General features: G+C 72.4%; 53 protein-coding genes and 1 pseudogene (2 of these 54 only partly in view). 6 read left to right on the top strand and 48 right to left on the bottom strand.

Going from position 1 to position 55,786, the window contains the following annotated elements:
* The 14 genes and pseudogenes from ACGFI8_RS02215 to ACGFI8_RS02150 form a co-directional block, all read right to left on the bottom strand.
* Positions 1 to 524, bottom strand: partial view of a substrate-binding and VWA domain-containing protein gene (locus ACGFI8_RS02215; protein ID WP_392798679.1) — the beginning only. It extends 1,300 nt beyond the left edge of the window; 524 of the gene's 1,824 nt are visible here — the first part of the coding sequence; the start codon lies at positions 522 to 524; the stop codon falls past the left edge of the window.
* A gap of 244 nt (positions 525 to 768) precedes the next feature.
* Positions 769 to 1,353, bottom strand: a complete 585-nt coding sequence (locus ACGFI8_RS02210; protein ID WP_392798676.1) for a helix-turn-helix domain-containing protein — start codon at positions 1,351 to 1,353, stop codon at positions 769 to 771.
* A gap of 94 nt (positions 1,354 to 1,447) precedes the next feature.
* On the bottom strand, positions 1,448 to 1,945 hold the full coding sequence (locus ACGFI8_RS02205) for a CinA family protein (protein ID WP_392798675.1): 498 nt from the start codon (positions 1,943 to 1,945) through the stop codon (positions 1,448 to 1,450).
* Positions 1,946 to 2,514: 569 nt separating this feature from the next.
* Positions 2,515 to 3,069, bottom strand: a pseudogene (gene pgsA / locus ACGFI8_RS02200) (CDP-diacylglycerol--glycerol-3-phosphate 3-phosphatidyltransferase); the annotation flags it as partial.
* Positions 3,066 to 4,505, bottom strand: a complete 1,440-nt coding sequence (gene rimO, locus ACGFI8_RS02195) for a 30S ribosomal protein S12 methylthiotransferase RimO (RefSeq protein WP_392798672.1) — start codon at positions 4,503 to 4,505, stop codon at positions 3,066 to 3,068. The pseudogene pgsA and the gene rimO, both read right to left, overlap by 4 nt.
* A gap of 103 nt (positions 4,506 to 4,608) precedes the next feature.
* A complete protein-coding gene (locus ACGFI8_RS02190; protein ID WP_392798669.1) occupies positions 4,609 to 5,529 on the bottom strand; it encodes an AEC family transporter in 921 nt (306 codons plus the stop codon).
* Between the two features lie 133 nt (positions 5,530 to 5,662).
* Entirely contained in the window at positions 5,663 to 8,299 is a 2,637-nt protein-coding gene (locus ACGFI8_RS02185) for a DNA translocase FtsK 4TM domain-containing protein (RefSeq protein ID WP_392798667.1), read from the bottom strand.
* A gap of 2 nt (positions 8,300 to 8,301) precedes the next feature.
* Positions 8,302 to 8,691 carry a DUF2784 domain-containing protein gene (locus tag ACGFI8_RS02180; protein WP_392798664.1) on the bottom strand — a complete coding sequence of 130 codons (390 nt, stop codon included), beginning with the start codon at positions 8,689 to 8,691 and terminating at the stop codon, positions 8,302 to 8,304.
* 1 nt (position 8,692) lies between these two features.
* Entirely contained in the window at positions 8,693 to 10,381 is a 1,689-nt protein-coding gene (locus ACGFI8_RS02175) for a ribonuclease J (RefSeq protein WP_392798661.1), read from the bottom strand.
* On the bottom strand, positions 10,378 to 11,331 hold the full coding sequence (gene dapA / locus ACGFI8_RS02170) for a 4-hydroxy-tetrahydrodipicolinate synthase (RefSeq protein WP_392798658.1): 954 nt from the start codon (positions 11,329 to 11,331) through the stop codon (positions 10,378 to 10,380). The genes ACGFI8_RS02175 and dapA overlap by 4 nt, the downstream gene beginning before the upstream one ends.
* 36 nt (positions 11,332 to 11,367) lie before the next feature.
* Positions 11,368 to 12,105 carry an FAD-dependent thymidylate synthase gene (gene thyX, locus ACGFI8_RS02165; RefSeq protein WP_392798656.1) on the bottom strand — a complete coding sequence of 246 codons (738 nt, stop codon included), beginning with the start codon at positions 12,103 to 12,105 and terminating at the stop codon, positions 11,368 to 11,370.
* Between the two features lie 18 nt (positions 12,106 to 12,123).
* A complete protein-coding gene (locus tag ACGFI8_RS02160) occupies positions 12,124 to 12,675 on the bottom strand; it encodes a DUF2752 domain-containing protein (RefSeq protein WP_392798654.1) in 552 nt (183 codons plus the stop codon).
* 91 nt (positions 12,676 to 12,766) lie between these two features.
* Positions 12,767 to 13,981 (bottom strand): winged helix-turn-helix domain-containing protein, encoded by a 1,215-nt coding sequence (locus ACGFI8_RS02155; RefSeq protein WP_392798652.1) that lies wholly within the window; start codon positions 13,979 to 13,981, stop codon positions 12,767 to 12,769.
* A 151-nt stretch (positions 13,982 to 14,132) separates the two neighbouring features.
* Positions 14,133 to 15,449 (bottom strand): glycosyltransferase 87 family protein, encoded by a 1,317-nt coding sequence (locus tag ACGFI8_RS02150; protein WP_392799620.1) that lies wholly within the window; start codon positions 15,447 to 15,449, stop codon positions 14,133 to 14,135.
* A gap of 225 nt (positions 15,450 to 15,674) precedes the next feature.
* On the opposite strand from ACGFI8_RS02150, the gene ACGFI8_RS02145 reads away from it, so the two are divergent.
* Positions 15,675 to 16,307, top strand: a complete 633-nt coding sequence (locus tag ACGFI8_RS02145) for a GNAT family N-acetyltransferase (RefSeq protein WP_392798649.1) — start codon at positions 15,675 to 15,677, stop codon at positions 16,305 to 16,307.
* 98 nt (positions 16,308 to 16,405) lie between these two features.
* On the opposite strand, the gene dapB is transcribed toward ACGFI8_RS02145, so the two are convergent.
* The 17 genes from dapB to rimP all read right to left on the bottom strand — a co-directional run bounded on the left by dapB (position 16,406) and on the right by rimP (position 34,777).
* Positions 16,406 to 17,164: a 4-hydroxy-tetrahydrodipicolinate reductase gene (gene dapB, locus ACGFI8_RS02140; protein WP_392798647.1), complete on the bottom strand. Its 759-nt coding sequence runs from the start codon at positions 17,162 to 17,164 to the stop codon at positions 16,406 to 16,408.
* A 43-nt stretch (positions 17,165 to 17,207) separates the two neighbouring features.
* A complete protein-coding gene (locus ACGFI8_RS02135; protein WP_392798645.1) occupies positions 17,208 to 18,530 on the bottom strand; it encodes a M16 family metallopeptidase in 1,323 nt (440 codons plus the stop codon).
* 3 nt (positions 18,531 to 18,533) lie between these two features.
* Positions 18,534 to 20,918 carry a polyribonucleotide nucleotidyltransferase gene (locus ACGFI8_RS02130; RefSeq protein WP_392798643.1) on the bottom strand — a complete coding sequence of 795 codons (2,385 nt, stop codon included), beginning with the start codon at positions 20,916 to 20,918 and terminating at the stop codon, positions 18,534 to 18,536.
* A 244-nt stretch (positions 20,919 to 21,162) separates the two neighbouring features.
* Positions 21,163 to 21,432 carry a 30S ribosomal protein S15 gene (gene rpsO / locus ACGFI8_RS02125; RefSeq protein ID WP_392798641.1) on the bottom strand — a complete coding sequence of 90 codons (270 nt, stop codon included), beginning with the start codon at positions 21,430 to 21,432 and terminating at the stop codon, positions 21,163 to 21,165.
* A 107-nt stretch (positions 21,433 to 21,539) separates the two neighbouring features.
* Positions 21,540 to 22,487, bottom strand: a complete 948-nt coding sequence (locus ACGFI8_RS02120; protein WP_392798638.1) for a bifunctional riboflavin kinase/FAD synthetase — start codon at positions 22,485 to 22,487, stop codon at positions 21,540 to 21,542.
* A gap of 65 nt (positions 22,488 to 22,552) precedes the next feature.
* Positions 22,553 to 23,443 carry a tRNA pseudouridine(55) synthase TruB gene (gene truB, locus ACGFI8_RS02115; protein WP_392798635.1) on the bottom strand — a complete coding sequence of 297 codons (891 nt, stop codon included), beginning with the start codon at positions 23,441 to 23,443 and terminating at the stop codon, positions 22,553 to 22,555.
* Positions 23,444 to 23,611: 168 nt separating this feature from the next.
* On the bottom strand, positions 23,612 to 24,898 hold the full coding sequence (locus ACGFI8_RS02110) for an MATE family efflux transporter (protein ID WP_392799618.1): 1,287 nt from the start codon (positions 24,896 to 24,898) through the stop codon (positions 23,612 to 23,614).
* Positions 24,899 to 25,783: 885 nt separating this feature from the next.
* The gene (locus ACGFI8_RS02105; protein ID WP_392798632.1) at positions 25,784 to 26,002 is read right to left on the bottom strand and encodes a DUF6186 family protein; all 219 of its coding nucleotides are present in this window, start codon (positions 26,000 to 26,002) and stop codon (positions 25,784 to 25,786) included.
* A complete protein-coding gene (locus tag ACGFI8_RS02100) occupies positions 25,999 to 26,400 on the bottom strand; it encodes a hypothetical protein (protein WP_392798629.1) in 402 nt (133 codons plus the stop codon). The genes ACGFI8_RS02105 and ACGFI8_RS02100 overlap by 4 nt, the downstream gene beginning before the upstream one ends.
* Positions 26,401 to 26,656: 256 nt before the next feature.
* Positions 26,657 to 27,652, bottom strand: a complete 996-nt coding sequence (locus tag ACGFI8_RS02095; RefSeq protein ID WP_392799616.1) for a bifunctional oligoribonuclease/PAP phosphatase NrnA — start codon at positions 27,650 to 27,652, stop codon at positions 26,657 to 26,659.
* Positions 27,653 to 28,068: 416 nt separating this feature from the next.
* Complete coding sequence (gene rbfA / locus ACGFI8_RS02090) at positions 28,069 to 28,563, bottom strand: 30S ribosome-binding factor RbfA (protein WP_392798627.1); 495 nt, start codon at positions 28,561 to 28,563, stop codon at positions 28,069 to 28,071.
* 124 nt (positions 28,564 to 28,687) lie between these two features.
* Positions 28,688 to 28,984: a DUF503 domain-containing protein gene (locus ACGFI8_RS02085; RefSeq protein ID WP_392798625.1), complete on the bottom strand. Its 297-nt coding sequence runs from the start codon at positions 28,982 to 28,984 to the stop codon at positions 28,688 to 28,690.
* 170 nt (positions 28,985 to 29,154) lie between these two features.
* The gene (locus ACGFI8_RS02080; protein ID WP_392798623.1) at positions 29,155 to 29,541 is read right to left on the bottom strand and encodes a hypothetical protein; all 387 of its coding nucleotides are present in this window, start codon (positions 29,539 to 29,541) and stop codon (positions 29,155 to 29,157) included.
* Between the two features lie 99 nt (positions 29,542 to 29,640).
* Positions 29,641 to 32,709, bottom strand: a complete 3,069-nt coding sequence (gene infB, locus ACGFI8_RS02075; RefSeq protein ID WP_392798621.1) for a translation initiation factor IF-2 — start codon at positions 32,707 to 32,709, stop codon at positions 29,641 to 29,643.
* 159 nt (positions 32,710 to 32,868) lie between these two features.
* Positions 32,869 to 33,174 (bottom strand): YlxR family protein, encoded by a 306-nt coding sequence (locus tag ACGFI8_RS02070; RefSeq protein WP_392799613.1) that lies wholly within the window; start codon positions 33,172 to 33,174, stop codon positions 32,869 to 32,871.
* 35 nt (positions 33,175 to 33,209) lie between these two features.
* Positions 33,210 to 34,244, bottom strand: a complete 1,035-nt coding sequence (nusA, locus tag ACGFI8_RS02065) for a transcription termination factor NusA (protein WP_392798619.1) — start codon at positions 34,242 to 34,244, stop codon at positions 33,210 to 33,212.
* Complete coding sequence (gene rimP, locus ACGFI8_RS02060; RefSeq protein WP_392798617.1) at positions 34,241 to 34,777, bottom strand: ribosome maturation factor RimP; 537 nt, start codon at positions 34,775 to 34,777, stop codon at positions 34,241 to 34,243. The genes nusA and rimP overlap by 4 nt, the downstream gene beginning before the upstream one ends.
* A gap of 257 nt (positions 34,778 to 35,034) precedes the next feature.
* On the opposite strand from rimP, the gene ACGFI8_RS02055 reads away from it, so the two are divergent.
* Positions 35,035 to 35,544: a hypothetical protein gene (locus tag ACGFI8_RS02055; protein ID WP_392798614.1), complete on the top strand. Its 510-nt coding sequence runs from the start codon at positions 35,035 to 35,037 to the stop codon at positions 35,542 to 35,544.
* Positions 35,541 to 35,972: a ferritin-like domain-containing protein gene (locus ACGFI8_RS02050; protein WP_392798613.1), complete on the top strand. Its 432-nt coding sequence runs from the start codon at positions 35,541 to 35,543 to the stop codon at positions 35,970 to 35,972. The genes ACGFI8_RS02055 and ACGFI8_RS02050 overlap by 4 nt, the downstream gene beginning before the upstream one ends.
* A 361-nt stretch (positions 35,973 to 36,333) precedes the next feature.
* On the opposite strand, the gene map is transcribed toward ACGFI8_RS02050, so the two are convergent.
* From map to ACGFI8_RS01995, 11 genes are all read right to left on the bottom strand, one after another.
* The gene (gene map / locus ACGFI8_RS02045) at positions 36,334 to 37,191 is read right to left on the bottom strand and encodes a type I methionyl aminopeptidase (RefSeq protein ID WP_392798610.1); all 858 of its coding nucleotides are present in this window, start codon (positions 37,189 to 37,191) and stop codon (positions 36,334 to 36,336) included.
* Positions 37,192 to 37,288: 97 nt separating this feature from the next.
* Positions 37,289 to 37,819, bottom strand: a complete 531-nt coding sequence (locus ACGFI8_RS02040; protein ID WP_392798607.1) for a Uma2 family endonuclease — start codon at positions 37,817 to 37,819, stop codon at positions 37,289 to 37,291.
* 19 nt (positions 37,820 to 37,838) lie between these two features.
* Entirely contained in the window at positions 37,839 to 38,558 is a 720-nt protein-coding gene (locus ACGFI8_RS02035) for a gamma-glutamyl-gamma-aminobutyrate hydrolase family protein (protein WP_392798605.1), read from the bottom strand.
* Positions 38,559 to 38,562: 4 nt separating this feature from the next.
* The gene (locus ACGFI8_RS02030; RefSeq protein ID WP_392798602.1) at positions 38,563 to 39,465 is read right to left on the bottom strand and encodes an LLM class flavin-dependent oxidoreductase; all 903 of its coding nucleotides are present in this window, start codon (positions 39,463 to 39,465) and stop codon (positions 38,563 to 38,565) included.
* 16 nt (positions 39,466 to 39,481) lie between these two features.
* The gene (locus ACGFI8_RS02025) at positions 39,482 to 40,177 is read right to left on the bottom strand and encodes a gamma-glutamyl-gamma-aminobutyrate hydrolase family protein (protein WP_392798599.1); all 696 of its coding nucleotides are present in this window, start codon (positions 40,175 to 40,177) and stop codon (positions 39,482 to 39,484) included.
* A gap of 14 nt (positions 40,178 to 40,191) precedes the next feature.
* Complete coding sequence (locus ACGFI8_RS02020; RefSeq protein WP_392798597.1) at positions 40,192 to 40,959, bottom strand: 3-oxoacyl-ACP reductase; 768 nt, start codon at positions 40,957 to 40,959, stop codon at positions 40,192 to 40,194.
* On the bottom strand, positions 40,960 to 42,315 hold the full coding sequence (locus tag ACGFI8_RS02015) for an aldehyde dehydrogenase family protein (protein ID WP_392798595.1): 1,356 nt from the start codon (positions 42,313 to 42,315) through the stop codon (positions 40,960 to 40,962).
* Positions 42,316 to 42,326: 11 nt separating this feature from the next.
* A complete protein-coding gene (locus ACGFI8_RS02010; protein ID WP_392798593.1) occupies positions 42,327 to 43,682 on the bottom strand; it encodes a glutamine synthetase family protein in 1,356 nt (451 codons plus the stop codon).
* Positions 43,683 to 43,718: 36 nt separating this feature from the next.
* Complete coding sequence (locus ACGFI8_RS02005) at positions 43,719 to 44,462, bottom strand: FadR/GntR family transcriptional regulator (RefSeq protein WP_392798591.1); 744 nt, start codon at positions 44,460 to 44,462, stop codon at positions 43,719 to 43,721.
* Between the two features lie 62 nt (positions 44,463 to 44,524).
* Positions 44,525 to 46,084: an amino acid permease gene (locus ACGFI8_RS02000; protein WP_392798589.1), complete on the bottom strand. Its 1,560-nt coding sequence runs from the start codon at positions 46,082 to 46,084 to the stop codon at positions 44,525 to 44,527.
* Between the two features lie 11 nt (positions 46,085 to 46,095).
* Positions 46,096 to 47,055 (bottom strand): phosphotransferase, encoded by a 960-nt coding sequence (locus ACGFI8_RS01995; RefSeq protein WP_392798586.1) that lies wholly within the window; start codon positions 47,053 to 47,055, stop codon positions 46,096 to 46,098.
* A 212-nt stretch (positions 47,056 to 47,267) separates the two neighbouring features.
* Here ACGFI8_RS01995 and ACGFI8_RS01990 point away from each other — a divergent pair, with 212 nt between their 5' ends.
* Positions 47,268 to 49,718, top strand: a complete 2,451-nt coding sequence (locus tag ACGFI8_RS01990; RefSeq protein WP_392798583.1) for an FAD-dependent oxidoreductase — start codon at positions 47,268 to 47,270, stop codon at positions 49,716 to 49,718.
* Positions 49,719 to 49,828: 110 nt separating this feature from the next.
* Here the strand turns inward: ACGFI8_RS01990 and ACGFI8_RS01985 are convergent, their stop codons facing one another.
* Entirely contained in the window at positions 49,829 to 50,164 is a 336-nt protein-coding gene (locus ACGFI8_RS01985) for a YybH family protein (protein WP_392799610.1), read from the bottom strand.
* A gap of 85 nt (positions 50,165 to 50,249) precedes the next feature.
* Between ACGFI8_RS01985 and ACGFI8_RS01980 the strand changes: the two genes are divergently transcribed.
* On the top strand, positions 50,250 to 51,119 hold the full coding sequence (locus ACGFI8_RS01980) for a LysR family transcriptional regulator (RefSeq protein ID WP_392798580.1): 870 nt from the start codon (positions 50,250 to 50,252) through the stop codon (positions 51,117 to 51,119).
* An 85-nt stretch (positions 51,120 to 51,204) separates the two neighbouring features.
* Here ACGFI8_RS01980 and ACGFI8_RS01975 read toward each other — a convergent pair whose 3' ends face one another.
* Complete coding sequence (locus ACGFI8_RS01975) at positions 51,205 to 51,903, bottom strand: SDR family oxidoreductase (protein ID WP_392798578.1); 699 nt, start codon at positions 51,901 to 51,903, stop codon at positions 51,205 to 51,207.
* A 102-nt stretch (positions 51,904 to 52,005) separates the two neighbouring features.
* Here ACGFI8_RS01975 and ACGFI8_RS01970 point away from each other — a divergent pair, with 102 nt between their 5' ends.
* Positions 52,006 to 52,824 (top strand): helix-turn-helix transcriptional regulator, encoded by an 819-nt coding sequence (locus ACGFI8_RS01970; protein ID WP_392798576.1) that lies wholly within the window; start codon positions 52,006 to 52,008, stop codon positions 52,822 to 52,824.
* A 61-nt stretch (positions 52,825 to 52,885) separates the two neighbouring features.
* On the opposite strand, the gene ACGFI8_RS01965 is transcribed toward ACGFI8_RS01970, so the two are convergent.
* From ACGFI8_RS01965 to ACGFI8_RS01950, 4 genes are all read right to left on the bottom strand, one after another.
* Positions 52,886 to 53,425 carry a hypothetical protein gene (locus ACGFI8_RS01965; RefSeq protein ID WP_392798574.1) on the bottom strand — a complete coding sequence of 180 codons (540 nt, stop codon included), beginning with the start codon at positions 53,423 to 53,425 and terminating at the stop codon, positions 52,886 to 52,888.
* A 90-nt stretch (positions 53,426 to 53,515) separates the two neighbouring features.
* Positions 53,516 to 54,355, bottom strand: coding sequence for a GNAT family N-acetyltransferase (locus ACGFI8_RS01960; protein ID WP_392798571.1), 840 nt, complete (start codon positions 54,353 to 54,355; stop codon positions 53,516 to 53,518).
* Positions 54,356 to 54,463: 108 nt separating this feature from the next.
* A complete protein-coding gene (gene ispG / locus ACGFI8_RS01955) occupies positions 54,464 to 55,630 on the bottom strand; it encodes a flavodoxin-dependent (E)-4-hydroxy-3-methylbut-2-enyl-diphosphate synthase (protein ID WP_392798568.1) in 1,167 nt (388 codons plus the stop codon).
* A 35-nt stretch (positions 55,631 to 55,665) separates the two neighbouring features.
* Positions 55,666 to 55,786 carry the 3' portion of a M50 family metallopeptidase gene (locus ACGFI8_RS01950; RefSeq protein WP_392798566.1) on the bottom strand. 1,178 nt of this gene lie beyond the right edge of the window, so 121 of the gene's 1,299 nt are visible here — the last part of the coding sequence; its start codon lies off the right edge, out of view; the stop codon is at positions 55,666 to 55,668.

Raw genomic sequence — 55,786 nt, 5'->3', positions numbered from 1 at the left:
GGCTTGTCGGGCCAGCCGAGCGCCTCGGCCATCGGCTTGGGCATCGCGAGCACCAGCGGCGACTGCGCGATCATCGGCAGCTTGCCGTCGGGGACCAGCGCGCCCTTGTCGCCGCTGGCCAGCCGCTGCTTGAGCAGCGCCACCCAGGACGCGGACGCGGGCGTCCACACGGACGGCTGCGGCCCGTCGCGCCCGACGTCCCACCCGGCGGCCAGCGCGTCGAGCGCCGCGCCGGAGGCCTTGCTCTGCACGACGGGGTCGGCGCACTTGCCGTCGAAGCGCCGGTCGGACTCGATGTAGCTCTTGGCGAACTCCGTCATCAACGCGGCCTTCTCGCTGGACGCGGTGACGTTCAGTGCGATGCACCCCTCGCGGCGCGGCGTGCCGGCCTTCTTGTCGCCGCCGTTGTCGTCGCCACGGTTGGCCAGGAAGAGGTACACCCCGCAGATCGCGAACACGCCGACGACCGCCGCGATGATGATCGGAAGGGGATTGCGCCGCCGGTTGGGTGCCGGGTAGCTCACGGGTCGCTCGCCTCCGCGCTGCTGCGTTCACTGGCGCCCCGGACGGGCGCGGCACCAGTGTGGCAGGTCGCGTCGAACCGAGATCAAGGCACGCCGCACCGCCGCGTCTGGCAGGTTGGCGGCTCGGCTGGTGCGTTCGGCTTCTCGACGGTCAGCTCTGCACGGCCAGCTTTACGGCCGACTCATTGCGGCTTTTCCGGCTAGTCGCGGCTTTTTCCGGATTGCGGCCGGCTAGCGCGGAACGTCAGGAGGCGTAGACGACGTCGCGGTCGCGCTCGCGGTCGCGCTCGCGGTCGCGGTCGACCGGGCCGAGGGTGGCACGCAGGGTGGTTCGGAGCGGCCCGTCGTGGAGGACCGCCACCGACAGCTTCGCGTCGGCGGAGACCTTCGACTTGGCAGCGCCCCGCATCAGGCGTGCCTGCGGCGCCTCCGCCGGTCCGCTCGCCGCCGGCACGGGCTCGCCCGACGGCGCGGGCGCCGTGGCCGGCGCGGGAACGGCGGGCGCCGGCACCCCGGCAGGGGACTTCGTCGCGCCGTTGGGGGCGTCGTCCGGCGCCCTGTCGGGCCCGCCGACCGGCACGAGCACCGGTGGCAGGTCCTCGGAGAGGGCGAGAGTGTCACTCACGTCACGCAGCACCTCGGACAGCGCCGCGCCGAGGGCCTCGCAGATCGCGGCCAGCAGCTCGCTGGACGCCTCCTTCTGGCCGCGCTCGATCTCCGACAGGTATCCGAGGCTCACGTTGGCCGCGGTGGAGACCTCACGGAGCGTCCGATGCTGGGCCTGCCGTCGCGCTCGCAGCGCGTCACCGATCACCCGACGAAGCAGCACGGCGGCACCCCCTCTGACGCAGCTGGCAAGACCGCGAAAACTGGTACTCGTCACGGTACCTGGTGCGGAGCGGATCGACACCCTGCCCCGCCCGTTATGAGACGTCGAGGGTCTCCGCGAGCAGCCCGACCGCGGCCGCCACAGCGCCGATCCGGATGTCCGCGCGATCCCCCGGAAGTGTGAGTTCGCGCACCTCGACGCGCTCCGGTTCGCCATGCGCCGGCGGCGGCCCGACGACCGCGACGTACACCCGGCCGACCGGTTGACCGGCCTGTGGGTCCGGTCCGGCGACCCCGGTCGTGGCCGCGGCCCAGTCGGCGCCGCACCGCTCGCGGGCCCCCGCGGCCAGCGCCGCGGCGACCGCCGCATCGACGGGCCCGTGCGAGGCGAGCAGCGGAGGGGGCACGCCGAGGAGCTTCGCCTTCAACTCTGTCGCGTACGCCACGATCCCGCCCCGGAACACCCGGCTCGCCCCCGGCACCTCCACGAAGGCCGCCGCGAGCAGCCCACCGGTCAACGACTCGGCGACGGCCAGCGTCTCCCCGCGCCGCTGCAGGGCGTCGAGGATCGCGCCCGCCCTTTCGTCACCCACCGAACCCCTCCTTCACCACCCGCCTACTCGGACATAACCGAAATCTCCGAATTATCTGTCGCGAAGCGGCGGATGCATCGGAGAAAGCGAAACTCGCCCCAGCCATCCCCAGGCGTACACCTCTCGGACAGCGTGTCACCTCGCCCGTACCGCACACGCCGAGGGACCGCCCAAACCGCGCCGCCCCACCCTGCCCACCCGCCGACCTCACCCACCCACGGACACGCCGCCCCACAGGCCCCACCCGCACCGCACGCCAGACAGCCCCACCGGCACGACTGCCTCACCCGCACCCTCACGGCGCACCGAGCCTCGGCCTCGCACCTCGAGGCCGGCGCTCATGCGACCGGCTCGTCCGCCTGCGGGACCACGGCCGGAGCCTCGTGGGCCATCGGAAGCGCGGCGCCGGGAGGCACCATGGGCGAGGCACCGGAGGGCACCGGAAGCACGGCTTCGGGAGACACCGTGGGCGACGCGTCCGGGGGCACCGGAAGCGCGGCGACGGGAGACGCCGCCGGCGAAGCGTCGGGGGGCACCGGAAGCGCAGCGCCGGCCGCTGTCAGTGGCACGCGGCGGAGGCGTACCGCGCGGGCTACGTAGTCGAGGCCGGTGACGACCGTCACGATGACGGCGGCGGACATGATCCAGGGGCCGACGGCGGCGAGGCCGGGGGGCAGCGGCGTGAGGTACCAGCCGATGGCGAGGATCTGCAGGGCGGTCTTGGCCTTGCCGCCGCGGCTGGCCGGGATGACGCCGTGGCGGATCACCCAGAAGCGCAGCGCGGTCACGCCCCACTCACGGACCAGGATGAGGGCGGTCACCCACCAGGGCAGGCGGTCGTAGAACGACAGCAGCACGAGGGCGGCGCCGGTGAGGGCCTTGTCCGCGATCGGGTCGGCAACCTTGCCGAACGACGTGACCAGGTTGTGCGCGCGGGCGATCCAGCCGTCGACGTAGTCGGTGGCGGAGGCCACGATGAAGGTCAGGCCGGCCGCCAACTGCCAGGCGTCGTGGGTCATCCGGCTGGCGACCACGCACACCACGAAGACCGGCACCAGCACCATCCGCGCGACCGTGAGGACGTTGGCCGCGTTGAGCAGGGGGACGGGCTTCACCGGGGTCATGTCGACGCCGGGCTGAGCATCTCGATCGGCGTCGCGACCAGGTCGACGCCGACGCTGTCGGTGACCTTGGCGCGCACGAGGTCACCTGGGCGAAGTTTGGCCGGGTCGATCGAACCGCCCGGCACGAGGGTGGTGGAGCCGTCGACCTCGGGGGCCTGGTGGGCGCCGCGGCCCTCGACGTCGACACCGTCGGCGTGGTGCTCGACGGTGTCGACCAGCACGTCGACCATTGAGCCGATCCGGTCGCCGGCCCGCTGCGCGCAGAGTTCCTCGGCGAGGGCGCTCATCCAGTCGTACCGCTTCTTGATCGTGCCGGCGGAGACCTTGCCCGGCAGGCCGGCTGCCTCGGTGCCGTCCTCGTCGCTGTAGTCGAAGACGCCGATCGCGTCGAGGCGGGCCTCGGTGAGGAACTTCGCGAGCTCGTCAACGTCCTCGCGGGTCTCGCCGGGGAAGCCGACGATGACGTTGCTGCGCGCGCCGGCCTCGGGGTCGAGCTTGCGGACCGAGGCGAGCAGCTCCAGGAAGCGCTCGGTGGAGCCGAAGCGGCGCATCCGGCGCAGCACGGGCTCGCTGGAGTGCTGGAAGGACAGGTCGAAGTACGGCGCGACGCCCGGCGTGGTCGCGATCGCCTCGACGAGGCCGGGGCGGGTCTCGGCGGGCTGCAGGTAGGAGACCCGCACGCGCACGATGCCCGGCGTGGCGGCCAGCTGCGGCAGGAGCTTCTCCAGCAGGCGCGGGTCGCCAAGGTCCTTGCCGTAGGAGGTCGAGTTTTCGCTGACGAGGACGAGCTCGCGCACGCCGTTGGCGCCGAGCCACTCGGCCTCGGCGAGCACCTCGTCCGGGGTGCGGGAGACGAACGCGCCGCGGAAGGACGGGATCGCGCAGAACGTGCACCGCCGGTCGCAGCCGCTGGCGAGCTTCAGAGGCGCGACCGGCCCGTTGTCCAGCCGCCGCCGCAGCACGCCCTGCAGGTGAGCGGGCAGGTGTCCGGGGGTGACCACCTCGATGCTGCGCCGCTCGACCGGGGTGATCGGCAGCAGGGTGCGCCGGTCGCGGGGCGCGTGCGACGGGATCGTCTCGCCGGCGAGGATCGCGTCGAGGCGGGCGGCCATGTCCGGGTAGTGGTCGAAGCCGAGCACCGCGTGCGCCTCGGGCAGCTCGCCGGCCAGCTGCTCGCCGTAGCGCTCGGCGAGACAGCCGGTGGCGACGACCTTCGCGCCGGTGTCGGCCGCGGCCAGCAGGGTGTCGATCGAGTCCTGCTTGGCCTTGGCCACGAAACCGCAGGTGTTGACCAGCACGACATCGGCGTCGGTGCCGTCCGTCGTCACCGACCAGCCGCCGTCGGCCAGGCGGGCGGCAAGCTCCTCGGAGTCCACCTCGTTGCGGGCACAGCCCAGGGTGAGCAGGGCTACGCGGCGGTCAGTGTTGGTGGACATGCTGTCGAGGGTACCGACCGGGACCGACAATTTGCGGAGCGGATCCGCCGGGGCCGCGAGCGCGTCGATCTCCTGGTCGTCGGGAAGGTCCGGCACGCGTTCACTATTGCAGCAGCGTGGCGGCGAGCGTCAGGGTCACCATCGACAGTGCGGTGGAGGCGACGATCACGTCCCGGGCGAACGTGCCGTCGACGCCGTACGCCCGGGCGAAGACGAACGTGTTCTGCGCCGTGGGCAGCGCCGCGCACAGCACGGCCGCGAGCAGGGCCGGCCCGGTCAGCCCGAGGACGAGCCGGGCCAGCAGGAAGCACAGCACCGGCTGCGCACACGATTTGAGCAGTACCGACAGGACCACCTCGGCCGGGCGGCGTGCCTCGCCGGCCGCGGTTCCCTGCGGCACGAGCGACAGTCCGAGGGCGACCAGGGCCGATGGCACCGCGGCCCGGCCCAGCAGGGCGACCGTATCGCCCACCAGCCCGGGCAGGTGCACCCCTGCGGCGCCGAGCAGCACGCCGGCGAGGCAGGCGAGCATCACGGGGCTGCGCAGCGGCACGGTCAGCAGCCGCCGCCGGCGCCCGGACGGATGCTCGCTCTGCGCGAAGTCGAGGGTACCGAGGATGAGCGGGGTGAGGATCGCGGTCTGGATGAGCAGGACCACGGCGATGAAGCTCGCGTCGCCGAGCACCTGGACGGCGACGGGGATGCCGAGGTTGCCAGCGTTGACATACCCGGACGCCATGGCCGCGATGGTCTGCTCCGCGAGGGGCCGGCGGAACAGCCAGCGCGCGGCGCAGAAGCCGGCGGCGCCGATGAGCACGGTGGCGCCCGCGAACGCGGCGACCGCCCGCCCGGCCGTCCCACCGACCGGCTGGCGGGTCAGGGTGTCCAGCAGCGCGGCGGGCATGGCGACGTAGAACACGAACCGGCCGAGCACGTCGACGGCGGCCGGGCCGAGCACGCCGGTGCGGCCGGTGACGTAGCCGACGGCGGTCAGGACCCAGATCGGGACGAACGCGGCGAGCACCCCGGGGATGCTGCCCTACCCCGCCGCTCCCCACGACCCGGCCCCCGCCGGAGCTGCCGGCGGCCCGCTGGCGCTCCAGGCGAACCCGGCGGGGCGGCACCGGCCGCGTCCCGCGGACCCGGGGCCGCGTAGGTCAGTCGTCTTCGGCGGGCTTCAGCGCGCCGAGCACCTCGGGCAGCGTGTCGGGCTTGATCAGCACGTCGCGGGCCTTGGAGCCCTCGGACGGGCCGACGATGCCGCGGGTCTCCATGAGGTCCATGAGCCGCCCGGCCTTGGCGAAGCCGACCCGCAGCTTGCGCTGCAGCATGCTGGTGGAGCCGAACTGGCTGGTCACGACCAGTTCGATGGCCTGCAGCAACAGTTCGAGGTCGTCGCCGATCTCCTCGTCGATCTTCTTCTTGCCCTCGTCGCGCTTGGCCGTCACCTCGGGCTGGAACTCGGGCTCGCGCTGGTCCTTGCAGAACTTGACGATGTCGTTGATCTCGGTCTCGCTGACCCAGGCGCCCTGGATGCGGATGGGCTTGGAGGCGCCCATCGGCAGGAACAGCGCGTCGCCGCGGCCGATGAGCTTCTCCGCGCCGGGCTGGTCGAGGATGACCCGCGAGTCGGCGAGGCTGGAGGTGGCGAACGCGAGCCGGGACGGCACGTTGGCCTTGATCAGGCCGGTGACGACGTCGACGCTGGGCCGCTGGGTGGCCAGCACCAGGTGGATGCCGGCGGCCCGGGCCAGCTGGGTGATGCGGACCACCGAGTCCTCGACGTCGCGCGGCGCGACCATCATCAGGTCGGCGAGCTCGTCGACGACGACCAGCAGGTACGGATACGGCCGGATCACCCGCTCGCTGCCCGGCGGCGCGGTGATCTGCCCGGCCCGGACCTTGCGGTTGTAGTCGTCGATGTGCCGCACGCCGGCCGCGGCCAGGTCGTCGTAGCGCATGTCCATCTCGCCGACGACCCAGTCCAGCGCGTCGGCCGCTTTCTTGGGGTTGGTCACGATCGGCGTGACCAGGTGCGGGATGCCCTCGTAGCTGGTGAGCTCAACCCGCTTGGGGTCGACCAGCAGCAGCCGCACCTCGTCCGGCGTGGCCCGGGTCAGCAGCGACACCAGCAGGCTGTTGAGGCAGGACGACTTGCCCGCGCCGGTGGCGCCCGCGATCAGGATGTGCGGCATCTTCGCGAGGTTGGCCACCACATAGCCGCCCTCGATGTCCTTGCCGAGCGCGACGATCAGCGGGTGGTGGTCGCTGGTGGCCGCGCGGGAGCGCAGCACGTCGCCGAGCGCGACGTTTTCCCGGTCGGAGTTGGGGATCTCCACGCCGACCGCGCTCTTGCCCGGGATCGGGCTCTGGATGCGTACGTCGGCCGACTTCACCGCGTAGGCGATGTTCCTGGACAGCGCGGTGATCCGCTCGACCTTGACGCCGTGGCCGATCTCCACCTCGTATCGGGTGACCGTCGGCCCGCGGGTGAAGCCGGTGACCAGGGCGTCGACGCCGAACTGCTCGAACACGCCCTGCAGCGCGCCCATCACCTCGTCGTTGGCGCGGGTGCGCCCGCGCGGGGCGTCGCCGGTGCCGAGCAGGGTGGGCGAGGGCAGCCTGTAGTCGGTGTCGGTGAGCGCGAGCTGCTCGGCCCGGGTGGGCAGCGGCGAGTGCTCCGGCGGCTCCTTCGCCGCGGCCGGGGCAGAATCCTTCTTCCGCTTGCGCCCGGCGGTCTGCATCCGCTGCAGGACCACGGTGTCGTGGACGAGCTCCGGGTCGAGGTCGGGCGCGGCGGCGTCGAACTCGGCGGGATCCAGGCCCAGCGGGTGCGGCAGCGACTCGGGCTCGCCGGCGCGGGAGCCCTGCCGGCGCCGGGCCGGCGCGCGCCGCGCGGTCGGCGCCTCCGGCTCGTCGTAGAGCTCGTCGTACTCCTCGTCGTCGGCGAGGGCCGGGTCCTCGACCCGGCCGAGAGCGAGGTCGCGCAGCTGGCGCCAGCGGTGCGGGATACGGCTGATCGGGGTGGAGGTGACGACCAGGAGGCCGAACGCGGACAGGAGCAGCAGCAGCGGTATCGCCACCCAGGCCGTGACCGCCATCTCCAGCAGCCCGCCGCCGCCCCTGCCGAGCAGGCCGCCGGCCTTGTCCATCCGGGCCGGGACGGTTGGGCTGCCCGCGGCCAGGTGCATGAGGCCGGTCCCGCCGATGAACAGCGCGCCCCAGCCGACGATGCCGCGGCCGCGGTGGTCATCGGTGTCCGGCCCGGCCCGCATGATCCGGATGCCGCCGACGAGGAGCAGCACGGGCAGCACCGCGGCGGCGGCGCCGATGAACGTGTGGCAGATGCCGGCCAGCCAGCGCCCGACCGGCCCGGCGGCCTGGAACCACAGCGCGGCGGTGAGCAGCACCGCGAGGCCGATCATGGCGAGGCCGGCGCCGTCGCGGCGGTGCTCCGGATCGAGGTCGCGGGCGGTAGCGGCCTGCCGGCCGATGGCCCGGGCGCCCCAGCCGACGCTGTGCGCGAGCCCCATCCAGACGGCGATCATGCCGCGGCCGAACAGGCCGAGCGGCGTGGCGACCACGGCCCCGGCGCGGCGGCGGCGCACCGGGGTCGCGGTGCGCGTCCTGGCCGCGGCCCGGCCCCGCACCGCGGGCGTCGCCTTCGCCGGGGTGGCCGAGGCTGCCCGGGCGCGCGGCGTGGCGCGCTTCTGCGGGGTAGCACGCGTGTTCGAACCGCCGCGGGCGTTGGACGTGCCTCCGCCGCGGCCGGCCTGGGAGGTGCGGCCCGCCATGGTCACACCGTAGCGGGGGGCTCCGACATTTTTCGCCCGGCACGCCGGTGCCGGTACTTCGCGAATGCCACCGCGTAGCAGCCGACGACGAGCACACCCACCAGGACCTGCATCAAGTGGGCGTAGCGCGGGGGGTAGAGGACGTTCTCGATGTACGTGTCGATGAAGCCGCGGTCGCTGACGCTCTGCCCGGCCCGCCGCCGGGCCCAGTTCTCGGCGACGGTGAGCGGGCAGGTCAGCCGGAGCGTGACCACGGCGAGTCCCCACGTGGCGGCGGCCAGGTGCGGCCAGAAGGTCTTCGGCCACCGCCAGACGAGGAACCCGCCGAGCACTACGTACGCGAGGTAGCAGAAGTGCAGCACCAGCACCGTCGTCGCCAGCGCCGCGTACACCTCAGACCTCCACCACCGTCGGCACGATCATCGGGCGGCGCCGGTAGGCCTCGTTGACCCAGCGCCCCACGGTGCGCCGCACGATCTGCTGCAGCTGGTGCGGATCGGTGATCCCCTCCGTCGCGGCCTTGTTGAGCGCCTCGGTGACCAGTGGCAGTACCGCGTTGAAGATCGCCGGGTCGTCGGAGAAGCCCTTCGCCGACACGGTCGGGCCGGCGACGACCTTGCCGGTGACCGAGTCGATGACGACCGTCGCGGCGATGAAGCCGCCGTCGCCGAGGATGCGCCGCTCGGTCAGCAGCGACTCGCCGACGTCGCCGATGGCCAGGCCGTCGACGTAGACGTACCGCGACCGGATGTGCCCGACCAGCCGGGCCTCGCCGCCGACGAGGTCGACGACGTCGCCGTCCTCGCACAGCACCACGCGCTCGTCCGGCACGCCGGCCTCCCGGGCCAGCTGGGCATGGGCGCGCAGGTGCCGCCACTCGCCGTGCACCGGCATGAAGTTGCCCGGCTTGACGACGTTGAGCAGGTACAGCAGCTCGCCGGCGGGTGCGTGGCCGGACACGTGGACCTTCGCCACGTCCTTGTGCACGACGATCGCGCCGGCCCGCGACAGCTGGTTGATCACCCGGTAGACCGCGGTCTCGTTGCCGGGAACCAGCGACGAGGCGAGCACGATGGTGTCGCCCTCGCCGATGACGATGTGCCGGTGGTCGCCGTTGGCCATGCGGCCCAGCGCGCTCATCGGCTCGCCCTGCGAGCCGGTCGACATGAGCACGATCCGCTCCGGCGGGAGGCTCATCGCCTCGTCGATCGCGACGACCAGGCCGTGCGGGATGCGCAGCAGGCCCAGGTCGCGGGCGATGCCCATGTTGCGCACCATGGACCGGCCGATGAGCGCCACCTTGCGCCCGTGCGCGTGCGCGGCGTCGAAGACCTGCTGCACGCGGTGCACGTGGGAGGCGAACGACGCGACGATGATCCGCCCGGTGGCCCGGCCGAAGATGCCCTCCAGCACCGGGCCGATCTCCCGCTCCGGGTTGACGAACCCGGGGATCTCGGCGTTGGTCGAGTCGGACAGCAACAGGTCGACGCCCTCGGCGCCGAGCCGCGCGAAGCCGGCCAGGTCGGTGATGCGCCCGTCGAGCGGCAGCTGGTCCATCTTGAAGTCGCCGGTGTGCAGCAGCGTGCCGGCCGCGGTGCGCACGGCGACCGCGAGCGCGTCCGGGATCGAGTGGTTGACCGCGAAGAACTCGCACTCGAACGGGCCGAGCCGCTCCACCTGGCCCTCGCGGACGGTGAGCGAGTAGGGCTCGATGCGCCGCTCGGCGAGCTTCGCCTCCACCAACGCGAGCGTGAACTTCGACCCGACGAGCGGGATGTCCGGCTTGTGGGCGAGCAGGTACGGCACCGCGCCGATGTGGTCCTCGTGGCCGTGGGTCAGCACGATCGCCTGAACCTGGTCCAGCCGGTCGAGGATCGAGGAGAAGTCAGGCAGGATGAGGTCGACGCCAGGCTGTTCCACGTCGGGGAACAGCACGCCGCAGTCGATGACGAGCAGCTTGCCGTCGAACTCCAGCAGCGTCATGTTGCGGCCGATCGCGCCAAGCCCGCCCAGCGGGGTGACCCGCAGGGTGTTGGGCCCCGGAGGGGGCGGCGGATCGAGCTCGACGTGCGCCACCGTCATAGGGCCACTCCGAGTTCGTTGTGGTGCGCCATCTGGTCGGCGGATCCGATCGTTCGTCCCGCCTCTGCACAATCCTCCCGCAACCGGCCCAGTTCCGCCGCATTCGCCGGGACCAGCGGCGGGCGGACCGGCCCGGCGGGCAGGCCGAGCAGGGTGAGGGCGGCCTTGGTCAGGATGACGCCCTGGGTGCGGAAGAACCCGCAGAACGCCGGCAGCAGCCGCAGGTGCAGCTCGCGGGCGAGCGCGACGTCGCCCGACTCGTGGGCGAGGATCATCCGCTTGGTCTGGGGTCCGAACACGTGCGTGGGCACGCCGACGACGCCGACCGCCCCCACCGACAGCAGCGGCAGCGTCAGCTTGTCCTCGCCGGAGTAGTACGCCAGGTCGGTGCGCTTGATGACCCAGGCGCTCTCGCCCAGGTCGCCCTTGGCGTCCTTCACGGCGATGATGCGCTCGTGCTCGGCGAGGCGGCACATCGTCTCGGTCTCGATCGCCACGCCGGCGCGCCCGGGGATGTCGTAGAGCATCACGGGCAGCCCGGAGGAGTCGGCGACGGTCCGGAAGTGGTGCACCAGACCGGCCTGCGGGGGCTTGTTGTAGTACGGCGTCACGACGAGCAGCCCGTCGGCGCCGGCCTTCTCGGCGGCCCGGGCCAGCTCGACGGTGTGCGCGGTGTCGTTGGTGCCGACGCCGGCGATCACGGTCGCCCGGTCACCGACGGCCTCCACGACCGCGCGGAGCACCAGGTCCTTCTCCGCGTCGCTCGTGGTGGCCGACTCGCCGGTGGTGCCGTTGATCACCAGGCCGTCGTGTTCCTGCTCGTCGACCAGGTAGGTGGCAAGGCGGGCGGCGCCGTCGACGTCGAGCGAACCGTCAGGCCCGAACGGCGTGACCATCGCGCTGAGCAGCCGGCCGAACGGCCGGCCGGGGACGGAACCGGTGCGTGTCATACGCACAACCTATCGGAAGCCTTCGCCGTGCATTTCTCAAGATTCCCAGGTGTACTGCGCGGACGCCACCTCGGTGCCGTCCGGGAGCGTCGAGATCGTGAAATCCCCGAACACGCTGGGCGCGATGCGCTGCAGTTCCCGCAGGCAGGCGACGGCCACCTCGCGGATCTCCACGTCGGCCGCCTCGGTCGCGCGCATCGTCACGAAGTGCCGCCAGGCCCGGTAGTTGCCAGTCACGACGATCCGCGTCTCCGCCGCGTTGGGCAGCACCGCCCGGGCCGCCTGCCGCGCCTGCTTGCGCCGCAGCGTGCCGCTCTCGACGTCGGCGAACTTGGCCTCGAGCCCCTCGAGCAGTTCGTTGTACGCCCGCAGGGCCGCCTCGCTCGCCTCGACGAACGTCTTGTGCAGCGCCGGGTCCTCGGCGATCACGGCCGGCTCGACCATGGCCGCGTCCCGCCCCGGCACGTACCGCTGCGAGAGCTGCGAGTAGGAGAAGTGCCGGTGCCGGATCAGCTCGTGGGTGAACGACCGCGACACGCCGGTCAGGTAGAACGTGACCGTGCCGTGCTCGAGCACGGAGAGGTGCCCGACCTCGAGGATGTGCCGCAGGTATCCCGCGTTGGTGGCCGTGGCCGGGTTGGGCTTGCTCCACGACTGGTAGCAGGCGCGCCCCGCGAACTCGGCGAGCGCCTCCCCGCCTTCCGCATCGGTCTCCCACGGGACGTCGCCCGGAGGCTCGAAGTGGGTCCAGGCGATGGCTTTGACGACGAGCATTCGCTGAGCGTACAGCCGCTACACGTAGAAGTAGGTGAAGGGTGCCCAGGGCAGGTTGCGCAGGACCGAGAACACGAGCCAGGCCACCAGGAACCCGATGAGCGCCCCGTTGGAGATGCGCAGCATGGGAAGCTTGAACGGCAGGTTGAGCCGGTTGACGGTCCAGGCGACGTACAGATACGCCAGGAACGGCGCCGCGAACACCAGCGGCGCGTGGTGGTGCGCCGCCGCCGGGATGTCCCCGTGCAGCAGATACCAGGCCGCCCGCGTCCCCCCGCACCCCGGGCAGTCAAACCCGGTGAGCAGCTTGACCAGGCAGGTCGGCGCATCGGTGGCACCGGCGGAGGCCGGCCTCATCAGCAGCGTGTAGGCGACGCCCCCGGAGATGAGCGCCCCGACCCCGGCGGGCGCGGCCCAGCCCGGCAGCCGGTCGATGAACCGGGCGAACCGCCCCTTGGGCGGTTGGTAGGCGTACTGATACACCGGCGGCACAACCCCGGGGACGGGAGCCGTGTCCGGCGGCACGTCAGGAACCACCCCGGTGACGGGGGCCGACAGCGGCGAGCTCACGCCAAACACGCTACACCGCCCACGCACGGGACCACGCTGTACAAAATCGGCTTTCACAAACCGCGGCCCGCCACGGACGCCGCGAGGATTTTCAGACGAGCTCCTTACCCAAGCGTTCGGCGAAGTCCCCGCGCTGCGGCAGCTCGACGGCGTCGAGACCGAGCCACCCAGCGAACCGCCGCAGCTCCGCCGCCAGTGCCGCCGCCACCTCACCGGGCGCCTTCACCCCCGGCTCCACCCACGCCGCCGGGATCTGCAGCACCCCCGCCTTCCGGTCCGCCTTCAGGTCCACCCGGGCCACAAGGCGGTCGCCCAGCAGGAACGGCAGCACGTAATACCCGTAGAGCCGCTGCAACGGCGGCACGTAGATCTCGATCCGGTAGTTGAACCCGAACAGCCGCTCCACCCGGCCACGCTCCCACATCAGCGGGTCGAACGGGCTGACCAGCGTCGCGGCGCCGATCCGCCGCGGGATGCGGGCCTGCGCGTGCAGATACGCCCGCGGCGCCCACCCCTGCACCTCCACCGGCACCAGCTCCCCGGCCTCGACCAGCTCCGCGATCGCGGTGCGGGCCCCGGCCAGCGGCAGCCGGAAGTAGTCGCGCAGCTCCGCCTCGGCGGCCACGCCCAGGCCGCGGGCGGCGACCCGGACCAGCTCGCGGAACGCGTCGGCGGGCTCGGGCGTGGGCGCGTTGATCACCTCGGGCGGCAGGATGCGCTCGGGCACGTCGTAGACCCGGGCGAACGAGGAGTTGCGCCGGGCGACGCTGACCTCGCCGGAGTAGAACAGCCACTCGATCGCCGTCTTGGTGTCCGACCAGTTCCACCCCCAGTGGTCCTTGCGCCGCGGCTGGACGAGGTCGCCCTCGACCTGGGCGGCGCTGACCGGCCCCTTGGCGCGGATCTCCTCGAGCACCCAGCGGACCAGGTCGGGCTGCTCGCGGGCGATGCGGACGACCCGGCCCCACGCGGCGCCGGAGCGCATCCGCCAGCGCAGCATCGGGTGCAGCCGGACGGGGACCAGGGAGGCCTCGTGCGCCCAGTACTCGAACAGCTCCCGCGGCCGGCGGTAGGCGAGCCGGTCGAGCAGGGCCGGATCGTAGGGGCCGAGGCGGCTGTAGGCGGGCAGGTAGTGGGCGCGCTGGACGATGTTCACGGAGTCGATCTGCAGCAGGCCGGTGCGCTCCAGCACGCGGCGCACGTGGCGGCGCTCCGGCTCGCCCGCCGGGGCGCGATCGGCGAAGCCCTGTGCGGCGAGGGCGACCCGCCGGGCCTGGGTGAGCGTCAGGTACTCGGTCATCGCCATGGAGGCTATCCGGGGGGTACGACAAAAATCGGTCGGGACGATCTGCGCGGATCCGGACCATTGGGGCACCAGGAGCGGGCCGGCCCGCTCATGGCGGCGGCCCCGCGCGAACTCGCCGCGCGGGGCCGCTTTCCCTGTGCGTCTGTGGGGCTTAGGCGCCGACGAGCGGGCGCGCCCGTTCCACGCCCGAGGCGGCGGCCTCGCGCCGGACGGAGCCGCCGGGGTCTTTCGCGTCGAACGCGGCAGTGACCTTCCGGTCGATCTCGAGGAGGTCCGGTACGTCCTCGACGGCCGGGCCGCTGGAGCGGCCGGGGTCGCCTGAAGGGCCCTGCGCGGCGCCGGTGCCGGCGGGCTCGCGGATCGGCAGGCCGAACAGCAACCCGATCATGAGCAGGATGTACGCGTTGCTGCCGATGAGGCCGAGCCCGTCGAACTTCGCGTGGAATGCCCACGGGGTGCGGCTGCACAGCAGCGCGAACGAGAAGCCGAACGCGATCGCGAGGTTGCGCTTGCGGCGCGGGTCGAGCGAGCGGTCGGTGGCGTAGTCGAACAGCACCACGATCGCGGGCAGCACCCACACGAGGTGGTGGATCCAGGTGATCGGGCTGACCATGCAGCCGACGAGGCCGGTGAGGGCGAGGCCGGCGACCTCGTCGCGGGCCTTGACCGCGCGGCGGGCACGCCAGTACCACACGGCGAGGGTGATCAGCACGAGCAGCAGCCACAGCGGCTTCATCGGGTCGGGGTTGAAGAGCCGCCCGACGAGGCCGGTGAGCGCCTGGTTGGACACGAACGTCGGGGAGCCGACCCGGTCGGTGTTCCACATCGCGTCGGTCCAGAAGACCCGCGAGGCGTCCGGGGCGAACGTCGCCGCGGCCCAGGTCGCGGCCGTGGCGGTCGCGGCCGACACGGCAGCGGCCCGCCAGCGCCGGGTGATGAGCAGGTAGACGATGAACACGCCGGGGGTGAGCTTGATGGCGGTGGCGAGGCCGATGCCCAGGCCGCCGAGGCGATGCCCACCACGCACCAGCACCAGCACGTCGGCCACGACGAGGAACAGCAGCAGGATGTTGACCTGGCCGAAGTTCACCGTCTCGCGGATCGGTTCGAACGCGGCCGCGAGGGCCATCGCGATGCCCATCGCGAACCAGAACGACCAGCCCTGCCGCTTGATGACCGGCCCGAGCAGCCAGGTGAGGATCGCGAGCATGGCCAGCACGTTCATGGTCACGCTGATGAAGATCGCGGTGTGCCAGCCGATGAGCGACATCGGCGTCATCAGCGCGGCGGCGAACGGCGGATAGGTGAAGCCGTACGGCGTGCCGGGCGTCAGGTAGTCGTAGATGTCCCCGCCGCGGTTGACCCAGTAGTCCATCGCGCCGTAGTAGACCTTGAGATCGAAGAACCCGTTGTGCGCCGCCGCCACCGACAGGAACGCCCACACGACGGCCCAGACGGCCACCACCATGAGCGTCTTCCTGACCCCGGGCCGCAGCTTGACGCCGGGCCGCAGCTTGGGCCGGACGGCCGTCGAAACGGCGACCCGTCCTCGCTCCGCCACCTGTTCTGCCCTCCCACTCGCTCGCTGCCCACTGAGTTCCAGCAGCCTCAACGGTCCCGCCGGTCCAACTGTGACGAGCCGGCGCTACCCCGCCGAGTTGCCCTTCACACAAAATCCGTACGCTGGTGCTTCATGACGCTCGGGTTCGTCCGTCCGGCGCGACTCGACGACGTCGTCGAGATCACGCGCATCCAACTCACGACCTGGCGGGTCGCCTATCGGCGCCTGTTGCCTGAACATATCCTCGACCAGCTGGACGAGGATTGGATTACCCGCAGGTGGCGGGAGGCAATCGCGGAGCCGCCAAGTCCTGCGCACCGGGTGCTGGTGGCAGTCGAACAGATCGATTCGCCCGCCCCGGAGCCGGACGCAAGACCCGAATCAGCATACGTCGTCGGTTTTGCCGCGTCAGGTCCGGCAGACGACACCGCCCTCGCCCCGGACGAACATCACACCGCCCTTGACAAGGCATTCAAGGCCACTGCAGCGATCACGGACCTGCTGGTGGAGCCCCGCTGGGGCCGGCGCGGCCACGGCAGCCGATTGCTGGCGGCAAGTGTGGATTTGTGGCGAACTGACGGATTCACGACAGCGCTTGCGTGGACGTTCGCTGACGACCGTGTTACGCGTCGATTTCTGCAGAGCGCCGGCTGGGCCCCGGACGGGGCCAGCCGATCGCTCGACGTCGATGATCTGCTGATCCCGCAGATCCGCTGGCACGTGTCGCTTGAAGAGGCTTCCGAGGATCCTGTTATCGGCGCGTGACGCTGTTGCGACCCAATTGGAGCCGCCAGTTCCCACGATGTGGGCGCCCGGTCCGGGTCAATCGGCGCGAAACCGCATCGAGCCGGACCGGGCGAGACTCAGCCGAGCAGGGAACCCAGCCCGACGGTGAGGCCCGGGCGCCGCACCGCGGAGCGCACGGCCAGCAGTACACCCGGCATGAACGACGTCCGGTCGAAGGAGTCGTGCCGGATGGTGAGGGTCTCGCCCGCGGCGCCGAAGAGCACCTCCTGGTGGGCGACGAGCCCCGTGGCGCGCAGCGCGTGCACCCGGATGCCCTCGACGTCGGTGCCGCGGGCGCCGGCCATCTCGTCCTTGGTCGCGTCCGGGACCGCGCCCAGCCCCGCGGCCGCCCGGGCCTCGGCGATCACCTGCGCGGTACGCAGCGCCGTGCCGCTCGGGGCGTCGATCTTCTTGGGGTGATGCATCTCGACGATCTCGACGGACTCGAAGAACCGGGCGGCCCGGGCGGCGAACTCCATCATCAGCACCGCGCCGATCGCGAAATTCGGGGCGATGATGATGCCGACGTCCGGCTTGTGGGCGAGCCAGCCGCGCACCTGGTCGAGGCGTGCCGTCGTGAAGCCCGAGGTGCCGACGACCACGTTGATGTTCTGGTCGATGCACCAGTGCACGTGATCCATCACCACGTCGGGGGTGGTGAAGTCCACGACGACGTCGGCGCCCGCGTCGGACACGTTGAACAGCCAGTCGCCGTCGTCGACCATGGCGACGAGCTCCAGGTCGTCGCTCGCGTTGACGGCTCGGCACACCTCGGTGCCCATGCGGCCGCGCGCGCCCAGCACGCCGACCCGGATCGGCTCCACCTCTGCACTCACGCCGCCCAACCTATCGGGTCGGGCGGCGCCGTCCGCAGGGTGGTCAGCTCAGGGCGTCGGTGAACGACCTGTCCTCGACGTCGCCGATCACCGCGAGGGACATCGGGCGAGTGAGCAGTTCCTTCGCCACCCGCCGGACCTGCTCCGGGGTGACCTCGTCGACGCGGCGCAGTATGTCGTCGACGGAGAGCAGCTCGTCGTACAGCAGCTCGCCCTTGCCCAGGCGGCTCATCCGCGACCCGGTGTCCTCCAGGCCGAGCACGACGGCGCCCTTGAGCATGCCCTTGCCGCGCTCGACCTCGGCATCGGTCACGCCCTCGTCGGCCACCCGGGCGAGCTCGTCGCGGGTGATCGCGAGGACCTCCTCGACCTTGCCCGGGGCGCAGCCGGCGTAGACGCCGAAGAGACCGGTGTCGCTGTACTGCGAGGTGAAGGAATACACCGAGTACGCCAGCCCGCGCTGCTCGCGGATCTGCTGGAACAGCCGGCTGGACATGCCCCCGCCGAGCACGTTGTTGAGTGCGCCGAGGGCGAAGCGCTCGTCGTGCTGGCGCGGGTAGCCGGTGCAGCCGAGCACCAGGTGCGCCTGCTCGGTGTCCTTGTTGCGCACCACGATCTGCCCGGAGCGGGTCGGCACCCGGGTGGTGCGGGAGCGCCCCGGTGCGGGCACGGCCGGTGTGTCGCCCCAGCCGGCCTCGGCGAACGCGGCGCGCACGGCCCGCACGACCTTGGCGTGGTCGAGGTTGCCGGCCGCGGTGACGACCATCGTCTCCGGCCGGTACCGCCGGCGGTAGAAGCCGTCGATCTGCTTGCGGCTCAGCGCCGAGATGCTCGACACCGTGCCGGAGATCTGCCGGCCGAGCGGGTGGTGGCCGTACACCGCCTCGGTGAAGACGTCGTGGACCTCGTCGCCGGGCTCGTCGTCGTGCATGGCGATCTCCTCGAGGATCACGCCACGCTCGGTCTCCACGTCCGCCTCGGTCAGCACCGAGTCGGTGACGAGGTCACAGAGGACGTCGATGGCCAGCGGCAGGTCCGCGTCGAGCACCCGCGCGTAATAGCACGTGTACTCCTTCGCGGTGAACGCGTTGGTCTCCCCGCCGACCGCCTCGATCTGCGCGGAAATGTCCAGCGCGGTGCGCCGCTTGGTGCCCTTGAACAGCAGGTGCTCGAGGAAGTGCGAGACGCCCGACAGCGTGGGCGTCTCGTCCCGCGAACCGATGCCGACCCAGACGCCGAACGACACGCTGCGCATCGACGGGATGGACTCGGTCAGGATCCGCAGCCCGTTGGGCAGGACGGTGCGTCGCACCGTGCCGCCCAGCGGGTCGGCGGACAGCGTCTGGGTCAGCGCTCGGCTCGCCATGGATCAGCTGTGCCGACTACGCCGGCGACGGAACTCCGCGCCCTCGCCGCCCTCTTCCCCGGCGGGGGCGGCCTCGTCTGCGGAGGACTGGCGCGGGGCGCGCTCGCCCCGGTCGCCGCGCTCCCGGCGCGGGCCGCGGTCGCCCCGGTCACCCCGGTCGCGCGCGGGCGGGCGCTCGCCGCCCTCGGCCGGCTCCGCCGGGGCCTCGCCCTCGGCCAGCACCTTGTCGAGGTAGATCTTGCCGCGGTTGTCGATGTCCGCGATCTGCACCTCGACCTTGTCGCCGACGTTGAGGAAGTCCTCGACCTTGTCGACCCGCTTGCCGTTGCCCACCTTGGAGATGTGCAGCAGGCCGTCGCGGCCGGGCAGCAGCGAGATGAACGCGCCGAACGCGGCCGTCTTCACCACGGTGCCGAGGAACTTGTCGCCGACCTTCGGCATGGTCGGGTTGGCGATCGCGTTGATCCGCTCCACCGCGGCCTCGGCCGACGGACCGTCGGTCGCGCCGACGTAGATCGTGCCGTCGTCCTCGATGCTGATCTCGGCGCCGGTCTCGTCCTGGATCGCGTTGATGGTCTGGCCCTTGGGGCCGATCACCATGCCGATCTTGTCGACCGGGATGCGGACCGTGGTGACCCGCGGCGCGTACTGGCTCATGCCGGCCGGCGACTCGATCGCCTCGGCCATCACGTCGAGGATGACGTGCCGCGCGTCGTGGGCCTGCTGCAGGGCGCTGGCCAGCACGTCCGACGGGATGCCGTCGAGCTTGGTGTCCAGCTGCAGCGCGGTCACGAAGTCGCGGGTGCCGGCGACCTTGAAGTCCATGTCGCCGAACGCGTCCTCGGCACCGAGGATGTCGGTCAGCGTCACGTACTGCGTCTTGCCCTCGACCTCGTCGGAGATCAGGCCCATCGCGATGCCCGCGACCGGCGCCTTCAGCGGCACGCCGGCCGACAGCAGTGCCATGGTCGAGGCGCAGACCGAACCCATGCTCGTCGAGCCGTTGGAGCCCAGCGCCTCCGACACCTGCCGGATCGCGTAGGGGAACTCCTCGCGCGCCGGCAGCACCGGGATCAGGGCCCGCTCGGCGAGCGCGCCGTGGCCGATCTCGCGCCGCTTCGGCGCGCCGACCCGGCCGGTCTCGCCGGTGGAGTACGGCGGGAAGTTGTAGTTGTGCATGTAGCGCTTGGACTTCTCCGGCGCCAGCGTGTCGAGCGTCTGCTCCATGCGCAGCATGTTCAGCGTGGTGACGCCCAGGATCTGGGTCTCGCCGCGCTCGAACAGCGCCGAGCCGTGCACCCGGGGCAGGACCTGCACCTCGGCGGTCAGCGGCCGGATGTCGCGCGGGCCGCGGCCGTCGATGCGGACCTGCTCGCGCAGCACGCGGGCGCGGACCTCGTTCTTGGTCAGCGACCGCAGCGCGGCGCCGATCTCCTTCTCGCGCCCGTCGAACTGCGGGGCGAGCCGCTGGAACGCGGCCTCCTTGATCCGGTCGAGGGCCTCCTCGCGCTCCGCCTTCGAGGCGATGCGCAAGGCCTCGGCGACCTCGTCCTTGAGGGCGACGGCGACGGCCTCGTAGGCGTCGGGCTGGTAGTCGAGGAAGACCGGGAACTCCTGGACCGGCTTCGCGGCCACCTGGGCCAGCTCGGCCTGCGCCCGGCACAGCTCGCGGATCGCGGGCTTGGACGCCTCCAGGCCGCCGGCGACGACCTCCTCGGTCGGCGCCGGCGCGCCGCCCGCGACCAGGCCGACCGTGTGCTCGGTGGCCTCGGCCTCCACCATCATGATCGCCACGTCGCCGTCGGGCAGCACCCGGCCGGCCACGACCATGTCGAAGGTGGCCCGGCCGAGCTCCTCGATCGTCGGGAACGCCACCCACTGGCCGTCGACGTGCGCCATGCGGGTCGCGCCGATCGGGCCGGAGAACGGCAGGCCGGACAGCTTGGTCGACATCGAGGCGGCGTTGATCGCCACGACGTCGTAGGGGTGCGCCGGGTCGAGGGCCAGCACGGTCTCGACGACCTGGACCTCGTTGCGCAGGCCCTTGACGAAGCTCGGGCGCAGCGGCCGGTCGATGAGCCGGCAGGTGAGGATCGCGTCCTCGCTGGGCCGGCCCTCGCGGCGGAAGAAGGAGCCGGGGATGCGCCCGGCCGCGTACATGCGCTCCTCGACGTCCACCGTCAGCGGGAAGAAGTCGAACTGGTCCTTGGGCTGCTTCCCGGCGGTGGTCGCGGACAGGACCACGGTCTCACCGAGCTGGGCGAGGGCCGAGCCCGCCGCCTGGCGCGCCAGCCGCCCGGTGGAGAACGTGATCTCCCGGGTGCCGAACGAGCCGTTGTCGATGACCGCGGTGCTGCTGTGCGTACCGAGAGTGTTCTGCTCGGTCATGTTGGTTTGTTGCTCCCTTTGGGTCGTGGTTCGCCCTCGGCGGAGCTGTCTGCGGCCGGTCTTCGATCGAAGCTCACGGGGCCTTGCCCGTTCATGGGGCCCGTTCAGGGCCCGTTCATGGGCTGCCCGGAAGCCACTACCGAGGACCGGTGCGCCGACCCGCTCGGCGGGGCGCTGCCATTCCAGTGTGTCACTACTCGGCGGGGGAGCGGCGAATTGTCGCCTCTCCCCCGCCGGTGCGTCGTTATCGCCGCAGACCGAGTCGCTCGATCAGCGAGCGGTAGCGGGCGATGTCGCTGCGCTGCAGGTAGTTGAGCAGCCGGCGGCGACGGCCGACCAGCAGCAGCAGGCCGCGCCGGCTGTGGTGGTCGTGCTTGTGCTGCTTGAGGTGTTCGGTGAGGTCCGCGATCCGCTTCGTCAGCATCGCGACCTGGACCTCCGGCGAGCCGGTGTCACCCTCGACGGTCGCGTACTTCGACATGATCTCGGTCTTCTGCGCAGAATCGAGCGCCATGTTCTCCCTTTACCGTGGATTCATCGGCCGGCCCCCGCGGCGTCGTGCAGGCAGCCTGACCCCCGCCAGTCACCCGGCGTCAATCCAAGGCTAACAGACAGACCTCTTCAGTCCCGCATCGGACCGCTGGCCAGCGCCTCCCGCGCCTGCGCGACGTCCTCCGCGATCTGCGCGATCAATGGCTCGACGCCCTGGTAGGTGCGCTGTTCGCGCAGCCGGTCGGCGAAGTCGAGGCTCACCCGCTCGCCGTACAGGTCGCCCTCGAAGTCCAGCACGAACGCCTCGACGCGCCGCTCCTTGCCGGAAAAGGTGGGGTTCGTCCCGATCGACACCGCCGCCCGGTGCCGCGCACCGTCGCGGTCGCGGTTGAGCCACGCCGCGTAGATGCCGTCGGCGGGCACCGCCGCGTTGGCCGGGACCAGCAGGTTAGCCGTCGGAAAGCCCAGCTCGCGGCCGCGCTGGTCGCCGCGCACCACCACGCCCTCGAGGCGATGCGGCCGCCCGAGCGCGCGGGCCGCCGCCACGACGTCCCCCGCGTCGACGCAGCTTCGGATGTACGTCGAGGAGAACACCGTCCCCTCGTCCGCGACCAGCGGCGCCCCCTCGACGGCGAAGCCGAAGGTCCGCCCGAGCCGGCGCAGCAGCTCGACGTCGCCGGCCTGCCGGTGGCCGAACCGGAAGTTCTCCCCCACCACGATCAGTGCGGTGTGCAGGTGCTCGACGAGCGCGTCGTGCACGAACTCCTCGGGCGTCAGCCGGGAGAACTCGGCCGTGAACGGGATGACGCACAGCACGTCGACGCCCAGCGCCTCGATCAGCTCCGCTTTGCGCCCCGGCTCGGTGAGCACCGCGGGGTGCGATCCGGGCCGCACCACCTCGGAGGGGTGCGGGTCGAACGTGATGACGACCGACCGCACGCCGAGCTCCCCGGCCCGCTTCACCGCGTGGCCGATGATCTGCTGGTGTCCCCGGTGGACGCCGTCGAACACGCCGATCGTCGCGACGGCGCGCCCCCAACCGCCGGGCGCCGCCTCCGTTCCCCGCCACCGCTGCATGCCACCGAGCGTACTGCCTCGGCCCGGCCCGCCCGTTCGCCGGCGGCGGGTTGCGCCGTGGGTGGTCACGGGACGAGGACGATCTCCGGGCGGGCCTTGCCTTCGCGCTCGCGCACGATCGCCAGGACGGTGCCGTCGGGGGCGAAGACCGCGTACGGGTCCGGGATGCCGATCGGGGACAGCGGGCCGCCGTGCGAGAGCGTCCTCGCCTCATCGACGGTGGCGTCGCGGCGCGGGAAGCAGCGGTCCGCGGCGGCCGGCAGCGGGAGGGTCACCGGGTCCGGGCGCTGCGCGAGCTCGTCCAGCGTGGCCGCCTCGGCCAGGGTGAACGCGCCCACCGCGGTGCGGCGCAGCGCCGTCAGGTGGCCGCCGACGCCGAGCGCGGCGCCCAGGTCGCGGGCGAGGGCGCGGATGTACGTGCCGGACGAGCAGGCCACGTCCACGTCCAGGTCGATGTACGCGCCCGCGCGGCGGGTCGCCAGGACGTCCAGGCGCGAGACGGTGACCGGACGGGCGGCGAGCTCGACCTCCTCGCCGGAGCGGACGCGGTGGTACGAGCGCACGCCGTTGACCTTGATGGCCGAGACGGCGCTCGGGACCTGCAGGATGTCGCCGCGCAACGGGGCCACCGCCGCGGCGATCGACGCGTCGGTGACGGCGGACGCGTCCGCGCGCGCGACGACCTCGCCCTCGGCGTCGTCGGTGACGGTCGACTCGCCCAGGCGGATCGTGGCGGTGTACTGCTTGGTGCTGCCGATCACGTATGTCAGCAGCCGCGTCGCCTTCTCCACGCCGATGATGAGCACGCCGGTGGCCATCGGGTCGAGGGTGCCGCCGTGCCCGACCCGGCGCGTCCGCGCGATGCGGCGCATGCGCGACACCACGTCGTGCGACGTCATGCCGCCGGGCTTGTCGACGACGACGAGGCCGCCCTGGGTCGCCGTCTTCTGTGCCATGCGCGACACCCTAGCGTTCTTGCCGGACCGCCTCCGCGCGCTCCCGGGTTGGGGCGAGGGCGCGCGGGCCGGGGTTGGGAGCGCGGGCCGGCTTGGGAGCGGACGGGCTGGCTCGGGCCCGCGCGGGCCGGGTTAGGAGCGGACGGGCCGGCTTGGAAGCGCGGCCGGTCACCGCACGGCGCCGGCGACCGCCCAGCCGTCGCCGGCGAGGCGGTACAGCAGGCCGGCCAGGCGCAGCGCGATGAACAGCGTCAGGGCGGCCCAGACGCCGCGCAGGCCGAAGTCGAGCAGGTATGCCAGCCAGATGCCGGGCAGGAAGCCGCCGAGGGCGCTGACCAGCGTGAGGTTGCGCAGGTAGCGCACGTCCCCGGCGCCGAGGAACACCCCGTCGAGGGCAAAGACGACGCCGGCCGCGGGCATCATCGCGACGAAGAACCACCAGGCGTGGCGGGCCTCGGTGTACACCTCCGCGTCCGCGCCGAACCACGGGCGGACGCTGAGCAGGGCCGCGGCCACGAGCACCGCGAACGCCGCGCCCGCGACGAGGCCCGCGACGGTGATGCGGCGGGCGAGGTGGCGGGCCTCCGCCACGCGCTCGCCCCCGAGCGCCGCGCCGACGAGTGACTGCGCGGCGATGGCGATCGCATCGAGCGCCAGGGCGGTGAAGAAGAACAGCTGGATCGCGATCTGGTGCGCGGCGAGCGCGGCCTCGCCGAAGCGCGCGGCGACCGCGGAGGCGGACAGGAAGCAGGCCTGAAAGGCCGCGCCGCGCAGCAGCAGGTCGCGCCCGAGCGCGAGCTGGCGGCCGATGACCGCGGGCTGGGGCCGCAGCGGCACCCGCTCGGTGGCCAGCGCGCGGACGAACAGCACGCCGACGACGGTCTGCGCGGTCGCGTTCGCCACCGCGGAGCCGGTCAGGCCGAGGCCTGCCGGGTACACCAGCAGCGGGCACAGCGCGGCCGAGAGCGCGTTGGCGGCGAGCACGAAGTACAGCGGGCGGCGGGTGTCCTGCACGCCGCGCATCCAGCCGTTGCCGGCGGTGGCGAGCATGAGCCCGGGCGCGCCGAGCGCGGCGATGCGCAGCCAGCCTGCGGCGTTGTCGGCGACGTCGCCCGAACCGCCCGCGAGGGCGCGGGTGAGCGGCCCGGCGACGGCCTCGATCACGAGCAGGATGACCAACCCGCCGGTCAGGGCGAGCCAGGACGCCTGGACGCCCTCCTCCACGGCGGCGACGCGCTGTCCGGCGCCGAAGCGGCGGGCGGCGCGCCCCGTGGTGCCGTACGCCAGGACGGTCCCCAGCCACACCGCGAACGACATGACGGAGCCGCCGAGGGCCAGGCCGGCGAGCTGGGTGCGCCCGAGGTGGCCGACGACGGCGGTGTCCACGAGCACGTACAGCGGCTCGGCGGCGAGCACCACGAGCGCCGGGACCGCCAGCGTGGCGACCCGGCGCATCGTGGAGGTCTGATCTACCGTCACCCGGTCATCGTAAGGTGTGAGGACCGGAGCGACGCTTACCGGCACAACCTCCGGGAAACCGTGACGTCAGTGCGGGGGCGTCCCGGCTTCCCGGAGCTTGTGTCGATTGAGCGGATCAGCCGCGGCGGTCCATCGACATCTGCAGGGCGGCGCGGGCGCGCTCACGGGTGTCGGTGGCCGGCTCCTGCGGCTTGGGCTGGGGCTTCTGCGGGTCAGACATGACGCTGGTCTCCTCTGTTGCATGGTGCTGATGGTCGTTGCGTGCTCGGTCGCGCCGGGGTCACCGGTAGACATGCGCAACGCACGGCAAGGAGACCGACGTGGGTGGTGTCGGCCTGTTTACACGGGTTGCTGCGCACTTGGTTCCTCGCTTCCGGCGGCATGTTGCATCGGGCCGTTCGCCCGCCACCGGTGTCCGCTGTCAGAAGCGGGCGACCCGGGGCGGGCAGCGAAGAATCCGTACTGTGCGCATGCCGACTAAGTTATCGTTCAGTTCCAGCATGTGCGACGATATCCCGAAATCTGGAACGGCGTGTCGCACACGCGTCACGATCGATTTCCCTGCTCAGCCCGGCGCGGATGCGTCACGGGCCTCGGCGCGGACGCGTCAAACCGCCCCTCGCACGGACGCGTCACGGGCCCTCGCGCGGACGCCTAACGCGCAGCGCGTCCGAGTGTCGCCGCGGCGGCCGCAGACGTAGAGACCACAGCCGCGGTCGCGCGGGGCGCGGCACGGTCGCGCGGGGGCGCGGCGACGTCGGCTGCGGGGTGGGAATGCGCCCACGGGGGCTCGGCGCGGACACGTCCGGCACGGCGCGGGATCCAGTCTGTCCAGGCCCGGGCGCGGGGTCGCCGTGGGTTTCAGCGCGCCAGGAAGTGCCAGCCGAGCCACCACCAGAAGCCGAACATCGCGATGCGGCCGACTGGCAGCGGCCCGACGCGGTATCGCATGACGACGCCACACACGTCGCCGAGGCTCGGTATGCGCGATCCCTCGCGGCGGGCGACGATCTCGACCGCGGCGAAGAGCCCCAGCGCGACGCTGAACAGCGCGGCGACGAGCAGCTGACCGGTGCTCATCGGCGCATCATCGCCCAGAAGGCCCACAGCCAGCCGAAGTACGCGGCCGCGCGGGCCCAGTAGTGCTCCAGCACCGGGTCGGCGAGGCGGGACAGCGTCGGGTAGGCGTGCGAGCCGTTGAGGAACGTCGCGCCCTCGACGACACCGAACAGCAGCAGCGGCAGCAGCCACCACGCGGCCTGGCGCGAGAGCCGTGCGGGCGCGGGGCGGCGCGGCAGCGCGGCCGACACACCGAGACAGAACAGCGCGCCGCCGACGCCGAGCACCAGCAGGTTGGCCCGGAGGCTGAAGGAGGGTAGGGCGCCGCCGACGAGTGCGATCAGGGCGAACACGGGAGTGAGGACAACCGGCCGGGCCCAGGCCCGGTCGACCTCCGCAGCAAGCTCGGGTCGGTCCATCTATCGATTGTCACCGCAGCGGATGCCGACGGGCCAGCCGTTATAGCCCGGAGATTCTCCCGGAATTGACCCTGACGCGCGCCGGGGTCCGCGCGGAACGGGTGGCAGCGCGCGGACGCCACCACGCGGACGCCACCACCAGGAAGCGCACCCAGCGCACGCGCGGGAGCGCGGGAGCGGCCGAATGCGACGCGGACCCTAACGTCGCGCCGAGGACGCGTAAGAGCGCAGGCGGCGGGGCGCGGGCGCCGCCGAGTCAGTCCTGGCCGTTGCCGGGGGCCCGCGCGGGAGCGGGCAGCAGGGCGCGGATGGCGGCTATGACGTCCGCCACGGTACCGCCGGCGCTGAAGCCGGCCGCGAACCGATGCCCGCCGCCGCCCAGCGCGACCGCGACCGCGCTGACGTCGACCGCGCCCTTGCTGCGCAGCGACACCGACCACTCCCCCGCGCGGACGGGCTTGACCACGCAGGCGACGTCCGCCTCGGCGACGCTGCGCACCGTGTCGATGAGTGCCTCGACCGCGGACGGCGGCTGGTCGTGCGCGGCGAGGTCGTCGAGCGTCAGGTACGTCCAGGCGAACCCCAGCCCGCCCGCGCCCTCGCGCTCGAGCACGGTGCGTGCGAGGGCCACGCCGAACAGCCGCACGGCGCCGATCGGCCGCGTGTCGAACAGTCGCCGTGAGATCTCGCCCACCGGGATGCCGGTCGCGATGAGCCGCGCCGCGAGCTCGTGCACGGCCGGCGTCGTCGAGGCGAACTTGAACGAGCCGGTGTCCGTGGCCAGCGCCACATAGAGGCACTCGGCGATTTCCGGATCCAGTGGTACGCCAAGACGCCGCAACAGCCCGTCCGACAGCACGGACGTCGCGGCCGCCGCGGGGTCTACGAGGTTGATGCGGCCGAACCCGGGGTTGGACGCGTGGTGGTCAAGGACGATGCCGACGGGCGCCGCGCGGAGGCGGTCGGCGAGCCCGCCGAGCCGCTCGATGCTCGCCACGTCGAAGACCAGCATCGCGTCCGGCGCGGGGTCGGCGTCCTCCTCCGCGACGAGCAGCCCGGCGCCCGGCAGCGTGTCGAACGGCGCGGGCAGCCGCATCGGCCCGGGGAACGTCGCCGCGAGGTGCCCGATGCCGAGCTCCCCCGCGACGCGCCGCAGCCCGAGCAGGACGCCGAGCATGCTGCCGAGAGCGTCGCCGTCGGGGTTCACGTGGCAGGCGAGGAGCACGCGCGCCTCGGCGGGCAGCCCGCGCAGCGCCGCGACGGCCGCGTCCCACTCGGCCTCGTCGGGCCGCTGCCCGCCCGCGCCCGCGCGTCCACCCGGCGCCGCCGATCGCGCGCCCGGGCGGTCGCTCGAGACGGCGTCTTGCGCGCCCGCGCGGTCGCTAGAAGCTCCGTCCTGCGCGTCCGCGCGACCGGACCAGGGCGCGCCCACCTGGGCGCTCAAGACGGCGTCTTGCGCGTCCGCACGGCCAGGCCAGGGCGCGCCCGCGTGGGCGCTTGGAGCTCCCTCTTGCGCGTCCGCCCGGGCGTGCTGGGGCGCGTCTGCGCGGGCGTGTTTCGGGGCGGTCGCGAGGACGGGGTCCGGAGCGGGCGCTTCCCCGGCCGGGCGGCCCGGGAAGGTGTCGAGTTCGGGGCCCGCGCCCGGTGCGTTGCCGGGCGCGAGCCCGGTCACCGCCGGTCCTGGCCGACGACCACCTCGTCGTCGGCGCCGTCGGCTCCCAGGTCGTCGACGTCGCCGTCCGTCTCGTCATCCAGCTTGTACGGCTGCGGATCGCCCGCGTAGTGCGCGCCGGCCGCGAGGCGCTGCACCTCGGCGTCGGCGTCGCGCGCGCTGGCGAGCAGCTCGTCGATGTGCTTGGCGTGGTCGGACACGTCGTCGTGCACGAACGTGAGGCTCGGGGAGTGCCGCAGGCCGAGAGCCTTGCCGACGGTCGAGCGCAGCAGGCCCTTGGCGCTCTCCAGGGCGGCCGCGGTGCCGGCCTGCGCCGCCGCGTCGCCGAGCACCGTGTAGAACACGGTCGCCTCGCGCAGGTCGGCCGTGATCCGCGCGTCGGTGATCGTGATCATGCCGAGCCGGGGGTCCTTGATCTGCGTCCGTACCACCGATGCGACCAGTTCGCGCACGCGCTCCGCGTGCCGCCGCACCTTCGCCGGATCCGTCATCTCGAACACCTCCGCAGCCAAACGGCCCGCCGGTGGCCTTGTGGCCGGCCGGGGACCTGAAGATCTGACCAACGCCTTGACAGTACCCGCGCCCCACCGGTGGAGCCGCGTCGAGAAGTCAGGATTACTCGTCGTCGTCGCCGTGCAACCGACGGCGCACGGAGAGCAATTCGAACTCGGGACGCCCGGCGACCGCGCGCTCGCAGGTGTCGAGCACCTCGCGCACGTGCCCCGGCTCCGCGGCGACGACGGCGACGCCCACCTCGGTCCGCCCGGTGAGGTCCAGGGCCCCGACCTCGGCGACGGAGACCTCGAACTTCCGCAGGTGCGCGATCAGGGGCCGCACGTACGAGCGCTTGGCCTTCAGCGATCGCGAGTCATCGGGCAGGAGGAGGTCGAAGACCGCGGTTCCGGTGTACACGGCGCAAGATCCTATCCGCTCGCCCCGCTCTCCGCCGCCGGATTTTTCGCGGCGCCCGAACAGGTATTGCCATATTCATGCAGACATATCAGAAATGTCACAACGAAGGCCGAGAGCACGGGCGGAACATGACAAACGAAACAAAAACGAAGAAGAGCCGAGGGAGCGCCTCAGGCGACCAGCAGCGGCGGCCGGGCGACGATGAGTGGCTCGGGCTCCACGGGCAGCGTGGCGGCGCCCGCGGCCGGGAGCGGGCCGCGTCGCCGGGGTTCGGCGGCGCCCGCGCTGCCACCGCGGCCGCGGTACACATACAGCGAGTGGGGTGCCACCGCGTCGAGGGCGGCCACGACCGCCGGAAGCTGCCGGAAGCGCTGCCAGTCGTCCGCGTCGGCGAAACCGATCTCGAAGACCACGCCGAAGTCCTCGGAGCGCCAGGACCAGTCGCGGGCGCCGTGCGTCACCGCGGACTCAATGAGGGCGGCGCTGTAGGAGTCGCGCCACTGCCGCGCCGGGTATTCGCCGTCGCGGACCTCGATCGACCACCAGGACAGATCCATGATGTGAGCGACGTTACGCCCGCCGGGCCACCCCGTCGAGCGGATCGGCATGCCAAAAGGGGCCGTGGATCGGTGATCCACGGCCCCTTCCTCAAGGCGTCAGGTCCGCGGCTTCTCGCGCAGCTCCCACGTCTCGATCACGTCACCGATCTGGATGTCGTTGTAGTTGCCGAGCGTGATACCGCACTCGAAGCCCTCGCGGACCTCGGTCGCGTCGTCCTTGAAACGGCGCAGGCCGGCGATCGTGAGGTTGTCGGACACGACCGCGCCGTCGCGGATCAGGCGCGCCTTGCTGTTGCGCCGGATCAGGCCGGTGCGGACGATGCAGCCCGCGATGTTGCCGAAGCGCGACGAGCGGAAGACCTCGCGGATCTCCGCCTGGCCGAGCTCGACCTCCTCGTAGACCGGCTTGAGCAGGCCCTTGAGCGACGACTCGATGTCCTCGATGGCCTGGTAGATGACGGTGTAGTACCGAATCTCCACGCCCTCGCGGTCGGCCAGGTCGCGCGTGCGGCCTTCGGCCCGCACGTTGAACCCGATGATGATCGCGTCCGAGGCGCTGGCCAGGTTGACGTCGTCCTGCGTGACCGCACCGACACCGCGGTGGATGATCCGCAGCTGGACCTCGTCGGAGACGACGATCTTGACCAGCGCGTCCTCGAGCGCCTCGACCGAGCCCGAGCCGTCACCCTTGAGGATGAGGTTGAGCGTGGTCTTCTCGCCCTGCTTGAGCTGGTCGAACAGCGTCTCCAGGGTGACCCGGCCGGTGCGCGCCGCCATCTCGGCCGCGCGACGGCGGGCCTGCCGCTGCTCGGCGATCTGGCGCGCGGTGCGGTCGTCGTCGGCGGCGAGGAACGTGTCGCCGGCGCCGGGCACCGAGGTCAGGCCGAGCACGAGGACCGGACGGGCCGGACCCGCGTGCGGCACGGGCTTGCCGTTCTCGTCGAGCATCGCGCGGACGCGGCCATAGGCGCGACCGGCGACGATCGAGTCACCGACGTTGAGCGTGCCCTTCTCCACCAGAACGGTGGCGACCGGGCCGCGGCCGCGGTCGAGGTGCGACTCGATCGCGATGCCCTGGGCCGGGCCGTCGACGGGCGCGCGCAGGTCGAGCGCGGCGTCGGCGGTGAGCAGCACGGCCTCGAGGAGTCCGTCGATGTTGATCCGGCTCTTCGCCGAGATGTCGACGAACATCGTCTCGCCGCCGTACTCCTCGGCGACCAGCCCGTACTGCGTGAGCTCCTGCCGCACCTTGGCCGGGTTGGCCTCGGGCTTGTCGATCTTGTTCACCGCGACCACGATCGGCACCTCGGCCGCCTGGGCGTGGTTGAGCGCCTCGATCGTCTGAGGCATCACGCCGTCGTCGGCCGCGACCACCAGGACCACGATGTCCGTGGCCTGCGCACCGCGGGCACGCATGGCGGTGAACGCCTCGTGACCCGGGGTGTCGATGAAGGTGATCGCGCGGTCCTCGCTGTCGTGCTCGACGCGGACCTGGTAGGCACCGATGTGCTGGGTGATGCCGCCGGCCTCGCCCGCCGCGACGTTCGTCTGGCGGATCGCGTCGAGCAGCTTCGTCTTACCGTGGTCGACGTGACCCATGACGGTCACCACCGGCGGCCGGATGACCAGGCGCTCCTCGTCGACCTCGGCGTCGAGGTCGATGTCGAAGCGGGCCAGCAGCTCGCGGTCCTCGTCCTCGGGGCTGACGATCTGCACGTCGAAGCCGAGGTGCTCGCCGAGCAGCTGCAGCGTCTCGTTGGTGCACGACTGGGTGGCCGTCACCATTTCGCCCAGGTTGAACATCTCCTGGACGAGCGAGCCCGGGTTGGCGTTGATCCGGTCGGCGAAGTCCGACAGCGACGCACCCTGCGGCAGGCGGATCGCCTGACCCTGCCCGCGCGGGGCGCCCGAGCCCATGGTGGGCGCGGAGAGGTTGTCGAACTCCTGTCTGCGCTGCTTCTTGGACTTGCGCCCGCGCGTCGGCCGGCCGCCCGGACGCCCGAAGGCACCCGCGGCGCCGCCGCCACGACCGCGACCGCCCGCGCCACCGCCCGGGCGACCGGCAGTGCCGGCACCCGCGCCGGGCGCGCCGCCACCACCGCCGGGACCGCCACGGAAGCCACCGCCACCGCCGCCACCACCGCCGGGACCGCCACGGAAGCCACCGCCACCGCCGGCACCACCGCCGGGACCGCCACGGAAGCCACCGCCACCGCCGCCGCCACCGGGACCGCCGGGACGACCGGCGCCACCACCGGGGCCGCCGCGGAAGCCGCCGCCACCACCGCCCGGACGACCGGGACGGTCACCGCCCGGGCCGCCGCCGGGGCGGCCGGGCCGCTGGCTCGGCATCTGCGACGGGTTGGGCCGGGGGCCGCCCATCGAGGCCGGGTTGGGCCGCGGGGGCATCGAGGACGGGTTGGGCCGCGGGATGTTGCCCGGCGACGGCGGGCGCGGAGTCGCGCCGCCGGAGACGCCGAACGGGTTGTTGCCCGGGGACCGGGCCGGCGGCCGGCCGCCACCGGGACGCGGGCCCTGGCCGGGCCGCGGCCCGGACGGGGTCGGCGCACCGCCGCCGGACGGACCGGGGGCCGGGCCCGGGCGCGGCCCGGGCGTGGGCGCGGGGCCGCCGCCGCTGGGCGGCTGAGGCGTGTCGCGCCGGGTGTTCTCACGCTGACGGGCCTGCTGGGCGGCCTTCATGGTCGCTTCCTGCTCAGCCTTCAGCGCGGCGGCGCGCTGCTCAGCGGCCGCCACCTCGATGTCGTGCGCGCTCGTCGGCCGGACCGCGGGCGGCGTCGGACGCGGTGGGCCGGGAACGGGGCCACGGCCGCCCCCGCCTCCGGAACCACCTGGTCCGCCGCTCGCCGGCGGCTGGGGCCGCTTCGGGGGCGCAAAGGGCTTGGCTGCCGGGGACGGCGTCGGGCGCGGGGCCGCCGGAGCGGGTGCCGACGGTGCCGACGGAGCCGGCGCAGGAGGCGCGGAGGGCGCCGGGGCGGATCCTCCACCGTTTTCGAAGCTCGCACGCAGCCGGCGCGCCACTGGCGCCTCGACCGTGCTGGATGCGGACTTCACGTACTCGCCAAGCTCCTGCAGCTTCGCGAGCACGGTCTTGCTTTCGACCCCGAGCTCTTTCGCCAGCTCGTGTACGCGGGCCTTGCCTGCCACTACACTCCTCACCTCGAGGCCGGGCGGCAAGTTCCGCTCCGACCTCACTCGTGCACTTGAAGCCTGGTCATCTCAGGGACTTCATCGTGTGCTCATGTCCGTCGTCCTACCTTGCGTATTCCGGGTGGGGCGTCGCGCTCCCACCACCGGCGGTTCCGGTCACTGCATATGCTCCGGCTCCGTCACCGCCACCGAGGCGACGGCTTCGGCCAGCGGACCGGTGTCGAAGACCCCGGTGAGGCGCAGAGCCCGCCCGAAGGCGCGCCGACGCTCCGCTAGCGCGAGGCAAGCCGGATCAGGATGCAGGTGCGCTCCCCGACCCGGCCGTCTGCGAGCCGGATCGGGGACAGCCCTGAACTGGCCAGGGCCGCACTCGATCGCGACAAATCGCAGCAACTCGGAGGATGACGCACGCTTCCGGCATCCAATGCAGGTGCGAACCGGCGTAGCCGGAATCGCGGGCATGCCAGCCGGGGGCGTGCGACGTACCGTCAAGAAGTCTACCCTGCACTTTCGGCGCGCGCCGCGCCCGGTCCGGTGACGTGATCGACGTTGCCGTCCGCGGCGTTGTCCGGTCTGATATCGATTCGCCATCCGGTGAGCCTCGCGGCGAGCCGCGCGTTCTGGCCCTCTCTGCCGATGGCCAGGGAAAGCTGGAAGTCCGGGACGGTCACCCGGGCGGCCCGGTTGGCCGCGTCGACGACCTCCACGTTGAGCGCTTTCGCGGGAGAAAGGGCATTTCCCACAAATTGCGCGGGGTCCTCCGACCAGTCGATGATATCGATCTTTTCGCCGTGCAGTTCGCTCATGACGGCACGGACCCGCTGACCCATCGGGCCGATGCAGGCCCCCTTCGCGTTCACCCCCGGGACCGTCGAACGGACCGCGATCTTGGTCCGGTGGCCGGCCTCGCGGGCGATGGCCGCGATCTCCACGGTACCGTCGGCGATCTCCGGCACCTCCAGCGCGAACAGCCGCTTCACCAGGTTGGGGTGCGAGCGCGACAGCGTGACCTGCGGCCCGCGGAAGCCCTTGGCCACGTGGACGACGATGGCCTTGATCCGCTGGCCGTGCTCGTAGCGCTCACCGGGCACCTGCTCGGCCGCGGGCAGCATGCCCTCGATCTTGCCGAGGTCGATGGTGACGATGCCCTTCTCGGCGCGCGCCTCGTGCGCCTGGATCACGCCGGTGACCAGGTCGCCGTCGCGGCCGACGTATTCGCCGAAGTGCGCCTCGTCGGTCGCCTCGCGCAACCGCTGCAGGATGACCTGCTTGGCCGTCATCGCCGCGATCCGGCCGAAGTCGTGCGGGGTGTCGTCGTACTCGCGCACGATGGCGCCGTCCTCGTCGAGGTCCTGGGCGAGCACGGACGCCGCGCCCGTGCGCCGGTCGATCTCGACCCGGGCGTGCGGGTTGGCCCCCTCGGTGTGCCGGTACGCCGTGAGCAGCGCCGTCTCGATCGCCGCAAGGATGGTCTCGAACGGGATCTCGCGCTCGCGCTCCAGTGCGCGGAGGGCCGCAAGGTCGATGTTCACTCCCCGTCCTCCCCTTCCTCATCGTCTTCGTCGTCGATGTCTTCATCATCCGGGTCGGGCAGTTCGGCGAGGCGCTTGAGCTCCACCTGAACCCGTCCCGGGCCGAGCTCGCCGTACGCGTGGGCCTGCCGGTCGCCGTCGACGTCGAGGGTCACCCCGGCGTCGTCGGCCGAGACCACCCGCCCGGTCACCTCGCGACCGGCGGCCCTCACCTTGACCAGCCGGGTGCGATTGCGCCGCCAGTGGCGCGGCAGCGTGAGCGGCCGGTCGACACCCGGCGAGCCGACCTCCAGCTCGTACTCGCCCGCGATCAGCTCGTCGCCGCCGGCCTCGGCCGCATCGAGCGCGGTGGAGATGCCCCGGGAGAGCTCGGCGACGGCGTCGAGGTCGACGCCGGCATCGCTGTCGACCGCGATCCGCAGCAGATGCCGCCGCCCGACGCGGGTGACGGTGAGGTCCTCGAGGTCGTAGCCGCCCTGCGTGACGACCGGTTCGACCACCGCGAGGAGGCGCTGTCGGTGCTGTTGCGCCATAGATCGACACCCCTCCTTCAGGCACCCGCACGGGCGCACGGCTTATCGCCGCCTGCGTCACGACGCGCGGGCGGCTCGTGCAGAGCGTAACGCGACGTGACTCGGGACGTCCCGGCGGCGCTCCGAAGGCCACCCGGCCGCGCCCCCGCGCGGCCCCCGGCGGCGCGTTCCCGACGCCGGCGCCGCGCGACCGGGCGGGTGAGGGGAACACCTCACCGAGGGCGGGTGCACCGCAAATCGCCCGGATGGTGTTCACTATGCGCGTGCCAATCCGCCGACGCGCTCTGCTCGCCGCCGCCGTGGTGGCCACAACCGGCTCGGTGGCGGGCTGTAACCCGCTCGGTGGCAAGCAGCAGCCGCAGTGGAGCCCGGCACCAGACGTACTGCTGCCACTGCTGACCCGGACCGTCGCGTTGCGGGACCGTTACGCGGAGGTCCTCACGGCGTTCCCGGCTCTCCAGGACCGCATCGGGCCGCTCAAGGACGACCACGCCCAGCACGTGATCGCGCTCGCCCGCGAGATCGGCCTGCCGGAGGCCGGGCCGTTCCCGGCCGCGAGCGGCTCCGCCGGGGCCGGCGCGGAGCCGTCCGCCACGTCCACGGCGGTGCCGACCGAGCAGAGCGCGGCCCTGTCCGACCTGGCCGCGCTGGAGAAGGCCGGCCGCCAGGAGGCGGAGGCGGCGTGCCTGGCCGCGCCGTCGTACCGCGCGGCGCTGCTCGGCTCCATCGCCGCCTGCCGCGCAGGACATCAGGAGGTGCTGGCGTGACTCCCGCCGACGAGCGGCTCATGGCGGTGCTGCAGGCCGAGCACGCGGCCATCTACGGCTACGGGGTGCTGGGGCCGAAGCTCGACGGCGCGACCGTGGCCCTGGCGCACAACGCCGACAACGCCCACCGGACGCGCCGCGACGCCCTGATCGTGCGACTTTCCTCGGCCGGGCTGACGCCGCCGCCGACCGCCGCGAGCTACCAGCTGCCGTTCGCGCTCGCCGACCGCGCGTCCGCGCTGAAGCTGGCGGTACTGCTGGAGGACCGCACGGCGGCCCAGTGGCACCTGGCGCTGCCGGCCACCGACGGCGACGTCCGCAAGATCGTGCTGGACGCGCTCGTCGACTGCACGACGCGGGCCGTGGGGTTCCGCAAGGCGGGCAGCCTGACCCCGCTTGTGCCGGCATTTCCGGGCAAAACCACATAAGTCGGGAAAGTCCGTTGCGTCGGCGCGAAGCGGACGCGGCGGCGATACTCCCGAAAGCGTGCCACAGCAAGGCCGCGCCACCCCATCGGGCTGTCCGCTCCGCGACGATCGTTGCATCACGCCACAAGCGTCTAGACGAGAGGAGGACCCGACATGCGCCGCACCGCGTGGGCCGGTCCGACGATGCAACCGCGTCGTTAACAAATACGCCGTCTCGTGAGCCTGCCGTCTCGGGGAACACCGGCCCCCGGGACGGATCAGGCCGCGAGGGCTCAGGCCACCACACCGATGAAATCGCCGACAACACAACCGTAGGAAGCCCCGGCCGCCGCCGCACCCAGCAGCAGCTGCCGGGCATAGCTCACGGCAGGGTCAGGATCTCGTAGCCGTCCTCGGTCACCAGGATCGTGTGCTCGAACTGCGCCGTCCACTTGCGGTCCTTGGTGACGACGGTCCAGCCGTCCTTCCAGATGTCGTACTCGTGCGTGCCCAACGTGATCATCGGCTCGATGGTGAACGTCATCCCCGGCTCCATGATCGTGGTCAGCCGCGGGTTGTCGTAGTGGGGCACGTAGAGCCCGGTGTGGAACACCTCGTTGATGCCGTGCCCGGTGAAGTCGCGCACCACGCCGTACTGGAAGCGCTTGGCGTACGCCTCGATGACCCGGCCGATCGCGTTGAGCGGGCGCCCGGGCGCGACCGCGCGGATACCCCGCATCATCGCCTCGCGGGTGCGCTCGACGAGCAGCCGGTCCTCCTCCGCGACGTCGCCGACGCAGAACGTCTGGTTGGTGTCGCCGTGCACGCCGCCGATGAACGCGGTCACGTCGACGTTGAGGATGTCGCCGTCCTCGATCACGGTGGAGTCCGGGATGCCGTGGCAGATCACCTCGTTGAGCGAGGTGCAGCACGACTTCGGGAAGCCCTTGTACCCGAGCGTCGACGGGTAGGCGCCGTGGTCGCACAGGAACTCGTGCACGACGCGGTCGATCTCGTCGGTCGTCACGCCCGGCCGCGCGTGCTCGCCGGCCAGCGCGGTCGCCTGCGCCGCCAGCTTGCCCGCCACCCGCATCCGCTCGATGATCTCGGGCGGCTGCACGTCGGACCCGCGGTGCTTGGCCGGAGCCCGCTTGCCGACATACTCGGGGCGCACGATGTCGGCGGGGACGTGACGCCAGGGACTCTGCGTGCCGGGGGCGAGCGGTGCGCGAACCTTCATGGCCAGAAGCCTAACGCGCGTCAACACCGGGCTGTCCGGGTAACCACCCAGCCATGATCGACGGCCCGGGCGCCAACCGGACAGCCCCGCGTGCCGGTCAGGCCTCCTCGGCGAACAACTCCTCGACCGGAACCACCCGGGTCTCGACGTAGCGGACGCCTTCCAGCCGGTAGATGTGAACCACGTAACCGGACGGCTCGGCCTGGACGCGCCAGTACTCGGGGATGCCAGCCTGGGCGTACACCTTCGGCTTCACGATCCGGTCCTCGTCGCGGGTCGTCGGCGACTCGACCTCGATCACGAGATCGAACAAATCGGGCGCAACTGGGCCCCTTGGCGGCGGAACCACCCCGGGACGAAGGCGCGCTACGTCCGGAATTCGAAAATTGTACTGATCGAACTGGATACCGACTTCCTGCGTCGCCTCGCGGCCCCGATCATCGAAGTGGCGGCAAAGCCGATATCCAAGCCTCTGATGCTCGTAGCCGGCCGTCGGCGCCATCCGTAGCGCTCCCTCGTGCAGCTCGTAGAGGAAGCCCTCCTCGTGGTTGATGCCCCAAAGGACATCGTGGACGGTGAGACCCTCCGACTGGCTCCCGTTCCTGTCCAGCACGGCAACCTTTCCCATTGCGCGAGGTTAACATGGATTATGGCCGTGTGGCCATATTCCCCCTGTGGGCGCGTGCGGCCTCCACGAACGCGGCGAACAGGCGGAAGTCGGTGGTGTCCTCCGGGTGCCACTGGACGCCCATCGCGAAGGTCTTCGACGGGTCCTCGACGACCTCGATGAGGTTGTCCTCCGGGCACCAGCCGGTCGGGACGAGCCGGCCCGGGTCGGCGCAGCCCTGGTGGTGGAACGAGTTGACGATCACCGCGTCGCCGAGGATCGCGGCCGCGCGGGAGCCGCGCGAGAGGCGCACCGGGTGCTCGCCGAACTTCGGGCCGCTCACCGGGCGGTGGTTGTGGTGCCCGAGGACGTCGGGCAGGTGCTGGTGCAGGCGCCCGCCATACGCGACGCACATGAGCTGCATGCCGCGGCAGATGCCGAACAGGGGCAGGTCGGCGTCGAGTGCGGCCCGCATGAGCAGCAGCTCGGCGGCGTCCCGCTCCGGTTTGACCTTGGTGGTGGCGTGCGGGGGCTCGCCGTACAGGTCGGGGTTCACGTCCGAGCCGCCGGTGAACATGATGCCGTCGAGGCCCTCGAGCACGTCGACGTCGGGATCGTCGGGGGTGACGAGAACCGCCCGGCCGCCCGAGCTGTGCACCGCGTGCACGTAGGACAGCGGCAGCACCGCGGAGAAGGTGTCGTTGAGGCCGAAGCGCGTTTCCTCGGCGTACGTGGTCAGGCCGATGACCGGTCGCGACATGACCTCAACTTAGCCCTATCGGGGTGAGGTTGTGCAGGATGTCCAGGGCGCGTTCCTCAGCGACGGCCGGGTCGACGTCCGGCCCGGAGATCCGCGGATCCCAGTTGAGGTCGTAGAAGACCTCGGTAACGCCCTGGGTGCCCAGCCACGCGACGTCCTCGCGGATCTTCTCCCACGAGCCGTCGAGCAGGCCCCGCTCGGGGCGGAAGAGCACGCCGCGGCACACGATGCGCAGCCGCGCCGGGTCGCGCCCCGCCTTCTGCGCGCCCGCGCGCACCAGTTCGACGTCCTTGCCGATCTGGGTGAGGTCCTGGGCGCTGCGGCTCACCCAGCCGTCGGCGATCTCCCCGGCGCGGCGCAGCGCGGCCGGCACCGAGCCGCCGAGCAGGATCGGCACGCCGCCCGCCTGTACCGGCTTGGGCAGCATCCGGCTCGGCGGGATGCGGTAGAACTCCCCCTCGAACTCACTCACGTCGTCACGCCACAGGGTGCGCAGCGCCGCGACGTACTCGCGCGTCCGCGCGGGCCGCCGGTCCCCCTGCACGCCGGTGGCGACGAACTCGGCCTCCGACCACCCGGTGCCGAGCCCGAGGTCGATCCGGCCGCCGCTGAGCACGTCGAGCGTGGCGGCCTGCTTGGCCAGGTATGCCGGCGACACGAACGGCAGGTTGACGACCGCGACGCCGAGCCGGATGGTCTCGGTGCGCCCGGCCGCGTACCCGAGCGCGACGAGCGGGTCGAGCACGGTGCGGTACACCGGCTCGGGCTCCTGGTCGGCGCCGACGAGCAGTCTCTGGAAGGCCCAGAGGGAGTCGTACCCCAGCCGCTCCGCCTCGGCCGCTATCCGCCCCAGCGGCCCCGGCGTGGCCCACGTGCCCGACACCGGCAGCCCGAACCCGATCCGCATAGCCCCCGACCGTAGTTCAGATCGCGGCGACGAGCGCGGCAAAGGGCCGCACGTCGCCCGCCTCCTCCGGGTGCCACTGCACGCCGAGGACGAACCGGCGCCCGGGGTCTTCGAGGGCCTCGACGACGTCGTCGTCGGCCCAGCCGGTGACGGTGAGCGTGCCTGGCTTGTCGACGGCCTGGTGGTGGTACGAGTTCACCTCGGCGGTCGGGCCGAACACCGCGGCGGCGCGGGAGCCGGGCGCGAACCGCGCCGGGTGCGCCCCGTAGACGCCGGGCGCCGGCTGGTGGCGCCCGTCGCCGAGCAGCTCGGGCAGGTGCTGCACCAGCGTGCCGCCGCAGGCGACCGCGAGCAGCTCCATGCCGCGGCACACGCCGAGGACCGGCAGGTCGGCGTCGAGCGCCGCGGCGAGGACCGCCAGCTCCCCGGCGTCGCGGTCGGGGCGCGTCTTCGTGGTGGGGTGCGCGACCGCGCCGTAGCGGGCCGGCTCGATGTCGGCGCCGCCCGCCAGGACGAGCCCGTCGAGCCGGCCGACGAGCGCGGCCGCGTCCGCGGGGCCGCCGAGGTCGTCCGGCGGCAGCACGACGGGGCGCGCGCCGGCCTCGCGCACCATCCGCACGTACGCCTCGGGAATCAGCACGGCTCGGGTGTCCCACACGCCCCACCGCGCCGGCTCGGCGTAGGCGGTGATCCCGACCAGGGGCCTCGTCATGAGATCCGGCCCGGCTACAGCGGCGTGACGTAGGCGCCGGTGATGCCGCCGTCCACCAGGAACGTGGAGGCCGTGATGAACGACGCGTCGTCGCTGGCCAGGAACGCCACCGCGCCCGCGATCTCCTCCGGGGTGCCGAAGCGACCCATCGGCACGTGGACCAGGCGGCGCTGGGCGCGCTCCGGGTCCTTGGCGAAGAGCTCCATGAGCAGCGGGGTGGCGATCGGGCCGGGGCACAGCGCGTTGACCCGCACGCCCTGCCGCGCGAACTGCACGCCGAGCTCGCGGGTCATCGACAGCACCGCACCCTTGGAGGCGGTATAGGCGATCTGCGAGGTGGCGGCGCCCAGCAGGGCCACGAAGCTGGCGGTATTGATGATCGAGCCCTTGCCCTGGGCGAGCATGTGCGGGATGGCGTACTTGCAGCAGAAGTAGACGCTGGTGCTGTTGACCTTGAGCACGCGCTCCCAGGCCTCGAGTCCCGTATCGAGGATCGAGTCGTCGTCCGGCGGGGAGATGCCGGCGTTGTTGAAGGCGATGTCGAGCCGGCCGTAGCGCTGCGCCACGCCGTCGAACAGCGCCTTGACCGCGGCCTCGTCGGCCACGTCGGCGGCGACGAACTCGCCGCCCACCTCGTCGGCGGCGGCCTTGCCGGCGTCCTCGTTCAGGTCGACCGCCACCACCTTCGCGCCCTCGGACGCGAAGCGGCGCGCGGTAGCGAGGCCGATGCCGCTGCCGGCCCCGGTGATGACCGCGACGCGGTCCTGCAGACGTGCCTGCACCTAAACCTCCGTGCTGAAGTAGACGTTCTTGACTTCGCAGAACGCGGCGAGCGCGTCCGGGCCGAGCTCGCGGCCGAGGCCGCTCTGCTTGACCCCGCCGAACGGGGTCCAGTAGCGCACCGAGGAGTGCGAGTTGACGCTGAGGTTGCCGGACTCCACGCCGCGGGCGACGCGGATGCCGCGGCCGAGGTCGCGGGTCCAGATCGAGCCGGACAGGCCGTACTCGGTGTCGTTGGCCAGCCGGATCGCCTCGGCCTCGTCGTCGAAGCGCAGCACGGACAGGACCGGGCCGAAGATCTCCTCGCGCCAGTGGCGGTCCTGGGCCGACTTCGCGGTGAGGACGGTCGGCGCCATCCAGTAGCCGGGGCCGTCGGGCGCGCTGCCGCGGAAGGCGACCGCGTCGTCGTCCACGTAGGACCGCACGGACTCGAGCTGCCCGGCCGAGATGAGCGGGCCCATCTGCGCGGACTCGAGCGCCGGGTCCTCGCAGCGGAACGCCCGCACCGACTGCTCCAGCAGGCCCATGAACTCGTCGTAGACGCTCGCCTGCACGAGCAGGCGCGACCGGGCGCAGCAGTCCTGGCCGGCGTTGTCGAACACCGAGCCGGGCGCGGACGCGGCGGCCCTGGCGAGGTCGGCGTCGGCGAAGACGATGTTGGCGCTCTTGCCGCCGAGCTCCAGGGTCACCCGCTTCACCTGGTCGGCGCAGCCGGCCATGATGCGCTTGCCGACCTCGGTGGACCCGGTGAAGCAGACCTTGCGGACCAGCGGGTGGGTGACGAAGCGCTGGCCGACGACCGAGCCCTTGCCCGGCAGTACCGTGAAGACACCCTCGGGCAGGCCCGCCTCCAGGGCCAGCTCGCCGAGCCGGATCGCGGTGAGCGGGGTGAGCTCGGCCGGCTTGAGCACGACGGTGTTGCCCGCGGCGAGGGCGGGCGCGAAGCCCCAGCCGGCGATCGGCATCGGGAAATTCCAGGGGACGATGACGCCGACGACGCCGACCGGCTCGTAGAAGGTGACGTCCAGGCCCCCGGGGACCGGGATCTGGCGGCCGCTGAGCCGCTCGGGCGCCCCGGCGTAGTAGTCGAGGACGTCGCGGACGTTGCCGGCCTCCCAACGGGCGTTGCCGATGGTGTGCCCGGCGTTGCGCACCTCGAGCCGCGCCAGCTCCTCGATGTGCTCGTCGACGACGGCGGCGAAGCGGCGCAGCAGCCGCGCGCGGTCGCCCGGCGCGACCGCGCGCCAGGCGGGGAACGCGGCGTGGGCGCGCTCGATCGCGGCGTCGGTCTCCGCCAGGCCGAGCGACGGTACGGTCGCCACGACCTCCTCGGTGACCGGAGAGATGACGTCGTGCATGGGCATACCTTTCAGAGCCGTTCGAAGCCGCGCATGAGCTCCCAGTCGGTGACCGCCGCGTCAAACGCTGCCAGCTCGATGCGCGCCATGTTGGCGTAATGCGCGACGACGTCGTCGCCGAAGGCCTCGCGGGCGGCGTCGCTGGCCTCCCACAGCTCCAGCGCCTCGCGCAGCGTGGCGGGCACGCGCGGGGCGTCGGCGTCCTCGTAGGCGTTGCCGTGGTAGACGTCCTCCAGCCGCAGCCCGTGCCGGATGCCGTGCAGCGCGCCGGCGGTCATGGCGGCGATGGCGAGGTACGGGTTGACGTCGGCGCCGGGCACCCGGTTCTCGACGCGCATGGAGGGGCCGTGGCCGACGAGGCGCAGCGCGCACGTGCGGTTGTCCAGGCCCCAGCGCACCGCGGTCGGGGCGAAGGAGCCGACCTGGAAGCGCTTGTAGGAGTTGATGTTCGGCGCGTAGAAGAGGGTGAAGTCGCGCAGCGTCGCGAGGATGCCGGCCATCGCGCTCTGGAACACCGGCGAGATCCCGTGCTCGCCGTCGCCGGCCACGGCGGGGCGGTCGTCGGCGGCCGAGCGCAGCGAGAAGTGGATGTGACAGGAGTTGCCCTCGCGGGCGTTGGGCTTGGCCATGAACGTGATGGAGACGCCCTCCTGCGCGGCGATCTCCTTCGCGCCGTTCTTGTACAGCACGTGCCCGTCGGCGTTGGGCAGCGCGGCGTCGTAGCGGAACGCGATCTCCAGCTGCCCGAGGTTGCACTCGCCCTTGGCGCTCTCCGGGGCCAGCCCGGCGCCGGCCATCTCGTTGCGGATGCGGCGCAGCAGCGGCTCGACGCGCGAGGTCTGCAGCACCGAGTAGTCGGAGTTGAACAGGGTGACGGGCGTCAGTTCGCGGTACCCCCGCCGGAAAGCGTCCTCATAGGAATCTCTGAATGCGATGAACTCGAGCTCGGTGCCGGTCCAGGCGGTGTACCCCGCGCCGCCGAGCGCAGCGACCTGGGCCTGCAGGATCTGCCGGGGCGACGCGGTCACCGGGGCGCCGCCCTCCAGCAGCCGCAGGTCGGCCAGGACCAGGGCGGTGCCGGGGTGCCACGGGATGCGGCGCAGGGTGGCGAAGTCGGGGATCATCGCGAAGTCGCCGTAGCCGCCGGCCCAGGAGGACATCGCGTAGCCGTCGACGGTGTTCATGTCGACGTCGACGGCGAGCAGATAGTTGCAGCCCTCGGTGCCGTGCGCGACGACGTCGGCGAGGAAGTGCCGGGCGTGGAACCGCTTGCCCTGCAGCCTGCCCTGCATGTCCGTGACGGCCACGATGACGGTGTCGATCTCGCCCTCGTTCACGGCGATGCGCAGCTGCTCGACGGTCAACATCGGCTTCCCCTAAAGGTCTAGAACCAAACCATAAACTCAACCCAGCAGACCGCGCAACAGTGCCGCGGTGCCGTCGCAGTGCTCTTCCATCTCGCTGCGGGCGACCACCGGATCGCCCGCCAGGATCGCCTCGACCACGCGCTCGTGCTGGGCGTCGGAGTGGTCGAGATTGCGCCGCAGCACCGGGATCGAGGCGAGGAGCCGGTCCAGCCGCAGCTGCACGTCGGCGATGGACGCCGCCACCGAGGTGGATCCACTGGCCGCGGCGATCGCCAGGTGCAGCCGGGAGTCGTTGACCCGCCGGGTCAGCGGGTCACGGGTGCGCGCGCCGGCCAGGCACGCCACCAGGTGCGCACGGTCGGCCGCGGACAGCGCCCGGGTCGCGGCGAGCGCGGCCGCGCCCGGCTCCAGCACGCGGCGGAAGTCCAGCGCGTCGTGCAGCGCGTCGCCCATCTCCCGGGCGAGCGCCGCGGCGTCCAGCGCGTGAGCGCCGTCGACCGCCTCGCCGCTGGCGCGGACCACGAACGTGCCGCCGGAGCGGCCGCGGCGCGACTCCAGAAACCCGGCCTCGCGCAGGGCGGCGATCGCCTCCCGCAGCGTGACGCGGCTGACCTGGAGCCGCTCGGCGAGCTCACGCTCGGGCGGGAGCCGCTCTCCCACCGACACCAGCCCGAGCCGGATCGCCTGGGCCAGTCGGGCGACGGTGATCTCGAAGGCGTTGCCGCCCCGCACCGGCCGCCACATCGGCACACCCGACAGGGGCTCCGTCGCCACCGGCATCCGACCTCCCAGAAGCGGTCCCCGGGCCGGCGCACCCCGGCCGACCCGGAGACCATCATCCCCTACTCCGCCACGGTCGCCGCGTCGTCGGCGACGGCCTCGTCGATGGTCCGGATAGGACCGTTGAACCACTTCTTCGCCGACAGCACCCACCACAGCGCGGCGCCGCCGATGACGATGAGCAGCGCGATCGGTGCGTAGTTCACCGCGGTCCAGGTGAAGCCCTCGTGGCCCGGGATCGCGGTCGGCGTGAACGGCATCATGAAGTAGATCGCCACGATCACGATCTCGGACACGGCGATCCAGCCGAGCACCTTGTACTTGCGGCCCAGCGTCCACGGGCCGGGCACGAACCGGTCGCCCATCCGCAGCCGCAGGTAGATCGGGATCAGGAACGCGACGTAGAGGCCGATGACGGCGACGGAGACGACGGCGTAGAACGCGGTCGGCGCGCCGGTCGGGCTCTTGTACAGCGCCGGCAGGGTCAGCACGCCACCGGCGATGGCCGCGCCGATGATCGCGTTGACCGGGGTGCCGTTGCGGTCCACCTTGGACCACAGCCGCCAGCCGGGCACCGCGCGGTCGCGGCTGAACGCGTAGGTCATCCGGGACATGCTCGTCACGCAGCTCATGCCGCAGAAGAACTGCCCGATCGTGGAGATGAGGATGACCGCCTTGAAGAAGGCGGGGCTCAGCGCCGTCTCGAAGATGGCGCCGGAGAACCCGCTGGCCGCGGTGATCGCGTCGACGTTGGTCGCGGCGAACAGGAACGACAGCAGCAGGATCCAGCCGCCGATCGCCGAGTAGAAGATGGACTGCCACAGGCCCTTCGCGGCCGCGGTCGACGCGCCCTTGGTCTCCTCCGAGACGTGGGCACAAGCATCAAAACCGGTGATGGTGTACTGCGTGAGCAGGAACCCGAACGGCAGGACGAGGAACCAGTAGGTGCCGTCGGAGTACCCGGAGTGGTTGAAGCGCTCGGTGAAGACGAACTGCAGGCTCTGGTGCTTCTCGGGCACGAACACGAGGATGAGCACGATGGCGGCCGAGCCGGCCACGTGCCACCACACCGAGACGTTCTGCAGCACGTCGATGATGTTGTGACCCCAGATGTTGATGGCCATGTGCGCGGCCAGGATCACGACGAACAGCAGGAACGTCAGGTAGAGGTTGGTGCTGTCCCAGGAGCTGTAGGCGTCCAGGACGAGGCTGAGGAACGTGGCGCAGCCGTAGTCCACCGACGCGGTGACCGCGATCAGGCCGACGAGGTTGAGCCAGCCGGTGAACCAGCCGTGCACCGGCCGCCCCATCCGGGCCGCCCACCAGTAGATGCCGCCGGCCGTCGGGTATGCCGAGACCAGCTCCGACATGCAGAAGCCGATGATCAGGATGAAGATCGAGATGAGCGGCCAGCCCCACGAGATGGCGATCGGGCCGCCGTTCATCCAGGCCTGGCCGAAGGTCGTGAAGCAGCCGGCCAGGATCGAGATGATGGAGAACGAGATGGCAAAGTTGGAGAACCCGCTCCACTTGCGGCGGAGTTCCTGCTTGTAGCCCAGTTCGGCAAGCCGCTTCTCGTCGTCGTCGATCGGCAGGTCGGCCTGGGTCGGCGATGCCGACATGGCACCTCCTCTTATTCGTTGGGGGTGATGGGTTTCCTTCCGGTCACCGCTGCGAGGAGCCGCCCGAGCCCGGGGTCTTCCAGCGCACGCCGCGCCTGGCCCCACTTGTCGGCCGCCTCCGCCTCGTAGTCGAAGCCCACCGGGTCCTCGCCGCGGGCGGCGGCGAGGAGTCCATGGTGGACGGTGAACCAGAGCGCCCACGTGACGTTGGACGCGATGTGAAACAGCTGGACCCGGGCCAGCAGCGCCGGGGTCAGGTCGGCGCCGAAGTACGCGCCGGCCAACTGGCCCGTCAGGTCCGGGTCGTAGTCCGCCTCGGCGGCGATGTCGCCGAGCTCGAACGCCGGGTCGTTGTTGCCGGAAAGCTGGTAGTCGATGATGCGCACGCCGCTGGGCGTGGCGATGAAGTTCTCCGCGAGCAGGTCGTTGTGGCAGGGCACGGCGGGCAGCGGCCGCTCCGCGAGCGCCGCCCGGATCGCGTCCACTGTGGAGGAACCGTCCAGGTAGCCGGCCGGCAGCGGCAGGTCGTGACGCCGGCACACCTCCAGCAACTCGGCGCGCTTGGCGAAGATGTCGAAGTCGTTGGCGAAGGCGGGACCCGCGTGCAGCCGCAGGCACGCCTCGGCCAGCCCCGGGATCACCTCCGGCCGGCGCACCTCGGCGGCGCTGAGCGTGCGCCCGGGCAGGAACTCCAGCACGATCGCCGGCACGTCGGGCAGCACGGCGTACACCTGCGCGCCGACGGTCCGCGCGGCCAGCCGCGTGTTCTCGATCTCCCGCTCGGGCGCGACGCCGAGGCCGGCCGCGGAGACCGCCGGCTCGAGCACCCGCAACACGTACGGGACCCCGTCGGCGTCGACGCGGAAGACATGGTGCGACAGGCCACCCTCGAGGCGCTGCCACTCCACCGCGCGGCCCACCCACGAGGGGACCCGCTCCAGCAGGTCCGTGATGGACGGCACCGCACTCATGACATCCGGCCCCTTCGGCGCGATCCATTTGCCGAATTCGGGCGAAGCCAGGCCTTTAACCCGGCTGGCTCGAAGTGATCGGCTTCATGGTGGGACAGAGTTAACGCCCCTGTCAGCCGCTCGTCAAGAGCGGTCCTCGCGTTACATCCTGGAAACAAGTGGCACGCCTTCAGACCTTTTCCGGGGCGTACCGACGGGGCCACAATCATGCGATGTCGATCGAGTCGGACCTGCCCCACGCGGCCCGCGCCGTCGTGGTGGGCGGCGGCGTCGCCGGTTGCTCCATCGCGTACCACCTCGCCCGGCTCGGCTGGACCGACGTGCTGCTGCTGGAGCAGCACGAGCTGACCGAGGGCACCACCTGGCACTCGGCCGGCTTCGTCGGCCAGTTGCGCTCGACGGTCAGCCAGACCCGCATGATCATGTACTCCTCCGGCCTCTACGCCGAGCTGCGCGAGCTCACCGGCCTCGACCCCGGCTGGCGCGGCGTCGGCGGCCTGCGCCTGGCCACGACCCCCGAGCGGGTCGAGGAGCTGCGCCGGCAGGCGAGTTCGGCCACGACGTACGGCCTGGACATGGCCCTGCTCGGCCCGGCCGAGACGCTCGACCGGCTGCCGCTGCTCAACGTCGCGGACGTGCGCCTGGCCGGCTGGCTGCCCGGCGACGGCTGGCTGGAGCCCGCCGCCCTGGGCGCCGCCCTCGCCGCCGGCGCCACCCGCCTCGGCGTCCGCATCGTCACCGGCACCCGGGTCACCGGGATCGCCGTCGAGGGCGGCCGGGTGCGCGGCGTCGTCACGCCCGACGGGCCGATCGCCGCCGACGTCGTGGTGAACGCCGCCGGCGCGGCCGCGGGTCACGTGGGCCGCCTCGCCGGGGTCGACCTGCCGATCGTGCCGATCAAGCATCAGTACGTCGTGACGGCGCCGCTTCCCGGTGGGTCCACGATGGACCTTCCGACGGTGCGCGACCCGGACCGCATCGTGTACTTCCGCGGCGCCGACGAGACCGGACTGCTCGTCGGCGGCTACGTGCGCGACCCGGCGCCGTGGCGGCCGGAGTCCGGCGCGCCGCTGGACGAGTCGCGCACCCTGTTCGAGCCCGACATGGCGAAGTTCGCCGAGTCCTGGGGCAACGCCCGCCACCGGGTGCCCGCGCTGCGCGAGCTGGACATCGCGCGCGTCGTGCACGGCCCGGAGGCGTTCACCCCGGACGGGGAGTTCCTGCTCGGCGAGACGCCGGTCGCCGGGTTCTGGGTCGCCGCCGGGTTCTGCGTGCACGGCCTCGCCGCGGCCGGCGGGGTCGGCAAGGTGATGGCGGAGTGGATCGCCGAGGGCACGCCCGAGTACGACGTGTCCACGATGGACGTGCGCCGCTTCGGCGGCTACGCGGCGAGCCGGCGCTGGGCTGGGGCGCGGGCGCTGGACGGCTACTCGCGGTACTACGACGTCGTCTACCCCGGCCAGGAGTGGGCGACCGCGCGGCCGCTGCGCCGCTCCGCGGTCTGGCCGCGGCTGACCGAGCTCGGCGCGGCGCTCGGCGAGAAGGCCGGCTGGGAGCGGGTCAACTGGTTCGGCGTGAACGCCGACCTCACGCCGCAGGCGCAGCGCCCGAAGGGCTGGGCCGGGCGCCACTGGTCACCCGCGATCGCCGGCGAGGTCGCCGCCACCGCCGAGGCCGCCGGCCTGTTCGACCAGTCATCCTTCGCCAAGCTCGACGTGCGCGGCCCAGGCGCGCTGGGCCTGCTGCAGCACCTGTGCGCCAACGACGTCGACCGGCCGGCCGGATCGATGACGTACACCCAGCTGCTCAACGCGCGCGGGGGCGTCGAGGCCGACCTGACCGTCACCCGGCTCGGCGACGCGCATTTCCGCATCGTCACCAGCACCGCCAGCGGCGTGCGTGACGCGGACTGGATCCGCAAGCACGCCCTGCTCACCGGCGCCGACGTGCTCGTCGACGACGTCACCGGCGCCTACGGCTGCCTGTGCCTGTGGGGCCCGCGCGCCCGCGACATCCTGCAGCCGCTCACCGACGCGTCGCTGTCCAACGCGGACTTCCCGTTCATGCGCGCCGTGCGCCTGCTCGTCGGCCCAGTGCCGGTGCTCGCGCAGCGGGTCACGTTCGTCGGCGAGCTCGGCTGGGAGCTGTACGCACCGACCGAGTACGTGCTGACGCTGTGGGACCTGCTGCAGGAGGCGGGCGGCCCGCTCGGGATGCGCCCGGCGGGCTACCGCGCGATCGACTCGATGCGCCTCGAAAAGGGCTACCGCGTGTGGGGCAGCGACCTCACGACGGACGCGAGCCCCTTCGCCGCCGGCCTGGATCCCTTCGTACGCCTGGACAAGCCCTTCCTGGGCCGCGACGCCCTGCTGGCCGAGCGCGCCGGGGGCCCGCCCGCGCGCCTGCTGCGCTGCCTCGTCCTCGACGACCCCGGCACGGTCTGCCTGGGCGGCGAGCCGGTCCGCGTCAACGGCGTGCCGGCCGGCCGCGTCACGTCGGGCGGCTTCGGCTACCGGGTGGGCGCCTCGATCGCCTACGCCTACCTACCCGGCGACGTGCCGGCCGGGACCCCGGTGGACGTCGGCGTCTTCGACCGGTGGGTTCCCGCCGTGGTACGCCAGGAGCCCCTCTTCGACCCCAAAATGCTCCGCGTCCGCGCGTAACACCGCAGCGTGCACGCGTCCGCGCGTGGGCGCCCGGGGCGCGGACCGCGGGCGCCCACGCGCGGTCCGCGGGCGCGGAGGCGGGCCGCCGTGCGCGGCCCGCCGGTGGGTCAGGAGCGCTGCTCGGGGCGGTCGATCACGCGCAGCCAGCTGCCGTCGGGCTGGCGGCGCACCACCTGTACGCGGCCACCGGTGCCGTCCTTCGCCCGGGTCGAGGTGAGCGCGAGGTCGCCGTGGTGGATCGTCGGCAACGCCTCCTCCACCTCGAAGCGCGGTACGTGCCGGAGCATCTCCTCGCAGACGGCCCGGATCGCGTCCCGGCCGAGCGTGGTGCTGCCCGGCGGGTAGGCGAGCACGGCATCGGGCTCGTACAGCTCGGCCAGGCCCGCGGCGTCGCCGGCGTTGGCGCGCTCGACGAACAGGCGGGAGATGTCTTCCGGGGTCATCGCCTTCGTGGTCATGCCTCAACGGTCCCGCGGTGTGATCCAGAAGTCCAAGAGCGGTTCATGTTCGTCCCTAGAATCGTTGGTTATGGAGCTGCACCAGCTGGAGTACTTCGTCGCGGTCGCCGAGGAGGGTGGCTTCACCCGCGCGGCCGCGCGGCTGCGGGTCGCTCAGCCGGGGGTCAGCGCCCAGGTGCGCAAGCTGGAGCGGGAGCTTGGTCAGCCGCTGCTGGACCGCTCCGGCCGCACGGTGCGGCTCACCGCGGCCGGGCGCGCGGTCCTGCCGTTCGCCCGCGCGGCCCTCGGCGCCGTGGACGGGGCGCGGCAGGCCGTGGACGAGCTGACCGGCCTGACGCGCGGGCGCGTGGCGATCGGCACCGTCACCTCGCACACCGTCGACCTGGCGGCCGTCCTCGCCGACTTCAACGCCGCGCACCCCGCCGTGGAGGTCACCCTCGTCGAGGACGCGTCCGAGCGCCTCGCCGAGGCCGTGCGCGAGGGGCGCCTGGACGCGGCGATCGTCGCGTTCGGGGAGACGCCCGAGGGGCTCGGCGTGGACCTGATCAGCGACGAGGAGATCGACGCCGCCGTGTGGCCCGGCCACGAGCTCGCCTCCCGCGACACGATCCCGCTGTCCGCCCTGCGTGACCGCGCGCTGATCTGCCTGCCGCGCGGGGGCGGCATCCGGGCCGTCCTCGACGCCGCGTGCGCGGCGGCGGGCTTCGCGCCGCGGGTGGCGTTCGAGGCCGGCTCCCCCGCGGTGCTGGAGCAGCTCGCCGCCCGCCGCCTGGGCGTGGCGATCCTGCCGGCCTCGATCGCGCGCAACCGCGAGCACCTGCACCCGCTGCGCATCGTCCGGCCAACGCTGCGCGGCCGTCTGGGGCTGGCCTGGCGCCTGGCCGGCCCGACCAGCCCCGCCGCGTCCGCGTGGCTCACCCACACCCGCCGCTACCTCTGACACCCACCGCGCACCGCGACCGTCCACGCCCGCGCGGTCGCCGACCACTCACCGCGGCGGCCGGGCGGTCAATGACGGCCGTGGCTCACCACGGCACCGGTCCCTCGTCGTCGAACGCGCCGCCCGTCGGGCCGTCCGCCGGCAGCGTGGCCAGGCGGATCGCCACCACCGCGCCCTGGGCCGGGGTACGGGGGCCGGCGTGGCCGTTGAGGTCGGTCGCGCAGTAGCCGGGGTCCGCAACGTTCACCTTGATCGGGGTGTCGCGCAGCTCGTTGGCGTACGAAAGGGTCACCGCGCTGAGGGCCGACTTCGAGGAGTTGTACGACAGCAGCGTGTTGCGGGCGTAGATGTGCGACGGGTCGGCGGCGTAGGTCAGCGAGCCCAGGCCGCTGCCCAGGTTCACGATCCGGGCGGCCGGCGCGCGGCGCAGGGCCGGCAGGAGCGCGTTGGTGACCGCCACCACGCCGAAGACGTTGACGGCGAACGTGTCGCGCAGCAGCTGGGCCGGGGTCGCGCTCGGCGGGGCGCCGCGGTCGAGCAGGATGCCGGCGTTGTTGACGAGCACGTCGAGCACCTCGATGCGCTCGGCCACGCGGGCGATGGACTCCTCGTCGGTCACGTCGAGCCGCACGGCCGTCGCGCCGATCGCCTCCGCCGCCTCCTTGCCGCGGATCGGGTCGCGCGCGCCGAGCAGCACGGTCATGCCCAGCGCCCGCAGCCCGCGCGCGATCTCCAGGCCGATGCCCTTGTTGGCCCCCGTGACGAGGGCGGTCTTGGTCGTCATGCGCAATACCGTCGGGCCGGCGGCGCCCGGGCGGGAGAGACGCGTGGAACATCGGATCGACGGTCCCTGGTTCGGCGCGGCGCCGTCCAGCAACATGGGGGCATGAACCGGGTACAGCTGGCCGAGTTCCTCAAGGACCGCCGGGCGCGCGTGAGCCCGTCCGACGCGGGGCTGCCACCGGGGGCGCGGCGGCGCACGCCGGGGCTGCGGCGCGAGGAGGTCGCCCGGCTCGCCGGGATCTCGGTGGACTACTACGCCCGGCTGGAGCAGGGGCGCGGGCCGCACCCGTCGCGGCAGGTCCTGGGCGCGCTGGGCCGGGCGCTGCGGCTGTTCGAGGACGAGCGCGCGTACCTGTTCCAGCTGGCCGGCGAGCAGCCGGGCCCGCCCGCGGGGCCGAGCCGGGTCGTGTCGACCGGCATCCGGCACCTCCTGGACCGGCTGGACGACACGCCGGCCTTCGTCATCGACGCGAAGTACGACCTGCTGGCCTGGAACCGCATGGCGGTGAAGCTGATGGGGGCGCCGCCGCCGGAGCGGAACATGATCTGGAACGCGTTCTGCGGGCCGTGGCCGATCACGCCCGACTCGCCGGCAGAGGTCCACAGGTTCGCCGAGGAGTCGGTGGCCGACCTGCGCGCCGCGTCCGTGCGATACCCGAACGACGAGGGCATCCGCGCGCTGATCGCCCGGCTGCACGCGGCCAGCCCTGAGTTCACGCGCCGATGGAACGAACACCACGTGTGCGTGCGGCGCACCACGACGAAGACGTTGACCCATCCCGAGTACGGCGAGCTGGTCCTGGAGTGCCAGTTGCTCCACGCCGACGAGCAGGGTCAGCGCGTCGTCTTCTACACGGCCGCGCCGGGCTCCCGCACCGCGCGGATCCTCTACAACCTGCGCGAGCCCGTCAGTGCCTCCTGAAGCCTCCTGAAGCCTCCTGAAGCCTCCTGAAGCCTCCCGAAGCCTCCCGAAGCCTGTGCGGCTAGGACGCGACCTGCGTGGCGTCGGTGTCGGCGTCGGGTATGCGGCGGGTGGCGTCCGGGCCGGCGAACTCCGAGGCGGGCTCGGACGCGTGGCTCAGCCGGCCCGCCAGCAGCGCGGCCTGCCGCGACATGCCGCCGACGACCGCTGGTACCAGGGGTAGCAGCCAGTCCGCGACCAGGCCGGTGGCGGGTAGTTGGACGATGATCAGGGCGGCGAACGCGGCGGCGGACCCCTCGACGAGGCCGCGCCACGCGGCCCGGCCCGCGGCGGAGGTGACCTCGCGGCGCGGTGTGCGGGCGTTGAGCGCGTCGGCGGCGTTGAGGTCGCGGCGGCCCAGGTTGAACCCGGCGATGCCGCAGGCGGTCGACAGGCCCAGGACGGTCGCGGTGAGCCAGCTTCGGGTGAGCCAGTAGGCGAGCCCGAGCACGGCGCCGCCGGCGACGAGCGCGACGAGGGCGCGCAGCCACTCCTTCTTGTCGCCGGGGTACCAGTAGTACCGGGTGGTGTTCGGCCCGGTCTGCCGGATCATCTGGCCCATGCGAGCATCCCCTCGTTCGGCCGCTGCGGGGTCCCTCGTGATCATGCGCCTCGCAAGGGCGATTTGTCCGAAGTTAGAGCAAACCCGAAGTTAGAACAGAACTGTCGCGAACGTGCCGACCTGCTGGAATCCGCAGCGCTCGTACACGCGACGGGCCGGCGTGTTGTAGTCGTTGACGTACAGGCTGACCGATGGCGCGACGCGGCGCAACGCATCGCGGACGACCGCGGCGATGCCGGCCGTGGCCAGGCCGCGCCCGCGCAGCTCGGGGTCGGTCCAGACGCCCTGGATCTGGGCGGTGTGGCGGGTGACGACGGCCAGCTCGGCCTTGAACACGACCCGGCCGTGGTGGAAGCGGGCGTACGCCCGGCGCGCCCGGACCAGCTCGCCGATGCGCTCGCGGTAGGAGCGCTCGCCGCCGTCGGCGGTCGGCGAGACGCCGACCTCCTCCGTGTACATGGCGACGGCGGCGGGGAAGAGCAGGTCGATCTCGTCGGGGCGGACCAGCCGGACGTTCGGGTCGGGAGAGACCGGCGACGGGGCGCTGACGGCCATGAGCGGCTGGTTGGGGCGCACGTCGCGGGACGGGCCCCAGGTCGGTGCGAGGTGCGACCACAGGCCGAGGACGGCGTCGGCCGAGCCGACGATCGAGGAGCATCCGCGCGGCTCATTGGCGACCATCTCGGCGAACGCGGCGACGGCGGCGGCCGAGGCATGCACGGGGATGAGGTTGGCGCCGATCCAGCACAGCGACTCGAGGTTGCGGCGCGAGCCGTAGCCGAAGATCCGCGCGTCCTGCCGCCACCAGGCAAGCCCGGCCATCGAGACGCGTTCGGCGACCTGGGCGCCGCCGAACGGGTCTCGGTCGAGCAGCCGCTCGACCGAACCGCGCTCAGCGTCGCCGAGGAGGCGCGCTGCCACCGTCAGCATGCGTACCAGCCTGCCAGATCCGCCGGGGTATGGCTCTACATACCCCCGGGCCAGTGAAGGCGCTCCCCCGCCCGGGATCGGCGGGGAATCACCCGGAAGACAACCCGTTCAGTGCACGGTCACCGACGGGCCGAGGCCGCGCAGTTCCTCCGGCAGGTCCACGCCCTGCTCCTCGGCGAGCCGCAGGGCCTCCTCGACCAGCGTCTCGACGATCTGCGACTCGGGCACGGTCTTGATGACCTGGCCCTTGACGAAGATCTGGCCCTTGCCGTTGCCAGACGCGACGCCGAGGTCGGCCTCGCGGGCCTCGCCGGGGCCGTTGACGACGCAGCCCATGACCGCGACCCGCAGCGGCGCCGGGAACCCGTCGAGGGCGGCGGTGACCTGCTCGGCGAGCGAGTAGACGTCGACCTGGGCACGGCCGCAGGACGGGCAGGAGACGATCTCCAGGCCGCGCTCGCGCAGGCCGAGGGACTCGAGGATCGCGATGCCGACCTTGACCTCCTCGACCGGCGGCGCGGACAGCGAGACCCGGATGGTGTCGCCGATGCCCCCGGCGAGCAGGGCCCCGAACGCGACCGACGACTTGATCGTGCCCTGGAAGGTGGGGCCGGCCTCGGTGACGCCGAGGTGCAGCGGGTAGTCGCACCGCTCGGCGAGCTGCCGGTACGCGCGGATCATGACGACCGGGTCGTTGTGCTTGACCGAGATCTTGATGTCGCGGAAGCCGTGCTCCTCGAACAGGGAGCACTCCCACAGCGCCGACTCGACCAGCGCCTCGGCGGTGGCCTTGCCGTGCTTCTCCAGCAGCCGCTTGTCGAGGGAGCCGGCGTTGACCCCGATGCGGATCGGCACGCCGGCGTCGGAGGCCGCCTTCGCGATCTCCCTGACCTTGTCGTCGAACTGCCGGATGTTGCCGGGGTTGACGCGCACCGCGGCGCAGCCGGCGTCGATCGCGGCGAAGACGTACTTGGGCTGGAAGTGGATGTCGGCGATCACCGGAATCTGCGACTTCTTCGCGATCGCCGGCAGCGCCTCGACGTCGTCCTGGCTCGGCACCGCGACCCGCACGATCTGGCAGCCGGAGGCGGTGAGCTCGGCGATCTGCTGCAGGGTGGCGTTGACGTCCGCGGTGAGCGTCGTGGTCATCGACTGCACCGAGACCGGCGCGCCGCCGCCGACGGGCACCTGGCCGACCATGATCTGACGGGACTCGCGCCGGGGCGCCAACGGTGGCGGCGGCACGGCGGGCAGGCCGAGGCTGACTGCGGTCATGAATGCGCCCTTACCTTTACCTTCGCGGAGAGGTGTTATTTCAGCGTGATCGGATTGACGAAGTCGGCGGTCATCGTCAGCAGGACGAAGACGCCGAGGACACCTATCACGCCCAGGGTGATCGGCGCCAGCTTGTAGTAGTCGACGCGGCCCGGG

This window comes from Dactylosporangium sp. NPDC048998, assembly GCF_043197855.1.
In the GTDB taxonomy this organism is placed as follows: domain Bacteria; phylum Actinomycetota; class Actinomycetes; order Mycobacteriales; family Micromonosporaceae; genus Dactylosporangium.
The sequence above is the reverse complement of the archived record's forward strand: the minus strand, read 5'-3'. Positions and strand labels throughout refer to the sequence as shown.

What these genes read in the sequence shown, in the direction of transcription:
- rimO (WP_392798672.1), bottom strand. Translation starts at nt 4,505, where the DNA reads ATGTCCACCAACACTGACCGCCGCGTAGCCCTGCTCACCCTGGGCTGT.
- ACGFI8_RS02185 (WP_392798667.1), bottom strand. Translation starts at nt 8,299, where the DNA reads ATGGCGGGCCGCACCTCCCAGGCCGGCCGCGGCGGAGGCACGTCCAAC.
- ACGFI8_RS02175 (WP_392798661.1), bottom strand. Translation starts at nt 10,381, where the DNA reads ATGACGGTGGCGCACGTCGAGCTCGATCCGCCGCCCCCTCCGGGGCCC.
- dapA (WP_392798658.1), bottom strand. Translation starts at nt 11,331, where the DNA reads ATGACACGCACCGGTTCCGTCCCCGGCCGGCCGTTCGGCCGGCTGCTC.
- thyX (WP_392798656.1), bottom strand. Translation starts at nt 12,105, where the DNA reads ATGCTCGTCGTCAAAGCCATCGCCTGGACCCACTTCGAGCCTCCGGGC.
- ACGFI8_RS02155 (WP_392798652.1), bottom strand. Translation starts at nt 13,981, where the DNA reads ATGGCGATGACCGAGTACCTGACGCTCACCCAGGCCCGGCGGGTCGCC.
- ACGFI8_RS02150 (WP_392799620.1), bottom strand. Translation starts at nt 15,449, where the DNA reads ATGGTGGTGGCCGTCTGGGCCGTCGTGTGGGCGTTCCTGTCGGTGGCG.
- ACGFI8_RS02145 (WP_392798649.1), top strand. Translation starts at nt 15,675, where the DNA reads ATGACGCTCGGGTTCGTCCGTCCGGCGCGACTCGACGACGTCGTCGAG.
- ACGFI8_RS02135 (WP_392798645.1), bottom strand. Translation starts at nt 18,530, where the DNA reads ATGGCGAGCCGAGCGCTGACCCAGACGCTGTCCGCCGACCCGCTGGGC.
- ACGFI8_RS02130 (WP_392798643.1), bottom strand. Translation starts at nt 20,918, where the DNA reads ATGACCGAGCAGAACACTCTCGGTACGCACAGCAGCACCGCGGTCATC.
- rpsO (WP_392798641.1), bottom strand. Translation starts at nt 21,432, where the DNA reads ATGGCGCTCGATTCTGCGCAGAAGACCGAGATCATGTCGAAGTACGCG.
- ACGFI8_RS02120 (WP_392798638.1), bottom strand. Translation starts at nt 22,487, where the DNA reads ATGCAGCGGTGGCGGGGAACGGAGGCGGCGCCCGGCGGTTGGGGGCGC.
- truB (WP_392798635.1), bottom strand. Translation starts at nt 23,443, where the DNA reads ATGGCACAGAAGACGGCGACCCAGGGCGGCCTCGTCGTCGTCGACAAG.
- ACGFI8_RS02110 (WP_392799618.1), bottom strand. Translation starts at nt 24,898, where the DNA reads ATGCGCCGGGTCGCCACGCTGGCGGTCCCGGCGCTCGTGGTGCTCGCC.
- ACGFI8_RS02105 (WP_392798632.1), bottom strand. Translation starts at nt 26,002, where the DNA reads ATGAGCACCGGTCAGCTGCTCGTCGCCGCGCTGTTCAGCGTCGCGCTG.
- ACGFI8_RS02100 (WP_392798629.1), bottom strand. Translation starts at nt 26,400, where the DNA reads ATGGACCGACCCGAGCTTGCTGCGGAGGTCGACCGGGCCTGGGCCCGG.
- rbfA (WP_392798627.1), bottom strand. Translation starts at nt 28,563, where the DNA reads ATGACGGATCCGGCGAAGGTGCGGCGGCACGCGGAGCGCGTGCGCGAA.
- ACGFI8_RS02080 (WP_392798623.1), bottom strand. Translation starts at nt 29,541, where the DNA reads ATGGATCTGTCCTGGTGGTCGATCGAGGTCCGCGACGGCGAATACCCG.
- ACGFI8_RS02070 (WP_392799613.1), bottom strand. Translation starts at nt 33,174, where the DNA reads ATGCCCGCGATTCCGGCTACGCCGGTTCGCACCTGCATTGGATGCCGG.
- rimP (WP_392798617.1), bottom strand. Translation starts at nt 34,777, where the DNA reads ATGGCGCAACAGCACCGACAGCGCCTCCTCGCGGTGGTCGAACCGGTC.
- ACGFI8_RS02055 (WP_392798614.1), top strand. Translation starts at nt 35,035, where the DNA reads ATGCGCGTGCCAATCCGCCGACGCGCTCTGCTCGCCGCCGCCGTGGTG.
- map (WP_392798610.1), bottom strand. Translation starts at nt 37,191, where the DNA reads ATGAAGGTTCGCGCACCGCTCGCCCCCGGCACGCAGAGTCCCTGGCGT.
- ACGFI8_RS02040 (WP_392798607.1), bottom strand. Translation starts at nt 37,819, where the DNA reads ATGGGAAAGGTTGCCGTGCTGGACAGGAACGGGAGCCAGTCGGAGGGT.
- ACGFI8_RS02035 (WP_392798605.1), bottom strand. Translation starts at nt 38,558, where the DNA reads ATGTCGCGACCGGTCATCGGCCTGACCACGTACGCCGAGGAAACGCGC.
- ACGFI8_RS02030 (WP_392798602.1), bottom strand. Translation starts at nt 39,465, where the DNA reads ATGCGGATCGGGTTCGGGCTGCCGGTGTCGGGCACGTGGGCCACGCCG.
- ACGFI8_RS02025 (WP_392798599.1), bottom strand. Translation starts at nt 40,177, where the DNA reads ATGACGAGGCCCCTGGTCGGGATCACCGCCTACGCCGAGCCGGCGCGG.
- ACGFI8_RS02015 (WP_392798595.1), bottom strand. Translation starts at nt 42,315, where the DNA reads ATGCACGACGTCATCTCTCCGGTCACCGAGGAGGTCGTGGCGACCGTA.
- ACGFI8_RS02010 (WP_392798593.1), bottom strand. Translation starts at nt 43,682, where the DNA reads ATGTTGACCGTCGAGCAGCTGCGCATCGCCGTGAACGAGGGCGAGATC.
- ACGFI8_RS02005 (WP_392798591.1), bottom strand. Translation starts at nt 44,462, where the DNA reads ATGCCGGTGGCGACGGAGCCCCTGTCGGGTGTGCCGATGTGGCGGCCG.
- ACGFI8_RS02000 (WP_392798589.1), bottom strand. Translation starts at nt 46,084, where the DNA reads ATGTCGGCATCGCCGACCCAGGCCGACCTGCCGATCGACGACGACGAG.
- ACGFI8_RS01995 (WP_392798586.1), bottom strand. Translation starts at nt 47,055, where the DNA reads ATGAGTGCGGTGCCGTCCATCACGGACCTGCTGGAGCGGGTCCCCTCG.
- ACGFI8_RS01990 (WP_392798583.1), top strand. Translation starts at nt 47,268, where the DNA reads ATGTCGATCGAGTCGGACCTGCCCCACGCGGCCCGCGCCGTCGTGGTG.
- ACGFI8_RS01985 (WP_392799610.1), bottom strand. Translation starts at nt 50,164, where the DNA reads ATGACCCCGGAAGACATCTCCCGCCTGTTCGTCGAGCGCGCCAACGCC.
- ACGFI8_RS01980 (WP_392798580.1), top strand. Translation starts at nt 50,250, where the DNA reads ATGGAGCTGCACCAGCTGGAGTACTTCGTCGCGGTCGCCGAGGAGGGT.
- ACGFI8_RS01975 (WP_392798578.1), bottom strand. Translation starts at nt 51,903, where the DNA reads ATGACGACCAAGACCGCCCTCGTCACGGGGGCCAACAAGGGCATCGGC.
- ACGFI8_RS01970 (WP_392798576.1), top strand. Translation starts at nt 52,006, where the DNA reads ATGAACCGGGTACAGCTGGCCGAGTTCCTCAAGGACCGCCGGGCGCGC.
- ACGFI8_RS01965 (WP_392798574.1), bottom strand. Translation starts at nt 53,425, where the DNA reads ATGGGCCAGATGATCCGGCAGACCGGGCCGAACACCACCCGGTACTAC.
- ACGFI8_RS01960 (WP_392798571.1), bottom strand. Translation starts at nt 54,355, where the DNA reads ATGCTGACGGTGGCAGCGCGCCTCCTCGGCGACGCTGAGCGCGGTTCG.
- ispG (WP_392798568.1), bottom strand. Translation starts at nt 55,630, where the DNA reads ATGACCGCAGTCAGCCTCGGCCTGCCCGCCGTGCCGCCGCCACCGTTG.